Annotated in this window: 48 protein-coding genes and 1 tRNA gene (2 of these 49 running past the window's edge); 21 read left to right on the top strand and 28 right to left on the bottom strand. The window is 56.2% G+C overall.

Features of this window, described 5'->3' with window-relative positions; genetic code table 11:
- Nucleotides 1–1,021 carry the 3' portion of a rhamnosyltransferase WsaF family glycosyltransferase gene (locus AC5S26_RS17985; protein WP_494186307.1) on the top strand. It extends 281 nt beyond the left edge of the window, so the window shows 1,021 of its 1,302 coding nt (coding positions 282–1,302); the start codon falls outside the window, past its left edge; it ends in the stop codon at nucleotides 1,019–1,021.
- Here AC5S26_RS17985 and AC5S26_RS17980 read toward each other — a convergent pair.
- The 9 genes from AC5S26_RS17980 to AC5S26_RS17940 form a co-directional block, all read right to left on the bottom strand.
- Entirely contained in the window at nucleotides 1,011–2,489 is a 1,479-nt protein-coding gene (locus AC5S26_RS17980; RefSeq protein WP_494186306.1) for an O-antigen ligase family protein, read from the bottom strand. The genes AC5S26_RS17985 and AC5S26_RS17980 overlap by 11 nt on opposite strands.
- A gap of 40 nt (nucleotides 2,490–2,529) precedes the next feature.
- Nucleotides 2,530–3,486 carry a glycosyltransferase family 2 protein gene (locus AC5S26_RS17975; RefSeq protein WP_494186305.1) on the bottom strand — a complete coding sequence of 319 codons (957 nt, stop codon included), beginning with the start codon at nucleotides 3,484–3,486 and terminating at the stop codon, nucleotides 2,530–2,532.
- Nucleotides 3,487–3,547: 61 nt separating this feature from the next.
- Nucleotides 3,548–5,140 carry an O-antigen translocase gene (locus tag AC5S26_RS17970; RefSeq protein ID WP_494186304.1) on the bottom strand — a complete coding sequence of 531 codons (1,593 nt, stop codon included), beginning with the start codon at nucleotides 5,138–5,140 and terminating at the stop codon, nucleotides 3,548–3,550.
- Between the two features lie 34 nt (nucleotides 5,141–5,174).
- Nucleotides 5,175–6,323 (bottom strand): sugar transferase, encoded by a 1,149-nt coding sequence (locus tag AC5S26_RS17965; protein ID WP_494186303.1) that lies wholly within the window; start codon nucleotides 6,321–6,323, stop codon nucleotides 5,175–5,177.
- Between the two features lie 768 nt (nucleotides 6,324–7,091).
- Nucleotides 7,092–7,643 carry a tyrosine-protein kinase family protein gene (locus AC5S26_RS17960; protein ID WP_494186302.1) on the bottom strand — a complete coding sequence of 184 codons (552 nt, stop codon included), beginning with the start codon at nucleotides 7,641–7,643 and terminating at the stop codon, nucleotides 7,092–7,094.
- 209 nt (nucleotides 7,644–7,852) lie between these two features.
- Complete coding sequence (locus tag AC5S26_RS17955) at nucleotides 7,853–9,391, bottom strand: GumC family protein (protein WP_494186301.1); 1,539 nt, start codon at nucleotides 9,389–9,391, stop codon at nucleotides 7,853–7,855.
- 6 nt (nucleotides 9,392–9,397) lie between these two features.
- Nucleotides 9,398–10,747 (bottom strand): hypothetical protein, encoded by a 1,350-nt coding sequence (locus AC5S26_RS17950; RefSeq protein ID WP_494186300.1) that lies wholly within the window; start codon nucleotides 10,745–10,747, stop codon nucleotides 9,398–9,400.
- Between the two features lie 9 nt (nucleotides 10,748–10,756).
- Entirely contained in the window at nucleotides 10,757–11,404 is a 648-nt protein-coding gene (locus tag AC5S26_RS17945; protein ID WP_494186299.1) for a polysaccharide biosynthesis/export family protein, read from the bottom strand.
- A gap of 382 nt (nucleotides 11,405–11,786) precedes the next feature.
- Nucleotides 11,787–15,611 carry a beta strand repeat-containing protein gene (locus AC5S26_RS17940; RefSeq protein WP_494186298.1) on the bottom strand — a complete coding sequence of 1,275 codons (3,825 nt, stop codon included), beginning with the start codon at nucleotides 15,609–15,611 and terminating at the stop codon, nucleotides 11,787–11,789.
- A gap of 546 nt (nucleotides 15,612–16,157) precedes the next feature.
- Between AC5S26_RS17940 and AC5S26_RS17935 the strand changes: the two genes are divergently transcribed.
- Nucleotides 16,158–17,828 carry a choice-of-anchor D domain-containing protein gene (locus tag AC5S26_RS17935; protein WP_494186297.1) on the top strand — a complete coding sequence of 557 codons (1,671 nt, stop codon included), beginning with the start codon at nucleotides 16,158–16,160 and terminating at the stop codon, nucleotides 17,826–17,828.
- Between the two features lie 69 nt (nucleotides 17,829–17,897).
- On the opposite strand, the gene AC5S26_RS17930 is transcribed toward AC5S26_RS17935, so the two are convergent.
- Both AC5S26_RS17930 and AC5S26_RS17925 read right to left on the bottom strand, forming a co-directional pair.
- A complete protein-coding gene (locus tag AC5S26_RS17930; RefSeq protein WP_494186296.1) occupies nucleotides 17,898–18,977 on the bottom strand; it encodes a tyrosine-protein phosphatase in 1,080 nt (359 codons plus the stop codon).
- An 11-nt stretch (nucleotides 18,978–18,988) separates the two neighbouring features.
- Complete coding sequence (locus tag AC5S26_RS17925; RefSeq protein ID WP_494186295.1) at nucleotides 18,989–22,480, bottom strand: TonB-dependent receptor domain-containing protein; 3,492 nt, start codon at nucleotides 22,478–22,480, stop codon at nucleotides 18,989–18,991.
- Nucleotides 22,481–22,708: 228 nt separating this feature from the next.
- Between AC5S26_RS17925 and AC5S26_RS17920 the strand changes: the two genes are divergently transcribed.
- On the top strand, nucleotides 22,709–24,847 hold the full coding sequence (locus AC5S26_RS17920) for a TolB family protein (RefSeq protein WP_494186294.1): 2,139 nt from the start codon (nucleotides 22,709–22,711) through the stop codon (nucleotides 24,845–24,847).
- A 12-nt stretch (nucleotides 24,848–24,859) separates the two neighbouring features.
- On the opposite strand, the gene mak is transcribed toward AC5S26_RS17920, so the two are convergent.
- The 8 genes from mak to meaB form a co-directional block, all read right to left on the bottom strand.
- Entirely contained in the window at nucleotides 24,860–25,807 is a 948-nt protein-coding gene (gene mak / locus AC5S26_RS17915; RefSeq protein ID WP_494186293.1) for a fructokinase, read from the bottom strand.
- A 62-nt stretch (nucleotides 25,808–25,869) separates the two neighbouring features.
- Nucleotides 25,870–26,925 carry an Asd/ArgC dimerization domain-containing protein gene (locus AC5S26_RS17910; RefSeq protein ID WP_494186292.1) on the bottom strand — a complete coding sequence of 352 codons (1,056 nt, stop codon included), beginning with the start codon at nucleotides 26,923–26,925 and terminating at the stop codon, nucleotides 25,870–25,872.
- Between the two features lie 34 nt (nucleotides 26,926–26,959).
- A complete protein-coding gene (gene pssA / locus AC5S26_RS17905; protein ID WP_494186291.1) occupies nucleotides 26,960–27,820 on the bottom strand; it encodes a CDP-diacylglycerol--serine O-phosphatidyltransferase in 861 nt (286 codons plus the stop codon).
- On the bottom strand, nucleotides 27,820–28,470 hold the full coding sequence (locus AC5S26_RS17900; RefSeq protein ID WP_494186290.1) for a phosphatidylserine decarboxylase: 651 nt from the start codon (nucleotides 28,468–28,470) through the stop codon (nucleotides 27,820–27,822). The genes pssA and AC5S26_RS17900 overlap by 1 nt, the downstream gene beginning before the upstream one ends.
- A gap of 83 nt (nucleotides 28,471–28,553) precedes the next feature.
- Complete coding sequence (locus AC5S26_RS17895; RefSeq protein WP_494186289.1) at nucleotides 28,554–28,775, bottom strand: DUF465 domain-containing protein; 222 nt, start codon at nucleotides 28,773–28,775, stop codon at nucleotides 28,554–28,556.
- Nucleotides 28,776–29,036: 261 nt separating this feature from the next.
- On the bottom strand, nucleotides 29,037–29,531 hold the full coding sequence (gene rimI, locus AC5S26_RS17890; protein ID WP_494186288.1) for a ribosomal protein S18-alanine N-acetyltransferase: 495 nt from the start codon (nucleotides 29,529–29,531) through the stop codon (nucleotides 29,037–29,039).
- Nucleotides 29,528–30,199 (bottom strand): tRNA (adenosine(37)-N6)-threonylcarbamoyltransferase complex dimerization subunit type 1 TsaB, encoded by a 672-nt coding sequence (gene tsaB / locus AC5S26_RS17885; protein ID WP_494186287.1) that lies wholly within the window; start codon nucleotides 30,197–30,199, stop codon nucleotides 29,528–29,530. The genes rimI and tsaB overlap by 4 nt, the downstream gene beginning before the upstream one ends.
- On the bottom strand, nucleotides 30,196–31,443 hold the full coding sequence (gene meaB, locus AC5S26_RS17880; protein ID WP_494186286.1) for a methylmalonyl Co-A mutase-associated GTPase MeaB: 1,248 nt from the start codon (nucleotides 31,441–31,443) through the stop codon (nucleotides 30,196–30,198). Before meaB ends, tsaB begins: the two co-directional genes overlap by 4 nt.
- 79 nt (nucleotides 31,444–31,522) lie before the next feature.
- On the opposite strand from meaB, the gene AC5S26_RS17875 reads away from it, so the two are divergent.
- Nucleotides 31,523–32,965 carry an alpha-L-fucosidase gene (locus AC5S26_RS17875; RefSeq protein WP_494186285.1) on the top strand — a complete coding sequence of 481 codons (1,443 nt, stop codon included), beginning with the start codon at nucleotides 31,523–31,525 and terminating at the stop codon, nucleotides 32,963–32,965.
- A gap of 521 nt (nucleotides 32,966–33,486) precedes the next feature.
- Nucleotides 33,487–34,818: an MFS transporter gene (locus tag AC5S26_RS17870; protein ID WP_494186284.1), complete on the top strand. Its 1,332-nt coding sequence runs from the start codon at nucleotides 33,487–33,489 to the stop codon at nucleotides 34,816–34,818.
- Between the two features lie 83 nt (nucleotides 34,819–34,901).
- Here AC5S26_RS17870 and AC5S26_RS17865 read toward each other — a convergent pair whose 3' ends face one another.
- Nucleotides 34,902–35,042 carry a hypothetical protein gene (locus tag AC5S26_RS17865; RefSeq protein ID WP_494186283.1) on the bottom strand — a complete coding sequence of 47 codons (141 nt, stop codon included), beginning with the start codon at nucleotides 35,040–35,042 and terminating at the stop codon, nucleotides 34,902–34,904.
- Between the two features lie 241 nt (nucleotides 35,043–35,283).
- Between AC5S26_RS17865 and AC5S26_RS17860 the strand changes: the two genes are divergently transcribed.
- Nucleotides 35,284–36,000, top strand: coding sequence for a hypothetical protein (locus tag AC5S26_RS17860; protein ID WP_494186282.1), 717 nt, complete (start codon nucleotides 35,284–35,286; stop codon nucleotides 35,998–36,000).
- Between the two features lie 462 nt (nucleotides 36,001–36,462).
- Here AC5S26_RS17860 and AC5S26_RS17855 read toward each other — a convergent pair whose 3' ends face one another.
- Nucleotides 36,463–36,633, bottom strand: coding sequence for a hypothetical protein (locus AC5S26_RS17855; protein WP_494186281.1), 171 nt, complete (start codon nucleotides 36,631–36,633; stop codon nucleotides 36,463–36,465).
- Nucleotides 36,634–36,830: 197 nt separating this feature from the next.
- Between AC5S26_RS17855 and uvrA the strand changes: the two genes are divergently transcribed.
- The 3 genes from uvrA (at nucleotide 36,831) to AC5S26_RS17840 (ending at nucleotide 41,971) form a co-directional block, all read left to right on the top strand.
- On the top strand, nucleotides 36,831–39,971 hold the full coding sequence (uvrA, locus tag AC5S26_RS17850; protein ID WP_494186280.1) for an excinuclease ABC subunit UvrA: 3,141 nt from the start codon (nucleotides 36,831–36,833) through the stop codon (nucleotides 39,969–39,971).
- Entirely contained in the window at nucleotides 39,968–40,999 is a 1,032-nt protein-coding gene (locus AC5S26_RS17845; protein ID WP_494186279.1) for a CPBP family intramembrane glutamic endopeptidase, read from the top strand. The genes uvrA and AC5S26_RS17845 overlap by 4 nt, the downstream gene beginning before the upstream one ends.
- 309 nt (nucleotides 41,000–41,308) lie before the next feature.
- Entirely contained in the window at nucleotides 41,309–41,971 is a 663-nt protein-coding gene (locus AC5S26_RS17840; protein ID WP_494186278.1) for a hypothetical protein, read from the top strand.
- 73 nt (nucleotides 41,972–42,044) lie between these two features.
- On the opposite strand, the gene AC5S26_RS17835 is transcribed toward AC5S26_RS17840, so the two are convergent.
- The 4 genes from AC5S26_RS17835 to AC5S26_RS17820 all read right to left on the bottom strand — a co-directional run bounded on the left by AC5S26_RS17835 (nucleotide 42,045) and on the right by AC5S26_RS17820 (nucleotide 45,008).
- Nucleotides 42,045–42,608: a hypothetical protein gene (locus tag AC5S26_RS17835; RefSeq protein ID WP_494186277.1), complete on the bottom strand. Its 564-nt coding sequence runs from the start codon at nucleotides 42,606–42,608 to the stop codon at nucleotides 42,045–42,047.
- Between the two features lie 37 nt (nucleotides 42,609–42,645).
- Nucleotides 42,646–43,398: a 3-keto-disaccharide hydrolase gene (locus AC5S26_RS17830; protein WP_494186276.1), complete on the bottom strand. Its 753-nt coding sequence runs from the start codon at nucleotides 43,396–43,398 to the stop codon at nucleotides 42,646–42,648.
- Between the two features lie 210 nt (nucleotides 43,399–43,608).
- Nucleotides 43,609–44,106: a hypothetical protein gene (locus tag AC5S26_RS17825; protein WP_494186275.1), complete on the bottom strand. Its 498-nt coding sequence runs from the start codon at nucleotides 44,104–44,106 to the stop codon at nucleotides 43,609–43,611.
- A gap of 41 nt (nucleotides 44,107–44,147) precedes the next feature.
- Entirely contained in the window at nucleotides 44,148–45,008 is an 861-nt protein-coding gene (locus AC5S26_RS17820; RefSeq protein ID WP_494186274.1) for a GAF domain-containing protein, read from the bottom strand.
- 167 nt (nucleotides 45,009–45,175) lie between these two features.
- On the opposite strand from AC5S26_RS17820, the gene AC5S26_RS17815 reads away from it, so the two are divergent.
- The 7 genes from AC5S26_RS17815 (at nucleotide 45,176) to agaR (ending at nucleotide 49,513) form a co-directional block, all read left to right on the top strand.
- Nucleotides 45,176–45,628 carry a YciI family protein gene (locus tag AC5S26_RS17815; protein WP_494186273.1) on the top strand — a complete coding sequence of 151 codons (453 nt, stop codon included), beginning with the start codon at nucleotides 45,176–45,178 and terminating at the stop codon, nucleotides 45,626–45,628.
- 260 nt (nucleotides 45,629–45,888) lie between these two features.
- Complete coding sequence (locus AC5S26_RS17810) at nucleotides 45,889–46,302, top strand: VOC family protein (RefSeq protein WP_494186272.1); 414 nt, start codon at nucleotides 45,889–45,891, stop codon at nucleotides 46,300–46,302.
- Between the two features lie 30 nt (nucleotides 46,303–46,332).
- Nucleotides 46,333–46,731: a YciI family protein gene (locus AC5S26_RS17805; protein WP_494186271.1), complete on the top strand. Its 399-nt coding sequence runs from the start codon at nucleotides 46,333–46,335 to the stop codon at nucleotides 46,729–46,731.
- Between the two features lie 9 nt (nucleotides 46,732–46,740).
- A complete protein-coding gene (locus AC5S26_RS17800; protein ID WP_494186270.1) occupies nucleotides 46,741–47,163 on the top strand; it encodes a YciI family protein in 423 nt (140 codons plus the stop codon).
- Nucleotides 47,164–47,202: 39 nt separating this feature from the next.
- On the top strand, nucleotides 47,203–47,631 hold the full coding sequence (locus tag AC5S26_RS17795) for a YciI family protein (protein ID WP_494186269.1): 429 nt from the start codon (nucleotides 47,203–47,205) through the stop codon (nucleotides 47,629–47,631).
- 80 nt (nucleotides 47,632–47,711) lie between these two features.
- The gene (locus AC5S26_RS17790) at nucleotides 47,712–48,515 is read left to right on the top strand and encodes a DoxX family protein (RefSeq protein ID WP_494186268.1); all 804 of its coding nucleotides are present in this window, start codon (nucleotides 47,712–47,714) and stop codon (nucleotides 48,513–48,515) included.
- 188 nt (nucleotides 48,516–48,703) lie between these two features.
- Nucleotides 48,704–49,513 (top strand): transcriptional repressor AgaR, encoded by an 810-nt coding sequence (gene agaR, locus AC5S26_RS17785; RefSeq protein WP_494186267.1) that lies wholly within the window; start codon nucleotides 48,704–48,706, stop codon nucleotides 49,511–49,513.
- Nucleotides 49,514–49,559: 46 nt separating this feature from the next.
- On the opposite strand, the gene AC5S26_RS17780 is transcribed toward agaR, so the two are convergent.
- Nucleotides 49,560–51,020, bottom strand: coding sequence for an MBL fold metallo-hydrolase RNA specificity domain-containing protein (locus AC5S26_RS17780; protein WP_494186266.1), 1,461 nt, complete (start codon nucleotides 51,018–51,020; stop codon nucleotides 49,560–49,562).
- A 160-nt stretch (nucleotides 51,021–51,180) separates the two neighbouring features.
- Here AC5S26_RS17780 and AC5S26_RS17775 point away from each other — a divergent pair.
- Both AC5S26_RS17775 and AC5S26_RS17770 read left to right on the top strand, forming a co-directional pair.
- Nucleotides 51,181–51,257: transfer RNA gene (locus tag AC5S26_RS17775), tRNA-Val, on the top strand.
- Between the two features lie 462 nt (nucleotides 51,258–51,719).
- A complete protein-coding gene (locus AC5S26_RS17770) occupies nucleotides 51,720–52,289 on the top strand; it encodes a cupin domain-containing protein (protein WP_494186265.1) in 570 nt (189 codons plus the stop codon).
- Nucleotides 52,290–52,445: 156 nt separating this feature from the next.
- Here the strand turns inward: AC5S26_RS17770 and AC5S26_RS17765 are convergent, their stop codons facing one another.
- Nucleotides 52,446–52,838, bottom strand: coding sequence for a hypothetical protein (locus AC5S26_RS17765; protein WP_494186264.1), 393 nt, complete (start codon nucleotides 52,836–52,838; stop codon nucleotides 52,446–52,448).
- A 229-nt stretch (nucleotides 52,839–53,067) separates the two neighbouring features.
- Here AC5S26_RS17765 and AC5S26_RS17760 point away from each other — a divergent pair, with 229 nt between their 5' ends.
- Entirely contained in the window at nucleotides 53,068–54,258 is a 1,191-nt protein-coding gene (locus tag AC5S26_RS17760; protein ID WP_494186263.1) for an OpgC family protein, read from the top strand.
- Between the two features lie 16 nt (nucleotides 54,259–54,274).
- Here AC5S26_RS17760 and AC5S26_RS17755 read toward each other — a convergent pair whose 3' ends face one another.
- The gene (locus tag AC5S26_RS17755; protein WP_494186262.1) at nucleotides 54,275–55,390 is read right to left on the bottom strand and encodes an NAD(P)/FAD-dependent oxidoreductase; all 1,116 of its coding nucleotides are present in this window, start codon (nucleotides 55,388–55,390) and stop codon (nucleotides 54,275–54,277) included.
- A 162-nt stretch (nucleotides 55,391–55,552) separates the two neighbouring features.
- Here AC5S26_RS17755 and AC5S26_RS17750 point away from each other — a divergent pair, with 162 nt between their 5' ends.
- Nucleotides 55,553–56,443: a ChbG/HpnK family deacetylase gene (locus tag AC5S26_RS17750; RefSeq protein ID WP_494186261.1), complete on the top strand. Its 891-nt coding sequence runs from the start codon at nucleotides 55,553–55,555 to the stop codon at nucleotides 56,441–56,443.
- 100 nt (nucleotides 56,444–56,543) lie between these two features.
- Nucleotides 56,544–57,671, top strand: the 5' portion of a protein-coding gene (gene bshA, locus AC5S26_RS17745) for an N-acetyl-alpha-D-glucosaminyl L-malate synthase BshA (RefSeq protein ID WP_494186260.1). Its footprint extends 30 nt past the window's final position; the window shows 1,128 of its 1,158 coding nt (coding positions 1–1,128); it begins with the start codon at nucleotides 56,544–56,546; the stop codon falls past the right edge of the window.

Here is a 57,671-nt window from a genome sequence, read left to right as displayed (position 1 = left end):
GCTCAATTGGGTGATGGTTCCCCCCGGTCCAGGCTCCGGCGGACATACGACAATCTTTCGCATCATTCGCTATCTTGAGGCCCACGGGTGTCTAAATCGGGTTTATTTCTACAACATCTATGACGCGGATCATCAATACTACGAATCGATCGTCCGCGACTTCTATAATTTTCACGGATATGTAGGAAAAATGGATCGTGAGATGGAAGACGCGCATGCGGTGATCGCTACCGCATGGGCTACTGCCTATCCTGTCTTTAACTCTCGTTGCCGCGGCAAACGCTTTTATTTTGTTCAGGATTATGAGCCATATTTTCATTCCGTCGGCGCGATCAGCCTGATGGCTGAAAACACATACCGTATGGGCTTTCATGCAATTACAGCTGGAAGATGGCTGGCGCAAAAGCTGAATACTGAATTTGGCATGTCGGCCGACTCCTTCGATTTCGGTTGCGACACATCTACGTATCGCCGTTCAGAGGATTCAGTCCGCTCGGGGCTTGTATTCTACGCGCGACCGGAAGCAACGCGCCGAGGCTTCGAACTGGGCCTTATGGCGATGGAGATCTTTGCTGCTCGTCGGCCCGATATCGACCTACATTTCTATGGCGACAAAATGGGGAAGCTTCCATTCCGCTTCATCGATCACGGGCACATCTCGCCTGCCAGGCTAAACGAGATTTATAACCAGTGTTATGCCGGCTTGTCCTTGTCACTTACAAATGTGTCGCTTGTTCCACACGAGATGTTGGCAGCTGGTTGCATACCTGTCGTCAACGATGCGATCCAAAATCGAATCGTTCTCGACAATCCTTTTGTACGATATGCATCCCCTTATCCCCAGGCTCTGGCAGACGAGTTGGAGGCACTCGTCACGAATCCAGCCTTCGATTCGCTCTCTCAGTCCGCAGCTGCGAGTGTTCGTGGCACAACTTGGGATCAGGCGGGCGAAGCGGTCGATTCAATTTTTAGGCGTACACTCACTACGCCTAAATTCGCTGACACCTGTGTCAATGGCTAGTCAATGACGCAGTCTCAGTTAATGGATCGTCTGCAAGACCATCAAGACTATGCGCCGGATATAGATTGCCGTCGAGGGAATTCCCTTGCCCGCCCCCGTCCAGTTTTCTACTCTCCCTTATAGCCCTCTGCCTCTTTCGTGCAATCATAGGGAGACTTATCGACATGGAAATCAGAATCCAGTTCATGTATCCCTGCTGCCCCCAGCTGTAGGCCGCAACACTCACCATGAGAAAATAAAATCCCGCAATCGATATAAAGAGCACTCCACTAAGCGTGCTCTCTGGTTTGGGCAACTTCCAATAATTCCTGAAGGCGAGTATCAGCGGCCAGAACAATAATGCGCCAATGAGAAGGAGACCACCATAGCCAGTCTCATAGAGAAATGACGCCCAGTTGTTGTCGCAGGTATACCATCTTCTATGCTCGCCTAAGAAGTCGACCTCAAGCCCTAGCACGCGAAATGTGCCCAACCCGTATCCTAAAAGAAAGCGTCCAGGCTCTTTTTGAACCGCTTGCTCAATCGAGTCTGCCAGAGCATGACGGTAAAGATAGGATGTGCCCACCGGTTGGGTTGGGTCAGTGCTCGCCTGATATAAAGCGTCGATGGACTGCCATACCCCGGGTCGCGCAAGCAAAACTATAAGCGCCATAACGGCAGCGGTAATCAGATACTTTCTGATCTCCCGTTTAACCATCAAAAACAGAAGGAAGCAACAGACGATCGTGGCAAGCCAGGGCCCTCTGCTTTGCGTCTTGTAGATCGACCAGAACATGAGTATCAGGCTCATCCACAAAAACAATCGACGCTTACCCTTAGCCCAATACCCCAAAAGATACAGACTTAGAATGATGCTGATAGCAAGAGCATCCCCGAATAAAATAGGGTGGGGAAATGTTGATCTGACTCTCAACCCTCTGCCCAGCTCGGAATACAACGGATCTAATCCACCGTTATAGGTGATCCAATTACTGGCCGGGAATATTCTCAACACGCTCCATGAAGCATAAACTTCAAAAATTGAAAATATGCAACAAATGCCTATCGCCATCATCATCGCGTAAAGCATCTTATGAATCGTCTCTATATTGGTGATGATGTGGACGAGCAAATAGTACATCAGGTAAAACTCAATGAGTTGCGCCAGTAATTGTTTGATGCTCGTGGCAAAAGACAGAGAATACATCGTAGAACAAAGCGCCCACGCAACATGCATATACATCAAATGAATGAGAGGCAATTTCTCCCGGGAGGCCTTCTTTCTCTTGATTAAAAACAGTCCCAATAATGTGAGCAGGGACACCCTCATAATGTTGATATCAAATAGGCCTGGGATCACAAGCTTTGCTTCCAGAGGCATAAGTGTCAGGAAGAAGCAAAAAAGAGGCAGAGCGTTCTCAAGTCGGCGCCTTCCAGAGACAATTAAAGCGATCACTATTACCGATTGCATCAAAGCGATAATAAGCATTTGCTGGATTTGCCTCTCTGCTCACCAAGAGCTGATTATTCTACCGTCGACTTAAGTTGAGGGACCAGCACAAAATAGCCGACCACTTGCTGGTTCTATTCGACCAGAATCTATACCCCTTGACGCAAACCACAACAGGGAAAGACCCAAGGATCAAAGCCATCCTGCAGAGTGAGACAACGGCAGTACTTGCTCTATACATGAGGGAATAGGCGCGGCCGCGATGTAGTTCAAAGAATTTAGAGAGCGATTCGCGTTGCATCACGGAGCTGAAATTACTTTCCGAATGAGATGAACTGCTGCCTCCGCCGTGATGCACGATTACAGCTTCCGGAACGTAGTAGATCTTGGATCCTGTTTGGGTGATTTTGGCGCAGAGATCCATGTCTTCCGCGTACATAAAATAGTCAACTGTAAAACAACCAACTCGTTCCAGGAGATCTCGTTTGGCCATCATGCATGCACCCGAGACAGCCTCTACCGCAGCCACAGCTTGCTTTTTCATGTGCAGTGGGCGCATACCCCACAATTGCCAATTAGGAAAACGCTGACGTAAATAATTGGACGCGAGCGCCTGATTCAGTATCGAAGGAAGAGCGGTAATGCAGGTAGTTTGTAAGGTGCTGTCGGAGTTCAGTAATTTAGCCCCGACCATGCCTGCGTCAGGTATCGATTCGAGTGCGTCAATAAGTTTCTGAATCGCGGATCCCTGGATCTCCGTATCCGGATTGAGAAACAATACGTTTCGCCCGCGGCTCCGGCTGTAAGCAGAATTATTTGCTCGCGCGAAACCAAGGTTTTCGGCGCTTTGAACAAAGATCACATCGGGGAATTTAGTCCTGAGCATCTCCTCGCATCCATCATAGGAAGCATTATCGATCACGATAATTTCATAGTTTATTAGCTTCGCATTTGCCTGGATGCTTGTGAGGCATTGCTCCACAAACTGCTTTGAATTCCAGTTAACAATCACGATAGATAGATCAAGAGAATGCATAGCCGATTTACCTTACAGAAAAATTGAGCACGAATAAAGAGGTCGTATCTCCGGATGTTGCTTATGTTTGATCTTTTGCTTGCGGCATGACGGAACCAATAAGGCTTGTGATGCGCCGAAGAAAGGGGTGGCTCTTGTCCAGGGACACTAGCTTCATCAGTGTCCGAATCGAATGGATGCTACAAATAATGACCGCTGCAGTGCCTATGCACAAGGCCGGGATGAAAGGCAGCCAATAAAAGCAGAAGAAAACAAGTGCCATCAGCGGGAGATAGAGTAGCAAAATACGCCTGTTTTCGGAGGACCATCCAAAACCCGTGAGCCGTCGAACCACGATATACATCATGACACCGTGAAACACGTAGGATCCAAAAAATGCAATGCCTGCTCCTGTCAGGCCAAAGGTGCTCACGCACGCCCACGCAAGAATCAAACTGATTCCGGCCCAAGCCGTTTCGCACAGAAAAAATAGCTTTTGTTTAGCTTTTGCTATGACAATAAATCCAATCGGCCAGGTGATGACCTGCAGGACGGTTCCAAGGCTTAGCCAGCGAAGGATCGGGACAGCCTGGATGAACTTGGAGCTGTAAAAGATCCCAAGCACGAGCGGTGCAAACGTGAGAGTCGCCAACACTCCAGGGCCCGCCAAAAGAATGCCGATCTCAGTCTGCTCATTCACGAGCCTGTTGCACTCGTCGTTGTCGTTAGCGGCAGCGGTGAGTCGAGGATAGAAGTCCGCTCCCATCGCCTGCAGGATGAATCCCACATATAAGCCGCCAAGCGTCCAGGCCGATTGATATAAACCGGTTGCTTCAAAACCTACCTTGCGCAGAACCGTAAGGCGGACGACATAGGCGACCCCCATAGTCATCAGACCACTCGACATGAACGCAAATCCCAGCTTGAGCAAGACACTCGTCTCTCCCCACATAGCTGGAATATCTAAACTCTGAGACTTGATCTGTATCTTCCTGCTATACCACCATGACGCCAGTGACGTCATCGCCGCTACCGCAATGAGTGCGGGAACGACTCCTTTTTCACGAAATAAATAAACTAATGGAATACTGAACAAGGTGGCCGAGATCGCGCCAAACGTATTCATCCTTGCCAGGTCGGCAATCCTTCTTGTTCCCTGAATAAGGGCTCCCTGGCCGACAGAGATAAGCATCAGAAACACGGCAATAGAAAGAAGTGAGATTTCCGAAGCGTTCTGGCGACTGCCAAACGTGATCGCCGAGATCTGCCCGGAAAACACAATCAGGAAAGCGGCACCTAGGACCCCAAGAAAGACCGAGACAAGACGCAACACAACTGTCGTTCGCGCGACACGGTCCTCATCTCCCGAGCTCGCGGCATCAGCGATCTGTCGAACCCCACTGCTGCTCACCCCCATACCAGCTAGAGTCTGGGTTATGTTCGCGACTGAGTTGTAGAGACCAAACAGGCCAAATCCCGCCGGACCAAGCAGCATTGCCATGGCCTTCGTGCGAACAATTCCGATTCCGATATTCAAGAGCGAAGAACCGCCCACGAGTGCAGATGACTTTAGAATCTGTCCGTGAGTACTCTTCTTCGGCGCTGCTTGCGTAACGTCTACTGAGGCTTCCGGTTGAGTTTCATCTATCGAATTGGAGCATGGAATAGTAGCCATAAATTAAGATCCAGCCTGTTGCATGACAAATAAGTCAGCAGGCTCCACGGCCAGAAAACATCGCAGAGGGAGTTTGAAGAATAATTTTCACGTCAACCCACAGGGATCGCTCAATCGCATATCGAAGATCCATGCGGACCATCTCATCGAAAGTCGTACGAGATCTGCCTTCAACCTGCCACAGACCCGTTAATCCGGGTTTCAATTCAAGTACTCGGCGTTTGTGCCAAGTTTGATACCGTTCGAACTCATACGGTAATGGTGGCCGTGGTCCGACAAGAGACATGTCGTTCTTCAATATGTTGAAGAACTGTGGAAGCTCATCAAGGCTGCTCTTTCGGAGAAACCGACCTACAGGCGTAATCCTGGGATCATTGACGATCTTGTAGACCCCACTTGATTCATTCAGGTCTCCCGCTATGAGCTTCGTAACATACTCTTGATGAATCCGCGGATCGTTACCTGTGTACATCGTTCGGAACTTATAAAAATTGAATTCCTTGCCGTAACGACCGACTCTCTTCTGGCAGAACAGTATAGGTCCGCGGGACGTCAACTTCACCAGTATGGCAAGAACCAAAAACAGAGGCATGAACAAGGTGAGCGCGAAGAGACTTCCCGCGATGTCAAGACCTCTCTTGAGAATGTGACCGGAGGAATGTTTCGATCGGTGCCGGCGTGAGAGGTCAGGGTAATGGATATGGTTGTCGTCGCCGTTAGAAGATTTGTCTATCTCTTGCGGAAAGAGACGAAACTGAAATGACAGCTCACGAAATCGTTCCGGTGAGACGACCTGTTGAACTGCCATCGAAATCTTTTTGGAGATCGTGTCGACCGTCATTGCATTGGTTTGACCAAGCTCCGTCATCAAGATGCCCAGTGTCGCTCCGTTCTGATACCAGCCGAGGATATCGGTTTCGCGTGTCACTCTCGACACCGCGGTGACAACATGGTCAAGCAAGGTGCACCCTACATTGGTCTGAAAATCCTCATAACTTATGAGAACGAGCATGAACTGCCTGCCTGAACGTTCTGTCCTGCGCCGCTCAAGCCGAAGCATACGTATGAACGACGCTTCTGGTATGACGGCAACATCCAGTAGCGAATCGAGGGCGCTGTCGGGAGTTTTTTCATAGGACGAATCGCTTTCCCATGTGAGAAGAGCCGATTTATGAATAGCCATCTAAAATTCCTTGAAATGCGAAACTGACTGAAGCACTCTTTTTTGGTAAACAGTGGTAGTACTTTGCACCTGTATCTCGACTACGTTGGAGGAAAGACATACCTCAATAAATTTGGCTTGAAATTTTCTGCTACGGTCTTTTCATGACACAGACTGAAATGCATTTCTCCTAACCAGAATCAATGGAACTCGTCCGTGACGGATTCCTAAAACTTTCAGCTGAAACCACCAATCGGTCTACTTGCTCGGAGACATCGCATAGACCCTAAAGTCAAAGATAGATAGGCAAAACGAGTTTTCAATGCAGACTACTCATGGATTAAGCAATTGAAATGCCAGCTGCCCTTTAAAGGTTTTCCTACTTCACAATGACACTCATGTGCATTTTATTGCGAACAAAATGCCGTGTTATGCCCCAGGTGCTATTTTCCTGAGGCCATATTGCCTTCACCCGATGCAACCAGTGCAAAATCGGAGGAGAATTTCGAGCTTTTAGTCGGCGATCAAATGGCATTACTTCACCCAATGAATCATGTGCCTGGGACTGGTTCCGTATAGCGAACGAAAGAATGGTAATTCAGGTGGAAAACTAACAAATGTTTGCAAACAATATGCACAAGCTCACAATGCACAAGCTCACAGCGCCGCCTTACGAGCAAAGTCTTGCAAGGATCGTTCTTTATAGAATTTGAAATGAGAGGCTTCGGCTTCTCTTTAGAAATCAACCAACGTCGTAGGTTCCTAAGGCAATAAATCACATGCTGAGGCTTAATCCCTGCGGTTTCCGTAGTTTCCGTAGTAGGCACTTCCATTGATCGGGCAATCATTTGCAACCACGCCCCAAAGCTTGGGACCTATTGCTTCAAGGGCAGGTGCAAGCATATCCTTCTCGGTTTTTCCGTTTCGAATAACCAGAATGGCGCCGTTTACGTGAGGAATCACCTCGGAGACGTCCGCCATGGGGATCACCGGCGCAAAATCCAGTACAACCCACTGAAATCTGGCGCGAAGATCAGCTATCATGGAGACCAATGCCTGAGAATAAAGAAGATGTCCGGGCGAAGTCATGCGTTCTTTGATTCCCAAGACATGCAAGGGACACTCGCCAAGCCGGCGGACCAACTCATGAACTTCACCCTTCCCCTCGAGCACCTCCTTCACCCCTCCATCTTCGAACTTGCAATTCAATGCTCGCGTGACACCGGGTGCTCTGAAGTCCAGATCGACAAGGCACGCAGCCTGACCCGCTTCCGCGAGAGCCCAGGAGAGATTGACTGAAGTTAGCGTCTTCCCTTCTCCGGGGTTCGGACTTGTGATCAATACAACGCCGCCCTGAGGATAAAGTGTGCATAAGCGACGTCGAAGCAGCCTGTATCGCTCAACAGCTAGCCCTGCTGGCTCTGTTAGGAATACGAGGCGTGAATTGCGGGTGGGCTGTATTGTTATCCGTTTCTCGGAAGAAGGAAATTGCCGGGCAATAGTCGCAACAGGACGCGCGGCACCTGCGGTGTTTAATCCAAGAATGGCACTCATAAGATTGGCCTAACCTTGAAAAGAAAAATTGCGAGCGCAGTAAACGTAATCACAAGCAAAAGACACGTCTGAACTGCCATCAGCCTCGCCCGGCGAAGGTCTATCTGATTCGCGATAGGAGGAATCGTTCCGAGCACAAAAACTTTAGGTGGCAGCATCTCTTTTAGTTGAGCTTCACTCTTGATCGCGCCACTAAGGGCTTCCATTGCGATCGTAATTCCTATAGGAAGTAGAAGCGATGCAAGAATCGTGCCCACGAAAAATGGGATCCTCTTCGGCTTGATCGGCTTTTCCGGAGTTTTAGCCGGATCGAGAATCGTGAACCGTTCTGCCTGCTGTTTCCGTTCCAACTCTTCCGACATCCCTGCGGAAAGTGTTTTGTCGAGGAGCGATTGATAGTTCTGTCGCGAGACCTCATAATTGCGCGACAGCTCCGCGAGACGCGTTTCAAGAACAGGTACCGAGTCAACCTTTCCCTGGAACGACTGTATCTGTTGCTGTAGCTTGGCCTGCGACTCGCGATGACGTTGCAGGTCTTTCTCAATTAATCCAAGACGCACCTTTGTATTGGAATCAACTTGCTCCACGGGATTCGCCGAAGACTCAGGCATCGTGGCAAGACGAGCGTTGACAGTCTTCAGCTGTTCCGTAACCGAAATCACGTCTGGATAGGTGTCGGTAAACTGTCGCTTTAAATTCCATAGCTCCGTATCTAATCGCCGCTTCTCCTGTAGAAGTCGATCGCGATCGGTCAGAGGAGCTTCACGGGGATCCGTGGACCTGACCTGGCTCAGCAGAATTCGTTCTTGATCGAGTCTGCTGATCGCATCTGCATTCGATTCGATCTCGCCCTGCAGACGCGAAAGTGCCTGCAGATTCCCTGTCAGAGCATCGGGTGTCGCACCGGCGTGCTGCATTCGGTAAGCCTGAAGCGCGCTTTCCTGTTCTTCGAGGCTTTTCTTGGCTCCTTCCAGTTCACTTGAGAGAAATTGTGTAGTCCCTAGCGCCTGTTGCTGGCGGGCCTTCAGGTTCCACGCGATAAAGCTCGATGCCAGCTGATTCGTTATCGAAGCCACCTGGTCTCGGTCCGTGCTGTCATAAGTAATAGTGAAACTGCTCAATCCCTGCTCGGGCTCTGGACTTGGCTTGATATCGACTTTTGTCTTCGAGCGCATATAGTCAAGAACTTCTTCTCTTGAAGCTTTCTTTCGCATCCCCGGATAGAGATCATTTTTCTCAATGATCTCTTGTAGGCGGCTCGCACTCAGGACTTGTTGCGCAAGAGTATTCATCCGCGCATTGGGGTCGCTCGTAATTGTCGATGCAACATACTTTTCCGGAATCTTCTGTGGATCGACGAGGATCGTCGTCGTAGCGCGGTATACATTGGGCGACAGAGACGTCCCTACGACTCCCACCGTCAGGATGGCGAGACCGGATGCAACCACCAGGTGAATATGCCGCCACAACGCAGCAATGCATTGCTTGACGGTGAACGATGATCGGGGTGAATCCGCTTCCTCTTCTGAGATCATGACTCCTCAATAACTTGACTGCTGAAATATCTGGCCCGCATTGTGCGTCCAGGTGATCGAAAATTGTGCGAGGTTCCGTTTATAGTTGGTTTCCCCGCTATCGGTTATATATCCCCGATAGCTGTAGGACACCGCGATTCCATGGCGAAGTCGAAAGCCATAATTCGCTCCCCAGAATGTCCCTTGATAAGAGCTCACGGCAGTAAGGGTATCGCTGCTGACATGTCCTGCATCCGCTCCCAGCACTCCGATACGGGTCACCTGATACTGATACCCTCCGGAAACACTACGCTGCCATAGACCGGGCCCAAGATAAGACACCGTCGGGAGATAATCCGACAAAAGATAGAATTGCGACTTTCTCGATACTCTAGAGCTGAAAGCGGCGCTATAGGTGAATCCCAGTTTCTGGCTGCTACAGGTATTTGTGCTGATCTGTGGACCCGCACTTACTGAAAGGAAGGTCCTTTCTTGTGGCTGCCACCTCATCCCGGCACCCACCCCGGAACTTTCGCAATTTAAATCCCCATAGAAATGGGAATCCTGAACATAACTGGTGAAGCTCAACGACGGCGAAAGGTCCCGGATATAACTGAGTTTCACCCCAGCCACACTTCCCTGCTGGTTATAGCCGCTGATGCTGCTGAAAGAGTTCGACCCGCTCAAAACAAGGGTGTCTTTCGCCGACTTTCTATAACTCAGGTCAATAGACCCAACGATGTAAGTGATATTTCCTGCATTCGACAGATAAGATGCGGAACCCGATCCTGTACCTGGAACCTCGCCTACCACCACCGTCTGCTGCGACGTAAGGAGTCGTGTCCCATTTGGCCCATAACTGCCCGATACATTCACGCCCCACTTCCATCGTTCGCTCGGATTGCCAATGAACGACGCCGATGTGCGATGCAGGGTTTGTCTGGAGTAGAGACTGGACATATAGCCCAGCATGGTCGGCTGATACTGCACGATGTATTGCGTCTTCGGGGAGGCGCCTCGAAATCCGATATACGGACTCACGCTGTACAAGCCGGAAGAGCCGCCCTCCGTCGCATTGCTGGGATTGCTGTCCCATCCTCCGCCAACTGTCGTAGAAAGCAGCACGCGCTTGCTCGCATCATCCAGCGAGATCAAACCAGTTCCGTTCAGGGCAGCCGCATACTGTGGCTCCTGCGAATTCTGTGTCTCCTGCGAATTCACTGCGGGCGCCGTAGTCGCCGTATCGTCAACGTTCGAGACCGTGGACTGAGGCGTATCCGCACTGCTGCTTTCGCTCGAACTCTGGGCTAACAAAGCTCCAGAACACAGCCCTGCAAATAAGGCAGCTGCACAACGAAGATGGCCTGATTTCATCATGTTATTTCCCTAGGGAACAATGACCGTGTCGCCCGGCTGAAGACTGATATTTTGCTTCGGGTCGCCGTGCACTGCGTTGTTGTAATTGAATTTCAACCGCTGAACATTGCCGCCAACATTACGAAGGATCACGATGTCCTTGCGATTGGCAAAGGTATTGAGCCCGCCTGCCTGAGCGATCAACTGCAACACAGTAATCGGTGCAATCAGGGGATATCCTCCGGGCTTCCCAACCTGGCCTGTCATGTACACCTGCCTGCTGCGAATATCCACGACGCTAACCGTAACCTGCGCATTCACCACATAGCTCGTCAGCTTTGACTTGAGTTCCTGAGCCAGCTGGTTCGAAGTCATTCCAGCGACGTGGACGTCCCCCAGAAGCGGAAGAGAGATAAACCCATCCGGCCCGACGGTGACGGTCTGCGACAGGTCCAAGTTCTTCCAGACATTGATGTGAATGATGTCCGCGGGCCCAAGGATCAGCTGCGATGTCGCGGCTAAGGCGCTGGGAATGGTGTCCGCAGATGCTGGGACATTCGCCGGAACATGCGCCGGGTTTGGCTTCGCGGCAGCAATATTCTGCCCGTAACTGCTGGTTGAACTGGCAATGAGTAGGACCGAAATGCCAAGCCGTAAAGTGGATGTAAGTGTTCGCATCGTAGCTCCGCCTAGATCCAGTGCAAATAAATGGCCAAAGCCAGCCGCTATCTGGAGAGTGTCTTTTTTGCACACTTACGCAGCACGTTGCTCAAAAATGTCTAGATAGACTGCAGACAGTTCGCAAAAAAGTGCGCACTTTTGCAAGAGGCCAACACAGGTATCGAACCCGCGAAAGGAGAAATGCATACCATCGCAGGCCGAATCCTGGGCACGAAAGTTCCGTTCACCCCTCGTCTAGAGCCTCTCCTGAAACGGAGGCCATGATCGAAGCATCTCTCCACGGAGATAATCTGGGTGGTAAACCATTTGTTTAGTGACGTTTAGAAAATAGAACCCTTCGATCCGGCGACATAGTCCCTTTTCATGACGCTCCTAAGAGTTAGGGAACCGTGATCGTCGTCTGATTGGACGGACCGCTCTCCTTACCACTGGCATCAAGGGATTTGACCACGTAGACGTATGTGTTTCCACTGACAACCGCATTATCTGTATAGACTGCAGCTGTGAGCGGGGATGAGTTGATCAATTGAAGCGCCCCACTACTCCCGACCGCCCGATACACGTTGTATCCCACCACCGGAACCGGCGAGTTGGTGGGCGCGCTCCAGCTTAGGTGGACCTCTTGAACCCCTCCTGTACCGGTACCGCCTAAAGCGACGATTGACGTACCACCGCTGGTTGAGTTGCTGCTGATCGTGATCTGGCCCGACTGGGCTCCCGCGGTCGTTGGCAGAAACTGTAGCTGCAGCGTCATCGACTGCGTCGGATTCAGCGTTACCGGAAAGCTTCCTCCAAGCAATGCGAATCCAGTCCCCGAGACCATGGCTGAATTCACCGTCAACGGCGAAGTTCCGGTTGACGTCAGCGTGAGAGTCTTTGTTGTCGATGTATCGATTGCAATACTGCCGAAGTCCAGACTTGCCGGACTGATCGTCAATTGAGGGCTTGCCGCAGTACCCGTGCCCCTTAGAGTGATCACAGCGGTACTACCGCTTGTCGAATTGCTGTTGATTGTTACCTGTCCGCTAGCCGAACCCGTCGACGCAGGACTGAACTCGATCTGTAACGTCACCGACTGCGTAGGATTCAGCGTCATCGGAAAACTCAGCCCGGGAATAGTGAATCCGGTCCCACTAATCGCTACCGAGTTCACCGTCACCGGTGAGGTTCCAGCCGATGTCAGAGTCAGAGCCTGCGTCGCCGCGGTGTTCACCATCACGCTGCCGAAGTTCAGTCTTACAGAGCTCACTGCCAGCAGCGGACTCGGGGCTGCAGTGCTGGTACCACTCAGGGAAATGAAAGTCGTGCCTCCGACCAACGAGTTGCTGCTGATCGTCAGTTGTCCGTTCGCTGACCCTGTCGATGCAGGGTCGAACTGCACCTGTAGCGTCATCGACTGCGTCGGGCTCAACGTCGCCGGAAGACTTCCGCCAACAAGAGTGAAGCCAGCCCCCGTTACACTAGCGGAATCCACCGTCACTGGCGCCGTTCCTGTTGAGATCAGAGTGACAGATCGGACAGTCGATGTGTTCACCGTCACGCTGCCAAAATTCAGCCTTCCTGCACTCACTGTCAGTTGTGGGCTCGGCGCTGCAGTGCTGGTCCCACTCAGGGAAACAATGCTAGTGCTTCCCGTCGACGAGTTGCTGCGGATCGTCAGTTGTCCGTTAGCTGATCCCGCCGCTAAAGGATTAAATTCCACCTGCAGTGTCACGGATTGTGTTGGATTCAACGTTGTCGGAAGACTGGCGCCAACAAGACTGAAACCAGCCCCCGTGACTGTGCCTGAATCCACCGTCACGGGTGCAGTTCCTGTTGAAGTCAGAGTCAGCGACTGCGTAATCGACGTATTGGTGATCACGCTGCCGAAGCTCAGGCTTCCGGCGCTTACCGTCAATTGAGGACTTGGGGCAGCGATACTCGTACCACTCAACGCTACCGTTGCGACGCTTCCTGTCGATGAATCGCTGTCGATAATCAACTGTCCATTTGCTGAGCCCGTGGTGCTTGGGCTGAACTGTATCTGCAGGGTCGTCGACTGAGCTGGATTCAGAGTGATCGGCAGACCGCCTCCGACAAGCGTGAATCCTGCACCGGTTATCTCCGCTGAGTTCACGGTCACGGGTGCTGTTCCCGTTGAAGTCAGCGTCAGTGACTGTGTCGTCGAAGTGTCCACCGTTACGTTGCCGAAGCTCAGGCTTCCAGCACTTGCTGTCAACTGCGGACTCGGTGCCGGAACACTCGTTCCGCTCAGCGCTACTGTCGCGTCGCTTCCTGTCGACGAATCGCTGCGGATAAGTATCTGTCCATTTGCTGAACCTGTGGTTGCGGGACTGAATCGAACCGGCAGAGTGATCGATTGATCTGGATCCAGTGTGATTGGGTAACTCTGAGCACCGAGAGAGAAACCGGCTCCCGAAACTGTCGCTGCGTTTATCGTCACCGGAGCAGTTCCCGTCGAAGACAGAGTGAGAGACTGTGCCGTCGTCGTGTTCACCGTTACTCTGCCGAAGCTCAGGCTTCCAGCACTTACTGTCAACTGCGGACTAGGCGCAGCGATACTGGTCCCGCTCAACGCAATTTCTGTGTCACTTCCCGTCGATGAGTTACTGCTGATCGTCAACCGCCCGCTTGCTGCACCGGTCGCCTTAGGGTTGAATCGCACCTGAAGCGTCAACGATTGCGTTGGATTCAGCGTCGCTGGCAGGTGGCCACCAGCGAGAGTGAAACCGGCTCCCGTAATCTCTGTGGAATTCACTGTCACCGGCGCTGTGCCCGTTGATGTCAGCGTCAGCGTCTGCGCCGTTACGGTGTTCACAGTCACCCTGCCAAAGCTCAGGTTTCCGGCACTCACCGTCAGCTGGGGACTCGGCGCCGCTGTGCTCGTCCCGCTGAGCATCACCGCCATCGTGCCGTCAGGCGAAGCGTTGCTGCTGATCGTCAACTGCCCGCTTGCCGAACCCGTGGCCGTAGGATGGAACTGCACCCGTAGAGTCAGCGACTGCGTGGGGTTCAACGTTGCTGGAAGAATCCCTCCCACGAGGGTAAAACCTGCTCCGGCAATTGCAGCGGAGTTGACCGTCACCGGAGTAGTCCCAGTCGAAGTCAAGGTGAGAGACTGTGCCGTCGTCGTATCTACAGTTACCTTGCCAAAGCTCAGGCTTGCCGCACTCACCGCCAATTGAGGACTCGCTGCCGCGGTTCCCGTCCCGCTCAACGCAACGACAGTAGCGCTCCCCGCGGAGGAGTCACTGCTGATGGCGAGTTGACCGCTCGTTGATCCGATCGTTGTGGGGTGGAACCGCACCAGCAGTGTCAAGGATTGCGAAGGGTTTAAAGTTGCCGGCAACGAGCCACCGGCAAGAGTAAAGCCGGCCCCGGCGATTGTGGCTGAGCTTACCTTCACCGGCTCTGTTCCTGTTGAGCTCAGCGTCAGTGCCTGCGTCGCCTCGGTGTTCACCGTCACTCCGCCAAAGCTAAGGCTTCCAGCACTTACAGTCAGCTGAGGACTAGACGCTACCGTGCTCATCCCGTTGAGCATGACCACCATCGTGCTTCCAGTCGAAGCATTGCTGGTGATTGTGAGTTGACCGCTGGCTGGTCCGATACTGGTTGGGCCGAATAAAACCGGCACCGCGGCCGACTGACCTGGACTGAGTGTCATCGGCAGATTGCTTCCTGCAATCGCAAAGCTCGCCCCGGTAACTTGGGCGGGATTCACTGTTACCGGCGACGTTCCCGTAGAGGTCAGTGTTACTGTCTGCATCCTCGAACTAAGGTTTGTAACATTGCCGAAGTTCAACTGGTTGGCGCTTTGCGACAACTGCGCAGTCAATTGCACATTGTTATGGGCTCGTCCGCGTGTCGATAACTGTGCGATCGGCCTCGAAGCCGCATCCGCAAAAGTAATCTCTCCTGAATAGTCGGATACAGCGGTGGGCACAAAGCTGACTGAGAACGTATGACTGCCGCCGGGAGGAATACTGAGCGGAAATTTTTCGGAACTATCGACGGAAAATACCGGCGAAGAAAGACTAAGTTTGGATATGTCAACAGTTATCGAGCTCTTATTCGAAACCGTAACATTGGTATGGGTCGCTTGCCCGACAATCACATCACCGAAGTCGAGTGTGCTGGGTGAAACTAGAACGGAGCCGGTCGGAGACCAAACGACACCCGATCCACAACCAGCTATCACGATCATCAGACAAACGATCGAGAGAGAGAAAAAGGCAACAGGGCCAATGCGAAGGCCCTTTATCTCTGGCGCTGGAAAACGAGCAGAACTAACTAGACGACGGGGGGAGGGACCGTACGTACTCATCTTAAATGTTTACCTCTTCAGACTTAGAAGCGTGCGTAAAGCAGAGAGGGTATTACCATACTGAATAGTCTTTTTAACTTATTTAAGCAGTTTACATAATCACATAAATTGGCTAGTTGGTAGCCACAATTAATCATCCTTTGTAAAATTCATTTGTAAGTTCACGTTCAATTATTGAATGGGAACTCCATAGATCCAGGCTCAACAGGGTACAATCATATTCGTAGTAAGCCTGATTACCAGGCTCTGTTTTGACAAATTTTACAGATCAAACACTCAAACCCATTCGCTAGTAGTGTGGGTAATCTACTTATCCGCGTAAGACGGACAATGAATTGATCTCTCGCCCGTAACATTTTTTTTGGGCTGGGCTGCCGATGTGTAGGGCCTTTCTGGTTACTAGAGATTTTCAGAAAGGCAGGCACCATGCGTAAACTTTCGACGCTTGTTTTCGTCGCGCTTTCTCTCATCCTTCCGGCACTGAGCTTCGCCCAATCATCCTCCCCAGTCTGGTTTACCCTCAACGCCCCTGAGGGATCCGTCATTACAGCTTCAAGCTCTATAACTCTCCGCTTCGGCCAGGTGGCTTCTACCTGTGCCGCAATAATGAGTAGCGGCCCCTGCAGTGGAGTAAGTGTCGGGGCACCTAGCCCTGCAGCATGGACAAGTCCCAAAACCTTCACACCGGCGTCTGGCTCAGCCAGCGTAAGTGTCGTCGTGAACGCCGCCACGTTCGGCGGTGTCGATCCCCTTCCTGGCGTATACAAGACCGTAAGTATCCAGGAAAAGACCACCGCACAAACCATCATCGCTAACGGTCAATCGGTCACCGTACCCGGGACTTCAACTCCATCGTCGTCTCAGGTATGGTTCACACTCTCTGCTCCCGAAGGAGCCGGCATAACCGCACCCGCGGCGATAACTCTTCGCTACGGTCAGTTAGCTTCCACCTGCTCCGTTGTCTCGGTAAGCAGCGGCCCTTGTCAGGGAGCGAGTGTAGGAAAACCTACCCCCGAGACATGGACCTCTCCCCAAACATTCAATCCTGCCGGTGGCGCCTCCAGTGTGAAGGTCACCGTGTCCACAGCCACATTCAATAATGTGGACCCGCTTCCCGGCGTGTACAAAACTGTGCAGATCCTGGAAAAGACCACCACTCAACCCATCACCGTCAATGGCCAGTCGATTACAGTCCCTGGAACCTCATCGCCAGCCACTTGCCAGCTGGTCGCGACTCCAGCCGCTATTACCTTCCAGAACACCACCGTCGGCTACACACTCTCCTCTACGGGCAGCATTACAAGCAACTGTCCTACAACTGTCACAGTAAGTTCCGTCCGACTCTCCGGGCCATACACCATATCCGGATTTCAAACTCCATTTTCGTTGGCTTCCGGCCAAAAACAGAACTACACCGCTGTCTTTGCGCCAACCGCCACCGGAACTGCAAACGGAAACATCACCTTCACCAGCAACGCATCCACAACTCCCAACTTGTCTGTGTCTCTTACTGGAACAGGTGTCGGCTCAACCCAGGTGGCGACACTCACAACCAGCGCAACCTCGCTCGCCTTCGGCAATGTCGCTGTCAACATTGCTCAGTCAAAGACGGTGACGATTACAAATTCAGGATCCTCATCCATCGCCGTCTCGGCCGTAAGAGTGGCGGGAACCGGATTCTCCATCAGTTCTGTCACCACTCCCTTTACTCTTACAGCCAACCAGACTCGACAAATCACCGTTATCCTTACTCCCACGACGAGCGGTTCGGCCTCGGGAGCCTTGACCATCACCAGCAACGCATCCAACCCTACCCTGACAATCCCTCTCAGCGGTACAGGTGTCTCATCCACAAAGAGCGCCGTTACGTTGTCGTGGAACCCAAGTTCTTCCCCGGTTTCCGGCTATAACATCTATCGCTCCACCGTCTCCGGTGGACCCTATTCAAAGATCAACAGTTCGACCATAACGACCGCCAGCTATACCGATCAAACTGTAGTTGGAGGATCAACCTACTACTACACAGTAACGGCGGTTAGCGCAAACATGCAGAGTGGATATTCCAACGAAGTAAAAGTCGTTGTTCCAACTCCATAAACCTTGTCCGTTTCAATGCATGAGAAGAGGCCTCGCTTCACCAGAGAGCCTCTTCTCATGCATATCTTTTTAATAAAGCAGTTTCGATTTCAGGATATCGACGTCGTTGTCCGAGAGATGGAGCGCGTCTCTTCGGAACTTATCGAATGATCCATAGTGTTGGTCGATCATGACAAAGGCGCTTCGAATATACGCCGGATCCGCAGCCATCAGAACCTTCTGCTGTTCGGGAGAGAGTCTGGCAAGAAAGGAATTAGTCTTCGCCATCGCTTTTTGGCTTTGTAAAGGTTGAGTGGTCCCCGAGCGGAAGTATTGGTTCGTGAGGGCATAGTCTGCGACGATTGTGTCCATGGGTACACCAAGGACGCGCAGCAGAATTGCGCTGAAAACTCCTGTACGATCCTTCCCTGCTGTGCAGTGATAGAGCATCGGTAGATGATCGTTTTCCAGTTGAGTGAAGATGCTTGCAAACTTGGGAGCCGCATCAACCACAAACTTGCCATAAATCTGTTCGAGATGTTCGCGGAGTTGAGCCGGGCTTGGATTGCCGGCTAGCAGCTGTTCGAGGTCTTGATTCACATTGTTGTTGGAGTTGGTTCCAATGGGTAAGGAGACTAGATCCACCGAGGGATCATCGACCCAGCGTTCCGGAGACTCCTTATTTTCTTGTTGTGTGCGAAAGTCGCAGACGACACGAATGCCAAGATGACTAAGATAGGTAAGATCGGCGGGAGTCAGATAGGTAAGTACTCCGGACCTGTACAGAAGACCCCAACGCGTGTAACGACCATCGGTAGTACGATACCCGCCGAGATCACGGAAGTTGGGTGTACCGGTAAGAGGCAGGCGGCGCAGAGAGACTTCGCGCTGCTCACCGTTATCGGGATGCAGAAAGAAATACATACGTTCTCCAGGAAGACCGGCTGAGACCGTGATGGTTTTCTCGCGGGTACTTCCGACTGACTGCATTCCGGATTTTCCGGTGGGATCGGATGAAGCAAAGATTTGAACCGAACGAGTGTCGCCGGTGAAGTCATAGCTCAGGGTGTAATGGCCGGGTGAGTCTTCAACACAGTTAAGGTTTGCAACCTCGGCAGAAACGGCTAGAGTTGAAGCAAAAAGGGCGACTGCAGTTAAAACGGATCTCATGGATTCCTCTACTAGAAGTTGAGTCGCAGACTCATCTGAATCTGGCGAGGTGTGTTGTACTGCTGCAGGAAAATCTGGCCGAAGCTGGACGACGAGATGTTTACATTCGGGCCGGCGAACTGCACGCGGTTGAAGGTGTTGAAGAATTCGGTCTTGAAATCGAGCCCCAGGCCCTCACGCAACTGGGTATGCTTAGCGACCAGCATGTCGAAGTTGAGTGTGCCAGGGCTGCGGATGGAATCGATATAACGCGGAGCATTTCCGAAGGCGAAGGCGGGCGTCTGGGCGAAGGCGGCGGGGTTGAAATAGAGACCGCCGTTCTTCATCTGGCGGCCACCGGCAACGTCTGTTGAAACTCCTGTAACCATGGGCCGCTCCGTGCCGCTGCCACCTCCGAAGGAGTTGGAGTTATTGGGCGAACTCAGAGTATTGGGCAGGCCATCGTCATAAGTGAAGAAGGTTCCGACAGAGAAGCCGCCAAGGGCATATGCGGCGACGCCACGATTGAGAAACGGCTTATTTTTGCCAACAGGCAGCTCGTACCGACCGCTAAGTCGGATGACGTTTGGCAGATCCTGTGAAGAGATCGAGCGATCGCATTCGTGACAGTAGTTGTCCTGAAATCCCTGCTGGGCGCCGACCCAGGCGCCGATATCGCCTACGTTGTCGATCATCTTGCTATGGGTGTAGGCGAAGAGCAAGGAGAGCCCATCGGAAAAGCGCCTCTCAAGACTGATCTGTAGCGCATGGTAGGTGGAATTGCCGACACCTGCCTGCAGAGCAGTTACGTTCTGAAACTGTGGAAAGGGACGAAGGAGCTGTCCGCGTTGGACAGTGGCGCGACTAAGAACAGAGGTGGGGTCTGTGATGATGCCGTAAAAGGGATTGGGGACAGTGGCGAGCAACGCACTGCCCATGCCGAGGTAAGAACTGGGAAGTTGATTGTAGTTCTGAGGAGCCATCAGGTGAACGCCGTTGTGACCGACGTAGCCAGCTGTGAGCACGAGCTGAAAAGGAAGTTGACGCTGAACGTCGAGTGAGAACTGCTCGTCGTAGCTGACAGCCTGTTTCCGCAGTGGACCGGAGATATTGAGTCCGATGTTCTGAAGCAGGCCAAGTGAGTTCCCTGTGGGCTGAGTAAGGCCACTGGGAAAAGGGCTGGAAAGATTGAACTGAGGCGTGAAGCCGTCAGCAAGCGCAGGGTTGGAGGTGGTAACGGCCGAATAACCGAGAGAGTTGTCGATAAAAGTGGGGGCCGGTTCAAAGAAGATACCGAAACCACCTCGAATGACGGTGCGATCGTCGATCTGGTAAGCGACACCAAAGCGGGGATGGAAGTGTGCATATTGTGCTTGCTGGACACGAGGCCCGACGCCATTTGTGTTGACGAAGCCAACGCCGCCCTTCAAGCCGGTAAGGCCCGGGACGCTAAGCGGTGAGGGCGTGTCGAGATCGAGATAGATGTAGCGATTGTGGATCTCGACATCAGGGGTTTCGAAGCTGTAACGCAGACCAGCGGTCACTGTGAGCTTCGGAGTAAGCCGGTACTCATCCTTGAAGAAGGTGGCGAGATAGTGATGATGATAGTCGTAGCGAGGCGTGATGCCGCTGGTAACGGTAGCTGCGCCGAGGAGTAGATCGGCGATACCGCGTCCAGACTGCGCACTGGCTGCCGCCGGATTAGGACCGCCGGTGAAGTTACTATTGGCGGAGACATTGACCTGCTGGATGGTGTTGAGCGTGACAGCGAAATAGCGGTAGTCCGCTCCCACAGTTATGGTGTGATGCCCCTTCAACCAGGAGAGGTCTCCGGCATACTGCCACACAGTGGATCGGTTTCGCTCGAAAGCACCTGCCGTCGTACCGATGGCACTTGCGCCGGCGAGAGTCGTGTAAGGGAAACTTTGAGAGGTAAGCCCAGCCGTGATGTTCTGGTTGAAACCTAAGCTGGTGACGTCGTAGCCGAGGGTAGGTGAGCTGCGGTTCGATTCGCTGTGACCGTAGGATAGATGGTGATCGAGGATGAGCGAGTTGGAAAGTACCCACGTGTGCGAGACCATCCAGCTGACACCGGGAATGCGGTTATTACCCGGTTGTGGCGAGAGATGATTGCCGTAGGGGTCGGGGTTGTTGATGTGATTGGTGAACCAGTCATAGCGGCCAAAGAAGGAATGCTTATCCGAAAACCGGTGATCGATGCGCAGGTCCCAGCGGTTATTGTTGTTGATCGAGGCCACCGAGGAGAAAAAGTTGTTCGTTGTGCTCGCACCCTGACCCGCGCGGTTGGGCAGGGGGTAATTTTTTAGAATGTTTAAACCAGCAGCGTTGATGTCGCTCGACGGAATGATATCGCCGGAGTACGGCGACCGGATGTATCGAGTGGTTCCGGTAGGGGCAGTGGGATCAAGCCTCGTAGTGTGAGGGTCGTAGATGACGATGACGTTGCCGTTCGTGTCGAAGGTCTGAGAAAAATTGCCCTGCCGTTCCAGCGCTGTGGGAACAGTTGCGAAAAAGGAACCGGCTGCCGACTGGCGAAGACCTTCATAGTCAGTGAAGAAGAAGGTGCGATTCCGGCCTTCATAGAGCTTGGGAAGCCATACTGGACCGCCGACAGCGTAGCCGAACTGATTGCGCTCGAAGTGCTGTTTCTTCTGTCCGGCATTATTGGCGTTGTAACCATTCGCATCGAAAATGCTATTTCGTAGATAGTCGTATACCGTACCGTGAAGCGCATTCGTTCCGTGCTGAGTGGCAAACGTAACGACTCCACCGCTCGTGCGTCCCCACTCCGCACCATATGCGGTGGTCAGAACCTTGAATTCACGGACGAACTCTACCGACGGAACCGCAGCGGCCTGGTTGGCATAAGCGACAGCATTGGCGGCGCCATCCAGTAGATTCTCGGTCGTTGCGCCCTTGCCGCCGTTGATGCGGAACGAATTGGTATAACTCTGACTAAGATCGTTCGTGCCGGAAGCGTTGGTCGCCGCCTGGGTGACCCCCTGAGCGAAGTTAATCGCTTGAAGAGGATTGCGGATATTCAACGGAATATTACGGACAAACTCGCTTTCCAGAACATTGCCACGATCTGGACGATCGACGATAAGTTCAGGCTCGCCTGCAGTCACAATAACGCTCTGAGAGATGGCTTCAGGTTTGAGTGTCAGGTCAAAGTCTCGGGAACCCCCTACTTCGATACGAATATTTTTAACGGTAGTGGCGGCGAAAGTAGGAGCAGTAGCCTGAAGCTCATAGATGCCAGTTGCCAGAGGCGGAAAGAGGAAGTATCCCGAGCTATTGGTTTTTGCAACCGTGACCTGGTTGGTAGAGAGCAATCTGATTTCAGCGGTCGCGTCCGTGATCGGACTGCCTCCACTATCGTTGACATGACCGCTTACCGATCCGTTCTGAGCGAAAACATGCGGAGCGGAAAAGAACACTGTCGCGATTGACAGAAGGAGCTTGCAGAGGTGCCCCTGGAGATAAGGTTTTGATTTCGCCATGAATGCAAACTTGCCACTAAGATGACCGAAGATTCGCCGTAAAGGGAGTTACAAAGGGTTTCGTAGGGTAACAAGCTGTTCAAGGCCCATTAATACAAGCTCGATAAAGTGGCGAATATGCTGCAGGAACGCCAAATAAGTGCGCAGTTGCAGCGAATCCTGCAGTCACCAGCTTTCCGAAACTCCGCCAGATCGTCACAGTTTCTGCGCTTCTGCGTGGAAAGAACGTTGACGGGGCGTGCGGGGGAGCTTAAGGAAACCACGATTGCAGTCGCATTGTTTCAGCGGGCGACCGATTACGATCCCAAGCGTGATCCCATCGTGCGTGTGCACGCGATGCGTGTGCGCGAGAAACTCTCGAACTATTACGGTTCCGATGGAAGTTCCGACAAGATTCGCATCGAGTTACCCAAAGGCGGATATGTTCCGCAAATTTCAGATGCCTCACAAATCTCTTCCGTAGGACTCGCCGTCCCGGAGATCGTAGAAAAAGCAGACGTCTCTGCGACTCTGATAAAAGGTCACCAAGCCGAGCCAGAGAACAAAACGGACTTATCTTCGTCTCCCGTATCGACAGCGGAAACAAGAGTCCATGGAACGAACCGATTTCTATGGCTCACTCTGTCAGCCATACTTTTGTGCGTTGCGTTGACGTATCCCTTGTGGAGGCGGTCGAGCGCGGCGACACCTTCGGGAGAGATGGTTCCGATCGATGGGGCGCCGGTAGTAGTGCGGGAACCTGCCTGGTCGCCCGATGGAAACTTTTTAGCCTATGCGGCACAGGAGATGCCGGATGAGCCGATGCACATCTATATCCAGGATGTGCGACACGGTGGAGCGGCCCATCGGTTGACTGCGGAGAACTCAGAGGAAAGTCGGCCAGTCTGGTCGCCGAATGGCCGGGAAGTTGCATTTGCACGAATCGTTGGTCTGTCGCGGTTCGACATTATGCGCACCACCATGGGGCAGCAGGATCTGCACACCGTAACGCAGGTACGCCTCTTCGGGCACATCATCGATCTTCATCCCGCATTGGACTGGTCGCCGGACGGAAAATTCTTACTGACCTGCGAACAGTCGTCACCACTCACTCCGGTGCGACTCGTCGTGATCTCTTTGGCGACAGGAGACAAACGGCTGTTGACATCGCCCCCCTCTCTATCCTCCGGAGATCTGGATGCGAAATTTTCGCCCGATGGCAAAACGATTGCCTTTCAACGGGGAGGCCTTGGCGACCTGTACACGGTTTCGCTGGAGGGTGAAGGTGCTGTGCCAGTGAAGCAATTGACCTCCGACAATCCCGGGGTACGTGGAATCGCCTGGACCGATGGAGGGCGCTCGATCCCTTTTGGAAGTCAACCGGATCTCTCACCCGCATATCGCATCTGGAAGATCGCTGCGGAAGGAGGGCACCCGCAACCGGTAACTCCCCAGGGATTTGATGCAAGTATGCCCTCGTTTTCCACTCGACAGGGATTGGCACTCTTGCATGGGCAGAGTGCACCACAGATGGTAGAGCAACGTCTCACAAACGCATCTCCATCACGCACTCTCCTGTCTTCCGAAGCCGGCGCCGAATGGCCGCGATACTCTCCCGACGGCAACTCGATTGCGTTTGTTAGTTCACGATCGGGCACACAGGAACTATGGCTGGTCCGCACTGAGAATGCCGAACCGCAGCAATTGACACACTTCAACGGCACCGGGAGAGTTTTATGGGCGTCATGGTCACCGGACGGCCAATCCATCGTCTTTCCGTTTCGACGAGATGGCGCGACAGTACTCTACACATACAGCTTGCAGACTGGTACCTTGCGACAGCTTACGCATACGGTTCACCGTCACTTCAGTCCCGTCTACAGCGGCGACGGACAGTATATCTACTACTCGTCGAACGACGACGGCACACCGCGCATCTGGCGAATACGCGCTGACGGATCGGCGGGAGCGGAGGCACTGTTTTGGGACGGACTGATGCAGTTCACCGTGTCGCCTGACGACAAGTGGTTCTACTCCGTGATGGAGCAGCCCGGAAATATCGAAATTGCTCGCCGCAACATAAAGACAGGGGAGAGCGAAGCCTTCGTGACACTGCCTGGTCAGTTGGCATCGCTCAACGATCTAACGATCGATGGGAATACGCTCTTCCTTGCGACGCGCGAAAGGGCTGGTACGAAGGCGAATCTCGAGCTCGTCGATCTGAAAACACGGAGAATTACAAAGGGAGCGGAGATAGAGCTGTCTATGTGGCCCGAGCCGACCACTTTCTCGATCTCGCCAAGACGGCAACTACTCATTGTGGCGCACCCCCAGATGAGTAAGACACTCTTGTACCAGTGGCTCGAACGATCCGGATCGGTTAAATAGACGGTATCTCTGTCACCGCAAAATTGGCCACAACCACGCCGCCCCTCGGACACCGCTTGAATCTCCAAACCTCGCCTGCAGAATTGGCGTATCCGCCTCTCCCCCGAATACGTATGTGGAAAGACGCTTCGGCAAGCTTGTATAAAGATGCTGCGCTAACGAGAGTCCTCCGCCCAGAACAAAAGCATCAGGGTCAAGAATATTGATTATGGTCGCCAGCCCACGCGCCAGGCGATCTTCAAGACGATCGACAACCTCGACCGCGTCTCTCTCTCCCGCCTCGAACGCTGCGATAATCTCTCTGGCCGTTCGCTGTTTTCCTGTCGTCTGTTGATAGTCCCGTGCCAGGCCCGTTCCAGAAACCCACATCTCCATACAACCCAGCTTGCCGCAGTAGCAAAGCGGCCCGGGATTCTCCTCCGGCTTCGGCCAGGGTAGAGGATTATGTCCCCACTCTCCCCCCGTGCCATTCGGTCCGGCATGCACACGTCCATCGATGGCGACTCCTCCTCCGGCACCTGTACCGAGAATTACGCCAAAGACCACATGCTTTCCTGCAGCTGCACCATCGGTCGCCTCCGACACCGCCAGGCAATTTGCATCGTTTGCAATCCTCACCACTCTCCCAAGTGCAGCAGAAAGATCCTTGTCCAGCGGACGTCCGTTCAACCAGGTCGAGTTCGCGTTCTTCACTAGCCCGGTCTTTTCCGAAATGCTCCCAGGAATCCCAGCCCCCACACTACCCGTCTGCCCTGTCTTCGATTCCAACAGCCTGACGAGTCCGACCATGGCCGCAATCGTGCCGTCGTAATCGTCTCGCGGCGTATCCACCCGATGACGAGCCAGTTCCTCTCCGCGCGAATCGATCGCCAGCCCCTCGATCTTCGTTCCCCCCAGATCGATCCCAATGCGCATCCCACTATCGCTCGACGGACGCAGTTCTCTTTCAGTTCGCAGCACGTTCTCCCCTTCCTCTTCGATCCCGCGACAGACCACCCCGTCGCTCTCTATCCCGTCCACTCTTATTGCACTTTTCCAGAAGGTCGCAACCGGCGCAATTCACCCGCGCACGCAATCGCATGCAGAGCCATGAGCTTAAGATTATCTGCAGCCAGCCACAACCAGAACCCGGTGCCGCCCTCAGTCTCTTCAGAGGCGCTCTTCACCTGGATCATGATCTCTTCCTGCCCTGCCGCGCTCAGATTGCTCGGCGGCTCCGATCCATCTGTGACGATATCAATATGATCTCCCGCTAAAGCTCGTTCCACTTCGCTTGCAGTCGTCGGCTTTTCTGTCTCCAGAAACACGGAGACAACATAGCCATGAAACACAGGAGCCTGCACCATCTGAATTGCAAGCGCAGGCAGCGTCCCATTCGACAAAGCCCCATACTGCTTTCGAATGCGTTGCTCGGTGGCTCCAAACTTCACCTTCGCCGCAGCTCCAAGAGATGGCAGCAGATTGAACGAAATCTGCGCATCGTACTGATCTCGCGGCAGCTCCTGAAACGACAACAGGCTCACCGTCTGTTGATGCATCTCGTCCATTGCGGCACGGCCATGCTCTGACGCGGGTTCCATCACCGTTGCCGCTAAAGTCTTTAATGGCAGCCGGGCCTGCATCCTTGCAGCCACCATTCCCAGCATCAAGGCCACAGGGTGTGCTGGAATCACGGCCTGTGTCCCCAGGTGCAGCTCGACACCGATAGGCGCCTGCTTGCCCAGAGCCTCCGTAATCCACGGCGACATCACCAGCACGTCCTTCTCGTCTTCAAGCGTATAGGTAAGGTCGACAATGCTCGCACCCGCTCTCCGGGCCTCATGCCAGTGCCTTGTTGTGCTGTCGTGATCTCCCGTAAAAAACACGAAATCCATATGCTCAAACGAAGCTTCCTCGATCTTCTGAATGAAAGCGGCTTCATCTCCGGTAGCGGTCAATTGCCCCGCGGTCTCGTCCTCATCTTCCAAGAGCACGACGCTCGAGGCCGCCAGCAGAGACTCCCCAAGCTCGTCGCTCAGCTCTTTACCCAGCAGCGACGAAGCTCCTACCACACCAATTCGATAGACCTTGCTTGTCATCTCCACCTGCATTCCATAGATTCGTTCGCCTGGGTCAGCGAGGCACGCCAGCCTTTCGCCTCTTCTGTCCCCACGAATACGCCAGCCGCGCCAGAACTCCCGAAACCAGGTATCCCAACGCAATAATGATCAGCACGTGCTCCGAATAAAGCGCGACCAATGCCCCTATGGCGACAATCACCGCAACCAGCTGAAAGGGATGCCGCTGACCAAGGCTAATCTCTTTTCCACTCCAGAACCGCCATGTGCTCACCATTAAAAACCCGGTGAACAGAATCAGGCCGAGCCACACAATCGACCATCGTGGATCGGCGATGGGAGCTCCACTCTCAAAGTGCACGACCGAGGCAATCACCCCAGCACCCGCCGGAATCGGCATTCCCACAAAATACTTCTTTCCCGGCCTGCCTGGATTTCTCGGCTGCGGATTGACGCTGATGTTGAACCTCGCCAACCGGCTTGCCCCGCAAATCAGAAAAAGAAAGCAGACAAAGATTCCCAGGTGCGTAATGCGATCCCGCAGATGCGGATACTCCGTCATCGGAAGCATCCGAAAGCCCCATAGAAAAGCCAGCAGGCTCGGAGCCACGCCGAAAGTAATCACATCCGCCAGTGAATCCAGTTCACGGCCAAAGTCGCTGGCCGTATTCGTAAGCCGCGCAATCATTCCATCCACGCCGTCAAACAACACGGCAAAGCCGATGGCCAGAGCGGCTCGATCGAAAAACGCCGGCTCCGCAGATGACCCCTGAATGCTCTGTGTGATCGCATAATAGCCCGCAGCGATATTGCCTGCAGTAAACAGCGATGGCAAAACATACATGCCCCGGCTCGGCCGGCGTCTCTCTCCGCGTCCTGTTCCGCCCTGCATCAGATCAGAAGATGCCGTCCCCATTAAGCCACCACAGCCGTGGCAGAGCGGTCGCCAGGCTGCCCTATCTCTGCCAGCACGGTGGAGCCTCCCCGGACGCGCGATCCCCTCTTCACTTTAAGGTTTGATTCTGCTGGCAACAATACATCCACGCGAGATCCAAACTTGATCAGGCCCACCCGCTGTCCCCGTTCCACTCTGTCTCCTGCCTTCACATTGCATACAATGCGGCGCGCCAGCAGGCCGGCAATCTGCTTGAAACTCACCTCGTAATCTCCCGCGTCGATCACGATCAGCGTCTGCTCATTGTTCAGCACCGACTCGGCCTTCATCGCATTCAAAAACGCGCCTTTGCGAAACTCGACCAGCTTTACCGTGCCGGCTACAGGAGAGCGATTCACATGCACATCGAAGACGTTAAGAAAGATGCTCAGCCTCAGCCGGCTTCCGGCAGTCGTCTCGAGCCATTCCGTATCGGTTACCAGTCCGTCCGCGGGCGACACAATCTGTCCCGCGCCAGCAGGAATCGGCCGCTGAGGATCGCGGAAAAACCATAGAAAAAAAGCCGCAAGAAGTACCGGGAGCGCTAGTAAAAGATAGGAGTGCGTCAGCAGCCAGACCATCACTGCCACGACTCCTAAACCAAGCGCGTACAAATATCCATCTCGAACCATAAGTGACTCGATTATACGGCCCATGCGCACACACTACCCCTGGCGCATGCGCCTGAGTCCTGCAGGCCGGATCACCTTCTAAATTAGAGTTGCGATTCCATGCGCCGAAGCCTCTCCATCTCATCTTTCAGGCTAAGCTTCAGCTTCTTCAAACGTACTTCTTCCAGTTTCTCCGGTTCCGTGAGAAATAGTTTCGAGCGCAACGTGTCCAGCCTGCGATCGTACAGGCTGTGCTCCTGCGCAAGCTGCTGAATGGATGGATGCGGGGCGGAATTCGGGAGCTCCGTATATTTAGCAGTCTGCATCAGACAGATACCTCCAGCTGAATCGACATCCCAACGCTGGCTCAACAAGCTACCACAGCCCCACAAAGTGAGGCAAAGCCATTTCGCCACACCGTTCAATCGAAAAGCCCAGCCTTCGATGAACAAAGCCCCAACCCCACCAACCCTCATTCCGAGCGAAGCCGAGGAATCCCTGTATTTCTTTTCAGGATTTCTCCCCAACCCAAAACTCTTCTCCCGAAGCACCGAGTGCCCACATCTGTCTCTAAGACACGGGAACGTTCAACCAGGATCGGCTGTCCGGATCTCAATCCTCATTAACACGGCGTCGTCTTCCGGAGCCTGATAATAGCGCCTTCTAAGACCCACCTCGACAAACGCCATCCTGCGATAAAGTGCAATCGCAGCGGAATTTTCCGACCGAACCTCCAGCTCCACCTCTGCAGCTTCCATCTCCCTGCACCAGGCAAGCACCCCTTCTAAAAGCGCTCTGCCAATCCCCGCACGGCGAGCCTCCTCAGCCACAACCACGCTCTCCAGCTCCGCCATGGTATCGGGGCCGCTCCCGATAACCTTGCCAACCGCAAATCCCACGAGTTGCTCTGCGCGCGCCGCTACAAGCAGGCATCGTCGTACCGACGCACCCGCATCCGCTCCTAAAATCCCCGTATACTCCGCCTCGGCCCAGTGCGGAGCCTCCGCAATGCTTCGCTCCAGCGCAACTACCGCAGGCAGATCGTTCGGTCGCGCCGACCTGACCTGAAATTTAAGGCTCACCCAACCGATCCCTTCGCCGCCTTCGCAGAGATCTCCAGGTCCGTTCGTCTGAGGTAGTTCGCATCGATCGTGGCCGCGTCGTCGAAGTTCCCCTGGGCGACCCTCTCCCTTACGAACGGCAACGCATCCGCTGCCTTGGGCTCACCTACTAGGCGCACCCCAAGAATCCCCAATGCCTCCGCCACCCGCTCCTCGCAGGCAATCAACGCTCGGACGTTCTCTGCGGTCCTGGCAATCTCCTCGGAATTCAAGAGTGTCTCGACAATTCTTTGCCTGCCCGCATAAACCCCGCAGTAAAACTCTCCGCGGCCTGCGTCGAGCACCGCGCATACATCGCCTTCAGCTTCCCTTGCACAGCCAGCCAGAACCGCCAGCCGTGAGATCGCAACCAGCGGAACCCCTCCAGCCTCGCTCAACCCTTTGGCGGCGCTCAATCCCACCCGCACCCCTGTAAACGACCCCGGCCCATGCACCACCCCGATCGCCGTAACCTCGCGCAGCTTCCATCCTTCAATCTCCATCATCTGGCGAATCACCGGCACCAGCTTCTCCGAAGCGCTTCGCCCCGGAAGCACCTCCGATACGACAATCCTCGGCTCAGCCTCACCCTCCGCCAGCGCAACGCTGCCTTCGGCCCCGCATGTGTCAATCAAGAGCAGTCGCATCATCCTTCACCTACAATCTCCACCAGCACGCCGCCTGTGCTCGCTGGATGCACAAAAAAATACCGGTGCCCTCCCGCCCCGATTCGAACCTGATCGCTCGCCAGCCTCACTCCGCTCTCCTTCAACCTCAGAAACATCGCATCCACATCCGCTACCTTCATCGCGATATGGTGCAGACCCTCCCCACGCTTCTCCAGAAACCGCCCAATCACGGAGTCTTCTGCCGTAGGCTCCAGCAGCTCCAAACGGCTCTCTCCCATCGGCAGCATCGCCACCCTCACCTGCTCGTGATCCACCGTCTCCTCATGCGCAACCGTCATTCCCAGCATCTCGTAAAACCCGCGTGCTCCGGCAACGCTCTTCACCGCCACTCCCAGATGATCGAGACGCAACCCACTCATCCACCCTCGATCCGCCTCCGAGCCGGTCCTCCCGCGCTTCGCCTCTCCGCATCGCGCAATTGCCCCCATCAGCTCCGCGATCCCCTCGCCTGCCGTCGCCACCGTCTTCACCACCGGCGGAATCCATCCAGCCGCCCCGCTCGACAGCCCCTGCATCGCGAGAATCTCCCCCACCACCTGATCCGCACCTGCGCAGTCGCTCTTGTTCACCACGAACACATCCGCGATCTCCATCACGCCCGCCTTCAGGCTCTGTACGTCGTCGCCCATGCCCGGCACCAGCACCAGCACCGTCACATCCGCCAGTCGCGCGACCTCCACCTCGTCCTGCCCCACTCCTACCGTCTCGACCAGAATCTTTATTCTTCCGGAAGCCGCGATCACATCGCACACATCGCGAACCGCTCGCGCCACGCCCCCCACCGCGCCCCGCGAAGCCATACTCCGCACATAGATTCCCGCGTCGCCCACCCTCTCCTGCATCCGGATCCGGTCCCCCAGCAGGGCTCCGCCTGTATAAGGACTCGAAGGATCGACCGCCACCACCCCCACCGTCTCCCCATTTTCCCGAAGCCACCGCGCCATCTGATCCACCAGCGTGCTCTTCCCCGCCCCCGGCGGCCCGGTTATCCCGATCCTCAAAGCCTCCCCTGCATGCCTCCTGCACTCTGCCAGCAGCTCTTCCGATCCGGCAACACCGTCCTCCACCATCGAGATCGCCCTGGCCAAGGCGCGCACGTCGCCACCCCGCAGACGCTCCAGCATCCCCTGCGCTCCTGCCGTCTTCGTCTCTCCTCCGCTCACCAGTGCGATAATAACCCCGCCTTGAAAAACCTCCCGAATCAAGCCACAAATACATTTGCACCCATGAACAAATACTTTCACCTATAATTCCCGTGCCGTAAATTAACCCAAAGGAACGCCCGTGAATCTTCTGCACCGAAGCATCGCAACCGGACTCCTGCTCGCATCCGCATCGCTCGGCTACGCCCAGCTTGAGGGCAGCAAGCCGGACGCCACTCCCACCAACCATCCGGTCCCCTCCATCCAGGACAAGGAGACGCCCGCTCAACGCGACGCCCGCATGGCCTGGTGGCGTGACGCCCGCTTCGGCATGTTCATTCACTGGGGCCTCTACTCCATCCCCGCCGGCGAGTGGCACGGCAAGCGCACCGACCACATCGGCGAATGGATCATGAATGACCTCTCCATCCCCGTCGCCGACTACAAGGCCTTCGCCACGCAGTTCAACCCCACCGGCTTCAACGCACATGACATCGTTGCCCTCGCCAAGAACGCCGGCATGAAGTACATCGTCATTACCGCGAAACATCACGACGGCTTCGCCATGTTCAACTCCAAGGTCGACCCCTTCAACATCGTCGCTGCCACCCCCTTTAAACGCGATCCCCTCAAAGAGCTCGCCGAAGAGTGCCGCAAGCAGGGCGTGAAGCTTGGCTTCTACTACTCCCAGTCGCAGGACTGGACCGCACCCGGCGGTGGCGCTGCCGTCCGCGGCGACCACAACAAGGAGACCGGCCACTGGGACAAGGCCCAGGACGGCTCCTTCGACGACTATCTCCACAAGAAGTCGATCCCCCAGATCAAGGAGCTGCTCGAGAACTACAAGGGCTACCCCGTAGTCGTCTGGTTCGATACTCCCGGCAAGGCCATGACCCCCGAGCGCTCCGCCGAGGTCGTCAAGCTGCTCAACAAGTACCCCAACCTCATCTGGAACAACCGTCTCGGCGGAACCTATAAGGGCGACACCGAAACCCCCGAGCAGTACATTCCACCGCAGGGCTTCCCCGGCGAAGACTGGGAGTCCTGCATGACCATCAACGACACCTGGGGCTACAAATCCTTCGACACCAACTTCAAATCCGAAGAGACCCTGCTCCGTAATCTCATCGATATCGCCAGCAAGGGCGGCAACTACCTGCTCAACATCGGCCCCGACTCCCATGGCATCGTTCCCCAGCCTGAGGTCGAGCGCCTCCAGGCCATGGGCAAGTGGATGAAGGTGAACGGCGAGGCAATCTACGGCACCTCGGCAACCATCTTCGACGTACCCACCGGAACCTTCAGCAACACGGAAAAAGACAAGCGTGGAAAGGCGAAGTTCACTCCCAACTGGAACTGGCGCTCCACCACCAAGGGCAACAAGGTGTACGTCGAAATCTTCGACTGGAAGGGCAGCTTCCACGTCGACAAGATGCCGCGCAAGGTCACGGGAGCCTATCTGCTTGCCGACTCTGCGCACAAGCCGCTCAAGTTCACCCAGAACGGCACCGCGCTCGACGTCCAGCTCCCCGCAAAGGCGCTCGACCCCATCGCCACCGTACTGGTCCTCAACACCACCAAATAACCAGCAAGACAAGAACCGACAGGACGCCGGAGTGCAGACAACTCTCCACCCGGCGTCCGTCTCGCCTCTGAATCACCTTGTCACCTCTACCGTCATTCCGAGCAAAACCGAGAGCCTGCCCTGATCGAAGTCGAATGGGCATCCCTGTATTTCTTCGCAGGACGCCCACGCCATACCCTCACCCATACGTCCTTCCGAGCGAAGCCGAGGAATCCCTGTATTTTTTGCAGGACCTCTCCCCCATAAACCAAAGCCGGGTATGGCCATCTTCGGCGCGAAACCGGGTCTTCACCAGACAATCCGTATCCTCTCCCGACCTCAAAGAATCCAAGCTCACCATCACCCACATCGGCAATAATTGGATGGACCACTCTTCTCGCCACCTTTTCGTTTGGTCCTTGACATACCTGACCGTTCAGAAGCTATCCTCATGCAGAAACTAATCTCATTGACATCCAACGGCCTTCGCGGCCCTTTTCCAGCAATGGTCCGACCAGCATTGCCGCCGGAGCTTTAGATTCATGTCGACGAATCCTGCCATCCGCCCGTCCGATTCGGGCTTCACCATCGCCGCTCCAGAGAAGTCCAACGTTCGCTGGTTCGTCTGCTTCCTTCTCTTCCTCGCGACGACCATCAACTATATGGACCGCTCGGTCTTCTCCCTCATCGAGCCGCTCCTGCACCTCAGCTTCATGGGCTGGATCCCCGGCGTTGACGCTGCTCACCAGACCGCCTACAACATCAACTTCGGTCGCGTCCTCATCTACTTCCAGATCGCCTATGGCATCGGCTTCCTCTTCGCCGGACGCATCATTGACAAGCTCGGAACCAAGACCGGATACGCCATCGCCATCCTCGTCTGGGGATGCGCCTCCATCAGCCACTCTCTCGTCGGCAGCGTCGCCGGCTTCTGCATCGCCCGTGTCTTCCTCGGTCTCGGCGAATCTGGAAACTTCCCCGCCGCCATTAAAGCCACCAGCGAGTGGTTTCCGTCCGAAGAGCGCGCCCTCGCCACCGGTCTCTTCAACTCCGGCTCCAACGCCTCCGCCTTCATCGCTCCCATCCTCATCGCTGCCGTCACCATGCGCTGGGGATGGCACGCGGCCTTCATCACCACCGGCTCCATGGGCCTCGTCTGGTGCGTCATCTGGCTGCTCTTCCCCTACAACAAACTCCGCCGCGGACTCACCCAGACCCAGGCCGATCTCGCCCCCGTAACCCAGGGCAAGCCCATCTACTCCGTCCTCCTCCGCCACCGGGGCTTCTGGGCCTTCTTCCTGGGTAAAGGGCTAACCGATCCGATCTGGTGGTTTTATCTCTTCTATCTTCCCAAGTTCCTCAACGACAACTACGGCCTCGATCTCAATCACGTCAAATATCCGCTCATCGTCATCTACACCATGGCCAGTGTCGGCTCCATCGCAGGCGGCTGGCTCTCCGGCTTCCTCATGAAACACGGTCGCAGCGTCAACTCAGGCCGCAAGACGGCAATGCTCATCTGCGCCATCTGCGTTCTGCCCATCATGCTCGTGCCTCACATGCACACTCTCTTCCCCACCAATGCCTGGCCCGCCATCGCTCTCTTCTGCCTGGCCACTGCAGCCCATCAGGGCTGGTCCGCCAATCTCTTCTCCACCCCGCCCGACATGTTCCCCTCCACCAGCATCAGCACAGTCGTAGGCATTGGAGGAGCTGCTGGAGCTGCCGGAGGAGCCATCTTCACCTGGATCGTCTCCCACTACTTCTCCCTTCATCCGTTACCCATCTTCGCCCTCGCAGGCTTTGCCTACGTCACGGCGCTCCTCATCTTCCAACTGCTCGTCCCGCGTCTGGGAGCAACACGAACCGCCTGATTTCCGAACCAGCCAAACAGGTTCACTTCAGAGACACGCAAAACTGCACACCCCAGGTCCCGCTCCTCAGACCTGGGGTGTTTTCACATTCCGAGCGAAGCCGAGAGCTGCCCCGAGCGAAGCCGAACGGGACCTGCGGCTCCATCGCCAAAGCAATCCAACCAAACCCGCGCCATATCCCCCTTCACGCCAACATTTGGAGCGAAGCCGGGTGCCCCATTCATGCAGCTCCATCGCATGAGTGGGCTATTTGAGCGAAGCTCAAACCGTCTCGTTAAGGGCACGGCTTCAGCCTTGCCAAGAAAAACCACCCCGGAAAAGCGGCTTCAGCCGCTGAGGTACCCGGCGCCCCCTTCATCACCGCTAAATCGCCCAATCGCACAAACGCGGCCCAGCTTTCCACCACTCCGAAGTACCCCCGATGACCTTCCAGAACCCGAAGCGTCGTACCATAGAACCCAGAGCATGCGCACCCTCACCCCATCACGACTGTCCATGCTGATCTGCCTTGCTACGGCCCCCCTCTGCGCACAAGCGCCGCCGCCGGTCTCCCCTCCGCAACAGGCTCCCGCTCAGGCAACGCTCCCCGCAACCACACCCACCACGGCAGAACAGCCATCGCCACTCCCCCCCGTTCAGGCTCCCGCCAATCGCGCGAAGATTACCTATCTCGATCACCAGCTCACGGTCGTTGCACAGAACTCCAGCCTCAACCAGATCCTCCGCGAGATCTCCCAGATCACCGGAATCACCATCACCGGCGGTGTTGCCGAGGAACGTGTCTTCGGAAGCTATGGTCCCGACATCCCTTCGCAGGTGCTTGGTCAACTCCTCGACGGTACAGGCAGCAATGTGCTCTTCGTCTCGAGCATCGAAAACAAACCGGCGGAACTCATCCTGACTCCGCGTGGCGGTGGCCCCACACCTCCGAACCCCAACGCCATGCGTGCGAATGACAATGCCGACTCAGATGACACTCCGGTTGATCCTTCCAACAATCCGTCAGAGTCAGTGCCCGCCGGTCAGGCACCTGCTGCAGCAGGGGCTCCTGGCGCCATGCCCGGAGCCCCTGCACCTGCCACCGATCCCGACCAGCCGCCCAACGGAACGAGAACGCCACAGCAGATCTACGATCAGCTCATGAAGCTCCGTCAGCAACAACAGCAGCAGCAGCCTCACTAAGCCTAGGTCCATCTGCCCTCGCTGCCTAGGTCCATCTGCCCTCGCTCAAAATACGTCATTCCGAGCGAAGCCGAGGAATCCCTGTATTTCTTTGCAGGATGCATCCCCACCGACAGAACCCAGGCCAGCCTCATCAGCACTGTCAAGTCCCAAAATCGCATAAACTACACAAATCAAAACACATCCACACTGCCGAAGAGTTCCACGCAAATCGATATACTAAAAGCAGCCGCAGAAAAGCCCCGAAACCCTTCGGGGCTTTTCCATGCCAACTTCTCCCATCGACGCGCCACCAACGTCATTCTGAGCAACCCGAGCAAGCGAAGCGCTTCGAGGGAGCCGAAGGCCTGCCCCGTGCGGAAGTTGAATGCAGGATGTCCCAAGGAGCCCGACACAGAGGTCCGGACCTAAGTTCTATCAATTGAAGACTTTGACACAAAAGTAGGGGGAGGGGGTCACCCCTCAAACCGTGCTTGGCCCTGACACAACCGCACGCGACTGCTTCTCCGCCGCGACCTGCCGGGCATGGATCCGGAAGAGGCGAAACATGGTCATGCAGATTCCATAGGCTGTCAGCACCCCGGTTGCTAACGACGCCAGAACTGCTGAGATAAGAACGATCGACGAATTCACTGCTGCTCCTGGATCACTTCCGTCCATTTATTTTTACAGACTGCAGGCCGATTACAATCCCCTGTGCGCTTTTCGATATTGTGTTTTCGGGTACATTCGCCCAATTCGGAACTACCGCGGGCACTTCGGGGCTACACACGCCAGACGTTCAAATGCCGTATCCTAGAACCTTGGCCATAAAGCCTCACTCACTGTCTATGGGCACGACACAAACAACTCCACGAAGGTCTCAGGGCATTACGCACATCACCGTGCGCGGAGCGCGGCAGCACAACCTGCGCAACGTCTCGGTCTCCATCCCACGCAACACCTTGACCGTGGTCACAGGACTCTCCGGCTCCGGAAAATCCTCGCTCGCCTTCGACACCATCTACGCCGAAGGCCAGCGCCGTTACGTCGAAACCCTCTCCGCCTATGCGAGACAGTTCCTCGACCAGATGGAGCGCCCCGACGTCGACTCCATCGACGGCCTCTCGCCCGCCATCTCCATCGAGCAGAAGACCACCTCGCGCTCCCCGCGCTCCACCGTCGGAACCATCACCGAGATCTACGACTACCTCCGCCTGCTCTACGCCTCCGTCGGCCAGCCTCACTGCCCCAGCTGCGGACGCACCATCTCGCGCCAGTCCGCCGACCAGATCGTCGAGCGCATCGTCTCTCTCGCCCCCGGCGAGCGCATCACTGTCTTCGCCCCCATCGCGCGCGGCCGCAAAGGCGAATTCCGCGAAGAGCTCGAGGCCATCGACAAGCAGGGCTTCCGCGTCCGCATCGACGGAGAGATGGCCGAGATCACCGAAGGCATGCGTCTCGAGAAGCGCAAGAACCACACCATCGAGGCCATCGTCGACCGCATCATCCTCAAAGCTCTCCCGCCGGAAGACACCACAGCCGCGCTCGCCGACGCCGCTCCACGCTACGACACCCGCCGCCTAGAGGCCGCCGTCGCGAAAGCCCTCCAGATGGCCAACGGCCTCGTCCTCATCGGCATCCAGGACCCCGTCACTCGCAAGCAGGAAGAGACGCTCTACTCCTCCTCGATGGCATGCCCCGACTGCGGCATCAACGTTCCCAAGCTCGAGCCGCGCAGCTTCTCCTTCAACTCCGCCTACGGAGCCTGCCCCGAGTGCCACGGACTCGGCAGCATCTACGACTTCGACCCCGCCAAGACCATCACCGACTGGTCCAAACCACTGCTCGATGGAGCCATGGGTCCGGGCTCGGCTTCGCAATATCTCCTGCGCCTTATCAAGCTCGCCGCCGAGAAGTACAAGATCGACATCCGCAAGCCCTTCGAGCAACTCACGCCGGAGCAACAGAACCTCTTCCTCTACGGTCCTCCGAAAGGCGAGGCCGGCCGAACCGGCTTCCACGGCATCTTCGCCTATCTTCGCGCCAATCTCGAGGACACCAAGTCCGAAGGCTATCGCGAGTACATGATGCAGTACATGTCCGCGACCACCTGCCCGCGCTGCCACGGCAAGCGTCTGCGTCCAGAGTCGCTCGCTGTCACCGTCAACAACGAGAGCATCGCCGACTTCACGGGGCTTTCTCTCGAGCGCGCTCTCATCAGCGCTCGCGGGATGAACTTCACCGGACGCGAGCGGATCATCGCCGACCGTCTCCAGCGCGAGGTCATCGAACGACTCGAATTCCTCAACGCCGTCGGTCTCGGCTATCTCTCGCTCGATCGCTCCGCCGCCACGCTCTCCGGCGGCGAAGGCCAGCGGATCCGGCTCGCTACGCAGATCGGCTCGCGCCTTCGCGGCGTCTTGTACGTCCTCGATGAGCCCTCCATCGGCCTGCACCAGCGCGATAACCAGCGCCTCATCCAGGCACTCGAAAACCTGCGCGACCTTGGCAACACCGTCCTCGTCGTCGAGCACGACGAAGACACCATCCGCAAAGCCGACTACGTTCTCGACCTCGGCCCCGGAGCAGGCAAGAACGGCGGCCACCTGATCGCCGACGGCACCCCGCAGCAGATCATGGACAACGATGCCTCGATCACCGGCAAGTACCTCGCTGGAAAGATCGATATCGTCACGCGTCCCACGCCCGATCAGGCTCCGCGCCCACTCACCGGCAACTGGATCACCGTCGAGAACGCCCACGCCCACAACCTGCAAAACGTTACCGCGCACTTCCCTCTCGGCGTGATGACCGTCATCACCGGCGTCAGCGGCAGCGGCAAATCGACTCTAGTCAACGACATTCTCTACCGCGCGCTCGCCAAGGAGCTCTACGGCTCGCGCGAAGAGCCCGGCCAGCACGGCAAGGTGCGCGGAATCGCGCAGCTCGACAAAGTCATTCAGATCGACCAGTCGCCCATCGGCCGCACACCGCGCTCGAATCCCGCGACCTACACCGGAGTCTTCTCCGCCATCCGCGACATCTTCGCCATGCTGCCCGAGTCGCGCGAGCGCGGCTATAAGCCCGGCCGCTTCAGCTTCAACGTGCAGGGCGGACGCTGCGAGGCCTGCCAGGGCGAAGGCCAGCGCCGCATCGAGATGAACTTCCTGCCCGACGTCTACGTTCTGTGCGAGGTCTGCAACGGCCGCCGCTACAACCAGGAGACGCTCGCCGTAAAGTTCAATGGCTACTCCATCGCCGACCTGCTCGATCTCGCCATCGAAGACGCCCTGCCCATTCTCAAGGACATCCCCACCGTCAACGCCAAGCTGCAGACGCTCGTCGACGTCGGCCTCGGCTACATTCACCTCGGCCAGTCCGCCACCACACTTTCCGGCGGAGAAGCCCAGCGCATGAAGCTCGCCCGCGAGCTCTCCAAGCGTCAGACCGGCCGCACTCTCTACCTGCTCGACGAACCCACCACCGGCCTCCACTTCGACGACGTTCGCAAGCTGCTCGAGGTGCTGCACCGGCTCACCGACCTCGGCAACACCGTCATGATCATCGAGCACAACCTCGACATCATCCGCAACGCCGACTACATCCTCGACCTCGGCCCCGAGGGCGGCGAAGGTGGTGGACGCATCATCGCCCACGGAACCCCGGAGCAGGTCGCTACCGTCGCCGGCTCCTACACCGCCGAGTTTCTCGCCCGCCACTACACTCCTGCACAGCTCGCCGGTACCCGGAACGGGACCAGTCACGCCGGACCGCAGCCCTCCAGCATCCGCGCCGCCGCCGACCCCGAAAAGATGGTCCGCGGCAAGTTCGCCCCTCCCGAGAAGAAAACCGGCGTTCCCACCCCTCGGGCATCTAAACTGGCCGAGACGGAAAGATCCGCAAAGCCGAAGAAAGCGACCTCCGCAGCAAAGAAGGCCACGAAGACCGAAGTAAAGAAGACCGCTGCCAAAGCAAAGAAGAAGGCATGAGCGACCCCCTCACACCTCCGCTTCACCCCGCCACCGAGCCAGGTACCCCCGGTACGCCAGATGCTCTTTCTCTGTCCAAGGCTTTAGCCGGAAGCCAGCCTGACCGTCGCATCCCGGTAGCTGCAGCCACCGAACCGACTCCAGGCATGACCCTCCCGCCCAACGGCGAGGCCATTATTATTGAGGCTCCGCCGCCGTCTGATGCTCCCGGCCCCGGCGTCCCGGCTCGCGTCCCCAACATCGGCCACGCCATCCTCTTCCTCTCCTTCACCTTCCTGCTTCTGCTCTTCGCGCAGGTCTCGCTGCTCGGCCTAGCCCACCCGGTCGCCGACCCGCACAAGACCGCCACCGGCGTCATGCATCCCAAGCTCATCGTCGGAGCCGAGGCGGTCACCTACGTCGTCTCGCTCGCCGTCGCCTTCTTCTTCTTTCCTTTTTTATGGCAGCGAAGCTTTGCCAACGGCATCCAGTGGGACTTCGCCACCGCCCGCCGTAACGCCTACAAGCTCATCCCCATCGGCCTGATTACGGGCTTCGGGGTTCAGGCGGTCTCGTCTCTAATCCCCGTTCCCAAGTCCATTCCCATGGACAACTTCTTCCGCACCCCCTCCGACGTCTGGCTGATCACCGCCTTCGGCACCCTGCTCGCGCCGATGTTCGAGGAGATCGCCTTCCGCGGCTTCCTCTTCCCAGCCTTCGCCATCGCCTACGACTGGCTCTCGTTACCCAAAACCCCCGCCGCCCGCGAGCGCTGGCACAACACCACCGGCTTAACCCTCGCCGCGGTCATCTTCTCGGCGATCCTTTCAAGCATCCTCTTCGCACTGCTGCACGCCGAACAACTGGCCCACGCCTGGGTCGCGCTCTTCGTACTCTTCTGTGTCTCGCTGGTGTTGACGATAGTTCGCATCAGGACGCGCTCTGTGGCCAGCTCCACCCTCGTCCACGCCTGTTACAACCTGTCAGTTTTCCTGACGATGTTCATCGCCACCGGCGGCTTCCGGCATCTAGAGCGGCTGACGCGGTAAATCCGGCCGTTCATTCCGAACGATGGAAAGTTAGCGGTACTACTGAGTTTGCATAGAACGAGAAAGACTCTTCGGTGCCTCTTGCGGAGTGGCTTCAGCAGCCCTACTATCTAAGCCGCAGCAAAGTAACCTCGCCACCCAATGAAACTACAAGTGCTTAGTTGCCCCTCGATCGGCAGAGCGCCTCTCATGGCCGCCGTTCTTTCTCTTTTACTTCTTCATCAAGGCTTTCAAAGTCGGGCATGGTCCCAAAATTACAGGGTGGGTTATCCTTCTGGCCCACTGCCTATTCCCACGTCTGCAGACGAGTTGAGGGGTGAGTTCCAATTAGGCGAACCGGAGCAACGCGAAGACCTGCTCAAGCGTCTTGGTGTGAACTCCGATATTGCACACGGTGCATCCGTCGCGACCGTCGAGACGGCGATCAAGGTTGATAGCCTTGGTGGTTCGGAGATGAGTGTTCTGTTCTTGCCCTGCATAGGCCCTGGAGTTCCGATAGCTCATCTGTTTCTTCTCCAGCCAAATGCGAAGCAAGGCTGGCGCGTTGCTGACGACGTTCCACTCGATTGCTGGTACGGAGACGCAACTTATGAATTGATTTCAATTCCCGGACACGTCCAGCGAGCGGTGTTGGCCCATCAGGTCAACTATGGCCACGGCTCCGGATATGTACAGAACGATATGTTGCTGCTACTCGGCATGGACATCGGACACCTGTCCACAGTTCTCAGGACCGCTGAGTACAAGCGAGCACAAATCGCCGGAACCGACGAGACTGTCGAACAGCAAAGCACGCTTCAATCATTCCCGGATGGCAGCTTAGAGGAGACCCGCGCGACAACTTTGCAAACTTTGCAGGATGAGGGGAAAGAAGTGAAGAAGACTCTGACCCGCATCGAACGCCGCCGTTGGAGATGGGACAAAACATCTCTAAGCTTCGTTGCAGGGGAGTTCACATTTGTGACAGATTAAACGGCACTGGTGTTTGCATACTCGTAGATCTAGATCCCAGCCGACGCCACATAGAACACTCAAGACCGCTCGTTCAATCGGCTCTCTTATACGACAAGCTATAAACAACCGGATTCGAAAGCCGCGAACTCATGACCGTCACCTTGAGCGTCAAGACCTGCCCATCCTTCGACAGCGTGAACACGTTCTCGCGCTTCCCATCGTCCGACACAAAAACCTGCGTGAGCCGATCGCCCGCTAGCGCCTGCGTCAACGTACTCTTCTTCCCTTTATAGACATAATCCGCAGGCTCTCCCTTATCGCCCGAGATCATCTCAGGCCGCGCCTCGGGCAAAATTTTGATCTTCCCTGGATCGAAAGCGAACGTATAAAAGCTGGGAATCTGCGTCGTCGCCATTATTCGGTTCCGGGCAATCGATCGAGTGAAGGAAGACATGCTCTCCACCGCATGATCGATTGCCGCCTTCCTTGCCTCGTCCTCCTGCGCACCACCTGCATACCGATATGTCCCGGTAAATCGCTGTCGCTGATCGGCCGAAGCCGCAGGAGCATTCACCGCTGTCTGCGCTCTTCCCGCAACGGCAAACATCACACAAAAAGACAATGCGACGATCGAAGATCTTCGCCAGAATCGCATGCCGTATCTCCCGAGGCTTACAAAGGGTTTGTAAAGTTCACTTCAGCGGATACAGCGTCATATCCCGAAAATAAACCTCTGCTCCTTCGGACTGAAACAGGATCTTCCCGCTCGTGGGTGAAGGATCGGTCCCCTCATTCACCAGCTTCCCATTCACATATTGCTTCACATTGTTTCCCTGGGTCACTAACTCCAGAACGTTCCATTCACCATGCGGCTTCTCCACCTCACCCGTCGCGGAACGAAACCCAACACCGTTATCACCCTCCACTGGCCCACTGCCGAAGCGGCCAATCCTTAACGCCTTGCCGGGAGGCCCCGTTACTCGCTTGCCGTCCTTGCCGGTAATTGCTGCTCCATCGGTTAGCCAAAAGTCGCCTGTGCCGCCCTCCTTGATCTGAAACTCGACCGAACGCGGCCAGACCTTCTGCTCACCCTGCACATCGTAGAGGATGCCGCTGTCCCGAGCCTTTCCTTCGCGGCTCCCATAGGTTCCTTCTCCCCACTTGAACTCCGCACGCAGATAAAAATCCTTGTACTCGTCTTTGGTAATGATGTAGCCCATGTCTTTGCCGGAGACGTGAATCACGCCCTTCTCCACCTGAAAGACATGGTCCGGATCGGAGTTCAGTCCTTTGCTCTTCAAAAACACATCGAAGTTTTTCAGATCTTTTCCATCGAACAGCACAATCGCAGACTTGTGTGGAGGGATCTTCTGCGCGGACATTCCAATCGGACCTGCTGTGCAAACCGTTAAGAGAGCGATACCCTGCAGCCATACTCTACCCATAGGAACTCCTAAAAACCGGCCTTAGATGAACGAACTCCATCATAGCCTTCGATTCGTGACGAACGGTCTGCCCAGGACCTCCATTTCGCAGATCGTCGTTATGCGCTACACAGATCAGCCTGAAGAGTGTCGATGCGATTCATGACCATCCGCAAAAAAGAGAGCAAGGATCATCCAATCTCGCCAGCCTCGCATGATCCTCTCAGTCTTCTATTGAGCTACGGCATCTACAAGTCGAAGTTTGCTCGGAACTGCCCGGCATTGTCCCGCAGAAGACGCATGCCACGAGGAACCATCGGCATACTTTAGCTCCGTCACTTCAGCCCAGCTGACGTGCGAAAGTTCTGTCACCCAGACGCTGGTATCCGTCAGCCCTGTCGCTCCACCTAAATCGAAGGTCTGCGTCCCGTTCTCGCCCGAACGTTCCGTTACCGGAAGGTAGCGGCTCGAAGAGACCAGACCGTGAACTTTAAGAACAGCACCCATAATCTTCGCCGTACCGTGACGCTCGAAGGTCAATTCGAGTAAGGGACTATTGCTATTTTTTCCCAAGTCCTCAGCCCGGTGCTCTACAGCGCGAGCATTGACCTGCGCTCCAAATCCAATGGGACATCCTTCGGTTCGCAAGGCGTTGTTTGACGAGATCTGCTGTGCCGGCATTGAGATGCCTGCCGACAACACCATTAGAAGAAGAAAGCAATTTCGCATGGAGAACCTCAGCAATCCCAAACCCAAATATGGGATAAAGGCTACGCCTGGACTGTATCCATTTCAACATCCACCGCTTGTTGTGCGTCTGGCGATTTGCTCTCCGTCGGCTCGAAGGGAAGAGCTAACAGCTCCTTCACAAGCCCCGACAACCTTCCCAGATCGTTGTCCAGATCCATAGCGAGCGCCTTCACCTCGGGTGTGGCACAGTTCTGCGTCGCGAGATAGACGACGTTCGTAATGCTCTGCAGCGGGTTGTTGATCTTGTGGGCAAGGTCGTTTGCCATCGATGCCGCTGCCGACGCGCGTTCCTGATCGATGAGCAGCTTCTGCTGGTGAAGCTGCCTGAATCCCATCGCCGCAAAATCCGCCAGCATCTGCATCACTTTCACGTCTTCGCTGTCGAACGCCTCATCCCGTCCATGGGCCATCACGAAGATCGTTCCTCTGGTCCCATTTACCTGCCACGGCAGCAGGATGCCATCGGTCACCAAAGGAGCCTCAACGCCCAGGATCTCGAAGAACCGTTTCGCGACCCGGAACAGCTGCGGCCGGCCGCGCTCCAGGCACACCCCGCACGCGCTCGGATAGCGCGGAAGAATCGCGTTCAGAAAGCCTGAATAATCTCCCGCGGTCGCCACCCAATGGTAGAAGTCCGCGTCGCCGCGACCCTCTCTTTCGATACTGATGCCTGAGCTGTCTGCGCCGCACAGGTCCACCGCCGCATTCACCAGCTCCTGGAGAATCGTCTCAGGCTGCTCAACAAATGCGTGCCCCAGACGCTGCAGTCCAGCCAGTTGTACCGATGTATCGCGGATATGGATCTTCCGCCTCCGGAACTCCGGATCGCTGAATATATCGATAACTTCGAGGCCGGTACCTTCCAGGTTTGGCGCGATCATAATTGGACAACCTTGGGTACAGATTCAGGGAGAATTTCTAGAGTAAACCTAACCGCGGCTTTCGGCGCAGAATTATCGCCTCCGGCAATCCCCTTCCCAAATGCGCTTTCCCTCTCCACGCGATAAACTGGCGTGGGCTCAAATCTGGGCAGAACAGGCGACTTCCGATGCGATTTATGATCCTCCGCAAAGCCGACAAGACCATGGAACAGGGCGGCGGCCTTCCCGACAGATCCCTCCTCGGCGCCGTAGGCCGCTACTACCAGGAGATGCGCGATGCCGGCATCCTTTGCGCCGGGGAATGGCTTCAGCCCAGCGCCCGCTCCTCCCGCATTCTCGTCGAAAAAGGTAAGCAGACTGTCGTGGACGGCCCCTTCACCGAGCTCAAGGAGCTGATCGCAGGCTTCATTGTCATCGACGTCCCCACAAGGGCAGACGCCATCGCATGGGCGCGCCGATGCCCCACCCTCACCGGCGACTGCGATGTCCAGGTCGAAGTCCGACAGCTTATCGAGGCCTCGGATTTTCCTGCTGATTATGCGAAAGAACTGACGATGCATGCCTCTAAGACCATGGCCGCCGATGCAGAAAAGATCCTGCAAACGACTACTGTCGCCTAACAATCAGGCTTGAGTCTTAAATCCCTACGTTGCGCCATTTGGACAATTGAATAACGTCCAAGCCGTCCCAATTCGCAAAGGGTCTTTCGACTTTGCTTGCTCGGGATGTCGCTTCAATGCGTGAATTTCAGTTCACCGCAGTTAGCATTCGAAAAAAAAATTTAATTTCTTTCAGAGACGTGTCGATTTCCGTCACCTCCATCCGACGTATAGGTAGAGCGGCAAGAAAAACGCCGTTATATGACGCGAAGGAGATCACCATGCAAATCCAACCCTATCTCCTCTTCAAAGGCGACTGCGAAGAGGCCTTCAAGTTCTATGAGCGTGTCCTGAAGGGGAAGATTGAGGCTATGCTTCCCCACGCCGGAACCCCAGCCGAGCAACACACCGCTCCTGAGTGGCGCGACAAGATAATGCATGCTCGCCTTACCGTAGGCGACGCTGTTCTGATGGCCTCGGATGCTCCGCCACAGCATTACAGTAAGCCAGCAGGGTTCTCAGTCAATCTCCAGATCGACGATGTCGCAGAGGCCGAGCGCGTCTTCAAGGAGCTCTCTGCAGATGGCAAGATCACCATGCCGATTCAACCGACCTTCTGGGCCACGCGCTTCGGAATGTTCACCGACCGCTTCGACATTCCCTGGATGGTCAACTGCAACCAACCCAACGCTTGATCCCAACAAATCACTATAGGAGTTTTTCTGATGCGATTTCTCATGCTTTTTCGTCCCGCCGACATCGCCAGCGTAGAGGCCGGCGTTCCACCCACACCCGAGATGATGGCCCGTATGGGTGACCTCATCCAAAGGAAGATCCACGAAGGAAAACTGCTCTCCACCGAGGGCTGCGGCGCTACCCGCCAGGGAGCGAAGGTCCGGCTCTCCAATGGAAAGCTCAGCGTGACGGACGGACCGTTCTCTGAGGCAAAGGAGCTGATCGCCGGGTTTGCGATGTTTCGCGTGAACTCCAAGCAGGAAGCCATCGCCGAAGCGCGCGAGTTTCTCGACATCGCCGGAGACGGAGAAGTCGAAATCCGCCTCATCCAGGATGGCGACAACTGCATCGAGTCCATCCAACTTAGCCACCAGGCACAACCCGTTTAGGAGAAACTCATGCGATTCATGATGCTGATGATCCCCAAAGGCTACGAAAGCGCCGCGCCGGACACCATGCCCAGCGCCGAGGCCGTATCCGCCATGATGAAGTACAACGAGTCCCTCAAAAAAGCAGGCATTCTTCTTGCGCTTGACGGCCTTCATCCTCCCTCGACAGGAGCGCGTGTAACCTTCCCCGACGGTAAGCCCCATGTCACCGACGGCCCCTTCGCTGAGGTGAAAGAGGTCCTTGGCGGCTACTGGATGATCCAGGTCCGCTCCCGCGAAGAGGCTATTGAATGGGCGAAGCGCTGCCCCGCCTCTCCCAACGAAACCATCGAGATTCGCCAGGTACAGGAACTCGCCGATTTCCCACCCGATGTTCAGAAAGCCGCCGCCGGATATGCCGAGATGCAACCCCACGCCAGAAAAGCATCCTGACCCTATAAACTTCTATTCCCAGAAAAGGACCTCATTCAAATGCGATTCATGATCATCATCAAAGCCACTCCCGACTCCGAGAAGGGAATATTTCCCGACGAAAAGCTCCTCACGGAGATGGGCAAGTTCAATGAAGAGCTGGTCGCCGCTGGCATCATGCTTGCCGGCGAGGGACTTCAAGCCAGCTCAAAGGGAGCGCGTGTTCACTTCAGTGGCAACAAACGCACTGTCACCGATGGGCCCTTCGCGGAGACCAAGGAGCTCGTCGCCGGCTTCTGGATCTGGCAGTGCAAATCAATAGAAGAGGCCATCGAGTGGGTCAAGCGCTGCCCCAACCCCTTCAATGAGGAGAGTGAGATCGAGATCCGCCAGGTCTTCGAGCTCGAAGACTTCGGTTCTGAACTCCCCGCCGAGGTCCGAGAGAGCGAAGAGCGTCTTCGCGCCGAGCTCATCTCGCGCCAGAAGTAATCACCCCCTGAAGCCAACTGCCGCGGCGCACCGAAACGCCGCGGCCTGTTTCCCAATTTCCTATCGAGAGAAGATCGCACATGACAGTCGACATCCAAACCGCCCCATCGAAGGCCCGGCTCTATACCGGCTATACCCTTACCGCGCTCGCCATCCTCTTTCTGCTGATGGATGCGGGCATGAAGTTCACGACCAGCCCGCAGGTCGTTGAGACGCAGAGACAGCTCGGCTTCCCCATGCATCTCACGCCGGGCATCGGCGTCGTCGCGCTGGTCTGCCTCGCCGTGTACGCGATTCCCGCCACATCGGTGCTTGGCGCGTTGCTGTTCACCGGCTATCTCGGCGGAGCCATCGCGCTGCACCTTCGCGTCGATAACCCACTCTTCTCCCACATCCTCTTCCCCATCTACATCGCGCTCTTTATCTGGGGAGGCATCTGGCTGCGTGACAGCAGCCTCCGTGAGCTCTTCCCTGTGACCAACCGCCCAGCCGCATCGACCCAATCGAAGAAACTCCTCTGGACCGGCTATGTCTGCACTGGCCTCTCCGCGCTTCTCATTCTCTTCACCGCCGTGATAAAGCTCACCTACACCCCTCAGGCCGGATCGCCGCCGCCACTCTTCCCTCTACACCACATTCATCATCTCGCCTTCATCGAGATAATCTGCATCGCGCTCTATCTGATCCCGGGAACATCGTTCTCTGGCGCCGTCCTGATGACCGCCTATCTCGGCGGGGCCACCGCCATCAATCTCCGCAGTGGCGAGTCGATCGCCGGCAGCCTGGTCCCAGTCCTTATTGGCGTCATCCTCTGGGCCGGCCTCTGGCTCCGCGACGAGCGACTCCGCCGGCTTTTCCCGATTCGCTCTGCTTCGTCTCGCTAACGCAGACGAGGCCTCCAATGAGAGCATCCTGACAGTTGACCTTGCGATCCTGCCACGATTCGCAAGGTCAAGGTCACGGTGTGCCTCGGGCCAAAAGCCCCTCCTTCATGCTCCTCGCGCCATAAAAGTGCCGTCCTGATCGGGACAATTTCCTACACGAGAAGAATGTAGGATGGATTGCACCCAGAATGGCTATGAAAAAGAAATCGGCGCAAATTAAACAAAAAGGCAATCCAATGCTGATTGAGGAACGGCGTCAGCACGTGCTCGCCCAGATCCAGAAAGACGGCAGGGTCCTGGTCGCCGAGCTCTCGGATGCACTCGGAATCTCACGCATCACCATCCGCAAAGACCTCGATAATCTTGAGGGCAGGGGGTTAGTCCAGCGCACCCATGGCGGAGCGCTCGCTCCCCAGGTCACCACCCTGATGGACCTGACCCTGAAGGAGAAGCAGCTTCGGCGGCTCAAGGAAAAGCAGCGCATCGCTGAAGCCGCCGCCAAGCTGGTGCACGACGGCCAATGCATCCTGCTCGACTCCGGCACCACCACCACGGCCGTCGCACAATCCCTGCGCCGCTTTAATCGGCTGACGATCATCACCAATGCGGTCAACATTGCCTCCGAGCTCGCCAGCACCGAATTCGAGGTCATCCTCATCGGCGGCGCCCTGCGGAAGAACTCCTTCTCGCTCGTCGGTCCGCTGGCGGAAGAGATGCTGAGCGAGATTCACGCCGATATCCTGTTTCTCGGCGTGGATGGATTCGATTCGACCGTCGGCTTAACCACGCCGAACGTTCTCGAATCGCGCGTAAACCGCGCCATGGTTAAAGCTTCCAGACGGGTCGTCGCAGTGTGCGATTCCACGAAGTTCAACCGCAGAAGCCTGGCGCTGATCGTTCCTCCCTCAGCCATCCACACGGTCATCACGGACAATCAGATCTCGGAGCAGGATGTAGAGACGCTTCACAGCTCCGGCATCGAGGTGATTCGCGTTTGAAAAACGGAGCAACGTCTGGCGCAGGATCCGCCATCCTCGAAATCGTTTAGCCTACCTCGAACCGGTCGCCTCGTCCCGGACAAACCACCTCCAGCCCATAACGCCGCTGGATCTCTTCCTGCAGAGCCTGTTGCGCCAGAGGCTCCCCATGCACCAGGAAGACCTTCTTCAGGCTCTTCACCGCAGGCTCCATCCATGACAGCAGCTCGTGCTGGTCGGCATGTCCGCTCAACTCGCCGATGGAGTCGACCTCCGCGCGAAGCCGCATAGGCTCACCAAAGATATTCACCTCCGCAAGCCTGTCCACCAGCTTGCGGCCCAGCGTATTTGCAGCCTGGTAGCCGGTAATCAGGATCAGGTTGCGGGGATCTTCAATCCCGTTCTTCAGGTGATGCAGAATCCTTCCCGCCTCGCACATTCCCGAAGCCGACATCACGATGAACGGGACATGCAGGTCATTCAGCGCCTTGCTTTCCTGCACCGTCTGCGTATACCGCAGCCGCTCCCAACCGAAGGGATCGATTCCCTTCTGAAAATGTTCGCTGATCTCCTGGTCCCAGTCTTCCGTATGGTTGCGAAACACCTCCGTAACCTTGCTTGCCAAAGGACTGTCCACAAACATGGGAAGCTCGGGAATCTGCTTCTCTTCCGTGAGCTCGTGCAGCAGCATCACCAGCTGCTGCGTCCTTTCCACGGCAAACGCCGGAACGATGATGCGCCCTCCACGAGCCGCAACACGGTTCACCAACCTGGCCAGCTTCTGCTTCACCGGCCCGGGCGGCTGGTGCAGACGATTTCCATAGGTGCTCTCCATGATCAGGTAATCGGCCGCAGGAGCCTCATCCGGATCCTGGATAATCGGGAGGTTCTTTCTTCCCACATCCCCCGAGAACAGCAGGCGCGTCTTCTGTCCTCGTTCCGCAGCCTCCACCAGCACGCACGTCGAACCCAGCATGTGCCCCGCGTTCGTCAGCGAAACGCTGAACCCTTCCTCTTTGGTCGAACCTGTTAGTACAGTCGGCTCGTGCAGCTTTACCGGACGCATCTGGCGCAAAACCTGTTCGGCATCCTCCTGGGTATAGAGGGGCTCGACGGGCTCCGCTCCCGGAGGAACCCCAACCATCTTGCGGCGCGATCTTCTCCGATTCATAAAGTCAGCGTCGCCTTCCTGAATATGCGCACTGTCCTTCAACATCGGGTCGCAGAGATCGATCGTCGTCTGCGTGGTATAAATCGGGCCGCGATATCCCTGGTTCACCAGCCCTGGAAGATTTCCGCTGTGATCGATATGCGCATGGGAGAGCACGACCGCGCTCAGCGCGTTTCCGTTCTGGGCCGCCAGCTCCTCCGGCTTCAACGCCAGGTGCTTGTTGATCGCCTGGGCTTCCTGCCGTTTGCCCTGAAACAGGCCGCAGTCCAGAAGAATCTGACGTCCCGCACACTCCAGATGATGCGACGATCCTGTAACCGTCCGCGCTGCGCCCCAGAAATGCAAACGAATCCCCATGCTGTCTCATCTTCCTTCCGGTCAGATACCTTCAAACGCATACAAGCAATGAAGATAGACGGAACTCCCTCTCCTGACAAATTGCTCATCCCACACAGACAGACCAATTGCATCTCCCACGCCTGTCCCATACACTGGTGATGTCACACTTCATCGAAGTGGGCGGATAGCTCAGTTGGTTAGAGCGCCTGCCTTACAAGCAGGATGTCGGGGGTTCGAGTCCCTCTCTGCCCACCACTCATCAATACCGTAACGTGAATGAGTTACAAGTTTTTTTGGTTCCAGCACAAGGACTGAAAAAACCATTGGGTAGTGATTCTGGTAGTGACCGGGAAATTTACTCACTTGACCACCTCGGTGGCCATCTGCCCAACTGTTGAGCAAACCAGACCATCATCTTCGACCGGAAAGTTCTCAGGGGTCGTGCTCATTTGTCCGATTGTGTGCCCGATTCGATGAGGGTCATAACGGCTGTCACTCGTTAGTCACTCTGTGTTGAGACGGCTAAAACGTCACCGCACACGCAGCGATTCGCATTTTTACCAAGGCGAGATCTTTCGTTTAGGCCGATATTTGACGTGGTAACCGGACTGAGGCTGACCATTTCAGCCAAAGCAAGTCTCATCGATTCGTCGTAGACTGATTGGCAAAGGGTTCGGGCCAGAATGAATTTCAGACCACTTCTTGAGAGGTGTCTAAATGCCGATTCTGAGTCGCCGTACTGCGTTCCAGGCCTTTGGTATCGCTTCGATCACGTCGTTGTTGCCTGCACAGGCGCCGGGATCCCGCAAAGTCGTTGTCACAAAGCCTGGCGAGAACCGCTTCGCCTATACCGTTCCCGAATTGCGAACGGGGGCGGCGTGCAAGCTTACCAGCGAGGACAGCCTCGGTGTGTGTTCATTGTTTGAGTTGAGTGCACCCCCTCGAGGCGGACCCCCGAGACATATCCACCATCGTGAGGACGAGTGGTACTACGTTCTGGCCGGTGAATATTTGTTCGAAGTGGGCGATGTGAAATATACATTGCCTGTTGGCGGAGGTATCTGGGCACCACGGGATATTCCGCACGTCTGGGCCAACACAAGTACAACCGAGGGCAGGATGATTCTTATGTGTCAGCCCGGTGGCTTTGAAAACTTCTTCGACGCATTTGTTAAGGGGATGATGGACAAGGTAAGCCCTGCACAGATGGAACAAATCATGAACAGATACGGGATGGAGATGTTGGGGCCGCCTATCTTTCCTCCAACCACTGCCGTTCAACACTAATGTCACGCCGAGAGCTCATAGCCTCAATCGCGAGATCAGGTCTGTGTGTCTTGATTGCTCTGCTGTCGGCCCCGCTGTCGCTGGCCTCCTAAGACCGCCCCCCCAGTCACGCCAAGTTGCCCCGTGTGCGGCCGGAGGCGAATGTCAGAGAAGCGGTCACCGTTTCTTCCTGCCTTTTTTCTTCACCTCTTTCGTCTCTGCTCGCCGCTTCTTGTCCTTTGGCTTCTTTTTCTTTTCCTTTTGGGTAGCGCGTTTCGGTTCCGCCAGGATCTCCGCGTGATAGGTAATTTCGCTCTCAAACCAGCACAGCATCTCCACCCCGCAGGAGCATAGCTCCCGGTGCGGCATGCTCTTCACCCAATCGCCGCATTCCCCGTGCTTTTCTCCACAGGCAGGACAGACCACCCAGTTCCTGCTCACCGTCCTCAAAACCATGCTTACGTCTCCCCCTGCCTTAGGATGCATGAATCGTGTCTTAGATACTGCATCTGAGATCCGGTCCAATAACTCAAAAAACTCGTCATCTCGACCGGAGCCGCGTAGCTTCATCGCGCGGCGAAGTGGAGAGATCCCTGTATTTGGCCTTTGCTCTTGCTGTTGCCTGTTTCTCTCATTCCGAATCGATGGGCCAGAGGTTTTTGGGCAGGTTTCAGCTTCGCAGCAAGCGAACCTTCCTCGGCCATCACGGCAACCGAATCCCCTCCAGCTCATCAAATCAGAAACGCAGGGAACGCAACATCGGTCTCCTGAGCGCGTCTTATAGACAGGAGCAACGGCGGTGGCAATTGAATTAGAGCAAACGTCGACGTCCGTTTCTCATTTGGCGCCATCGAAGCGCCGGCCCGAGCTGGATGCGCTGCGCGGGTTCTTCCTGGTCTGGATGACCCTCAACCACCTTCCCACACACCTGAGCGACTATTTCAATCAGCCCATCGGCTTCGTCTCCTCTGCCGAGGGATTCGTCTTTCTCTCCGGACTTCTGCTCGCGATGCTTTCCATTCGCCGTGCGGCAGACGACCCGCAGCAGATGCGCGACAAGATCTGGAAGCGCAGCCTTCGCATCTACGGCTATCACCTCTTTATGTTGCTGTTTGCCTTCACCATCGCGGCGTCAGTGGCCTCTCACGCCCATCGTGCCGCACTTGTCAATCTGCTGAACTATTACCTCGCGCATCCGTTCTCGGCGATTGTCTCTTCTCTGCTGCTGATCTACTGCCCGCCGCTGCTCGACATCCTGCCGATCTACATCGTCTTCATGGTCGCCACGCCACCGCTGCTTATCTTCGCGGCTCGCAGAGGATGGGGCTGGATTCTCATGGCAAGCGGCAGTATCTGGCTGCTGGCCCAGTTTGGCCTAAGAACCTGGGTCCACGATCTCGTTGTACGAACCACCCATCTTCATATTCCCCTGCAGGAGACCGGCGCATTCAATCTCTTCGCCTGGCAGCTTGTCTGGGTTCTCGGCCTCTGGATCGGCGCCTCCATCGCCGACCGCGACCGGCCCTTCAACCGGCTTCCTCGCGCAATCTACTTCGTCAGCGCAGCGGTCTGCCTCTTCTTCATGGGCGTACGACACTCCTGGTTCGGGCCGCATCTCTCCCCGCAGTTCTTCGGCCTCCAGCTCGATAAATGGCAGATCGGTCCCCTTCGCCTGCTCAACCTGGTGGCCTTCGCTATCTTCCTTTATGGATCGCGCAGCGTCGTCAAGCGTCTCGTCACCGTCGAGCCGTTCCTTACCCTGGGAAAGGCCTCGCTTGAGGTCTTCTGCGCGCATCTCTTCTTCGTCTTCGTCGGGCTTGCCTTGCTAGCGGGAGATGCCGGACACCTTCACGGCGTGCAAGCCGCGCTCCTCATCCTCCTCACCTTCTCGGGAATGTTTCTCGTGGCCGTTCGCGAGAACAACCGTCAGCAGCAAAATGGCACTCCCAGGGTCGATCCCTACCCCAGCGACGCACCCACTCCGGGCTAGCCAACCCTGGCAAGCATTATGTGCGCTGCTGCATCAACATCTGGACTCCCAGGCGAAGAGCCCCACGCTCCCCCCAGAACGCCAGAGGAGATTCCCCCACATGTACCGACAGCATCCGCTCGAAGAGCTCAGGATTGCTCTGGAAGGTTGCCTGCGTCCAGCGGCGGATTGGCCCAAAGCGATCCAGCAGAAGCATCGTCTGGGACATGAAGACCGGCACCTTTCGAATCCGCCGATGAGCCTCCTCGTAAGACCTCAAATTGCCGTTCTTTAAAGCAGCTCCAAGTGCTGTCGCCTGAAAAAACGAAAGCGCCAGGCCCTGCCCTGCAATTGCATCCACGGAGCCCGAAGCATCGCCGATCAGTGCGGTACATCCTTGTGTAACCCGATCGTAGCGATGCCCCTCCGTCAAGGCTCCGCGCTCCCCACTCACGGGCTCCCCACCCGCGAGTCGCGACGCCAGCTCGGGGAAGTACGACAACGCCGCGCGAACCGATCCAAATCGTTTACGACCCACCACCACCACGCAGATCTCCTCTGCGCTGACAGGCGTCACATAGGCCTGTCCCAGATCGCACCAATGAACCTCCATGAACTCACTCCACGGTCGCACTTTGAAGTGTTGCCTCAAACCAATGCGCCGGCTCAGACGTTTGCCCCATCCAAGCCCGGACCATTTGCGAATGCGGGACTGCAGCCCATCCGCGCCTACAATCCAGTCCGTCCGAATCTCCTCTTCCCCGGTCCGAACTACATTCTTCCGCACTCCCAGGACCTGCGTGGACCATAGAAACTTCACCCCCAAAGCAAGCGCTCTCTGGCGTAGCAGCTCATGAAGAACAATCCGGCGAATTCCCCTCCCCGGCCCTCGAGGAAAACGTGCTTCCATGGATCGGCCGCCTTCCACAAATCGAATCCCCTGAAAGACACCGGTCTCATCCACAGGCAGTGTCACACCCAAAGCTGCGAGAGCGGCCAGACCATCCGGCATCAATCCTTCCCCGCATGCCTTATCGATGGGTGGCTTGAAGCAATCCGCGACCACAACATCGAATCCCTGGCTTCGCGATGCAATCGCGGCAGCTAAACCTGCTGGCCCTCCCCCACAGACAAACACCTCGGTCTTACGCATGTAGATTCGACTACACGGCCATTTAGAGCGATAGGCCTCAAATGTAACTTTGCTGTCGAGAGATTGTGAAGTTGTTGCATCTCCCGTCTCTCACTCCATTTCTTCCCCTGCTAAAGTAGTGCAAGCGGCACAACAACGGTTGCGCCTGCCGTCTCGCTTTCCATGCCTTCCCGCCTCATCATCAACGCAGACGACTTCGGCCTGACCTCAGGCATCAATCGCTCCATCGCCGAGCTCCATCGCGCCGGCGTTCTCACCTCCGCAACCCTCATGGCCACCGGCCCCGCCTTCAAGGACGCCATCGCCATCGCCCGCAGCCTCCCGTCCCTCGGCATCGGCTGCCACATCGTCCTCACCGACGGCGTCCCCGCCTCCCCTCCCGAGACCATTCCCTCCCTGCTCGGTCCCGATGGAAAAACCTTCCGCGCATCCCTGATGAACTTTGTCCAGGCTCTGCTTCGCGGCCACGTCCGTGAGGCCGACATCGAGCGAGAGGCTGAGGCCCAGATCGACAGACTCCGACAGGCCAACGTCGCCATCACTCACGTCGACACCCACAAGCACACGCATCTCTTTCCCGCTGTTACCCGCCCACTCCTTCGTGTGCTCGAACGCGCGAAGATCATGGCCATCCGCGATCCCTTTGAACCGGCGTTCACGCAGCGGCTCGCACACGCTGATCTCAAGCGGCGCTTACAGATCCATCTCCTCAATCGCCTTCGCCCTACCTTCGAGCGCCACCCGCAGCTTCAAAACAGCCGTGTCCTCACGACTGACGGAACCCTCGGAGTCTCCGCAACCGGCAATCTCAACACTTCTACCCTTGACGAGATCCTGAAGGCGATGCCCGCAACCGGAACCTTCGAGCTGGTCTGTCATCCCGGCTACAACGACCGCGATCTCGACCGCGTCACCACGCGCCTCCGCTCCCATCGAGAGATCGAGATGCAGGCTCTCCTGAGCGCCATCCCCGCAAGACTCTCGCAACCAAACGCTCCCACGCTCATCCACTACGGTAGCCTCAACGCAGCTAAGCTGAACGTGGCATCCTGAGCGAAGCCTATGGCGTCTTTATGCCATAGGCAGAGTCGAAGGATCTGCGGTTCTCCGCCACTGCCCACCCGCCATTCCGGCGCAACGTTCTGGAGCCACGATGAAGATCGGCATCACCTGCTATCCCACCTACGGCGGCTCCGGAGTCGTCGCCACCGAACTCGGCATCGAACTCGCCGCACGCGGCCACCAGGTCCACTTCATCACCTCGTCGCAGCCCTTCCGCCTCACCGGGCGCGAGGCCAACATCCACTTCCACGAAGTCTCCGTCGCGACCTATCCCCTCTTCGAGTACCCTCCCTACGATCTCGCCCTCGCAACCCGCATGGCCGAGGTCGCCGACTTCTACTCGCTCGATCTCCTCCACGTCCACTACGCCATTCCCCACTCCGTCAGCGCCCTGCTCGCCAGCCAGATGATCGCCTCGCACTCCCTCCCGGAGCGCCGCCGTAATCTTCCTTTCATCACCACGCTCCACGGAACCGACATCACCCTCATCGGGCTCGATCCCTCCTACCTTCCCATCACCCGCTTCGCCATCGAGCGCTCCCACGGCGTCACCGCCATCTCCGCGCACCTCGCCGACCGCACCCACGAAGCCTTCGGCATCACCTCCGAGATCGAGGTCATCCGCAACTTCGTCAACTGCGACCTCTACACCCGCAAGCCCGACCTCGTCGCCGAGATGCGCCCCCGCTTCGCCTCCCCCGACGAAAAGCTCTTCGTCCACCTCTCCAACTTCCGCCCCGTCAAGCGCGTCCTCGACGTCGTCGAAGTCTTCGCCCGCGTCGCCAGCACTCTTCCCGCGCGCCTCATGCTCATCGGCGACGGTCCCGACCGTAGCGCAGCCGAACACCTCGCGCTCCGTCACGGCGTCCAGGACCGCATCCACTTCCTCGGCAAACAAGACAACGTCCACGAGCTGCTCCCTCTCGCCGACCTCATGATCATGCCCAGCCAGATGGAGTCCTTCGGCCTCGCTGCCCTCGAAGCCATGGCCTGCGGCGTCCCCGCCATCGCCACCCGCGTCGGTGGAGTCCCCGAACTTATTGACGACAACGTCAACGGACTTCTCTTTCCCATCGGAGACGTAGACAGCATGGCCCAGGCCGCCATCGCCTTACTCAACGACACCGCTCGCCTCGAAGCCATGGCCCAGGCCGCCCGCCGCACCGCCCAGGATCGCTTCTGCACCACCCGCATCATCCCGCTCTACGAGCAGTACTAC

Source organism: Edaphobacter sp. FHG110511_03 (assembly GCF_059115365.1).
Note: the sequence above shows the minus strand (reverse complement) of the source record. Positions and strands in the feature narration are given on the sequence as shown.

Coding starts and splice junctions, on each gene's coding strand:
- agaR (WP_494186267.1), top strand. CDS start 48,704: ATGGCTATGAAAAAGAAATCGGCGCAAATTAAACAAAAAGGCAATCCA.
- AC5S26_RS17845 (WP_494186279.1), top strand. CDS start 39,968: ATGAGCGACCCCCTCACACCTCCGCTTCACCCCGCCACCGAGCCAGGT.
- AC5S26_RS17970 (WP_494186304.1), bottom strand. CDS start 5,140: ATGGCTACTATTCCATGCTCCAATTCGATAGATGAAACTCAACCGGAA.
- AC5S26_RS17975 (WP_494186305.1), bottom strand. CDS start 3,486: ATGCATTCTCTTGATCTATCTATCGTGATTGTTAACTGGAATTCAAAG.
- AC5S26_RS17950 (WP_494186300.1), bottom strand. CDS start 10,747: ATGATGAAATCAGGCCATCTTCGTTGTGCAGCTGCCTTATTTGCAGGG.
- AC5S26_RS17755 (WP_494186262.1), bottom strand. CDS start 55,390: ATGCGTAAGACCGAGGTGTTTGTCTGTGGGGGAGGGCCAGCAGGTTTA.
- AC5S26_RS17925 (WP_494186295.1), bottom strand. CDS start 22,480: ATGGCGAAATCAAAACCTTATCTCCAGGGGCACCTCTGCAAGCTCCTT.
- AC5S26_RS17830 (WP_494186276.1), bottom strand. CDS start 43,398: ATGGGTAGAGTATGGCTGCAGGGTATCGCTCTCTTAACGGTTTGCACA.
- AC5S26_RS17820 (WP_494186274.1), bottom strand. CDS start 45,008: ATGATCGCGCCAAACCTGGAAGGTACCGGCCTCGAAGTTATCGATATA.
- AC5S26_RS17965 (WP_494186303.1), bottom strand. CDS start 6,323: ATGGCTATTCATAAATCGGCTCTTCTCACATGGGAAAGCGATTCGTCC.
- AC5S26_RS17940 (WP_494186298.1), bottom strand. CDS start 15,611: ATGATCGTGATAGCTGGTTGTGGATCGGGTGTCGTTTGGTCTCCGACC.
- AC5S26_RS17825 (WP_494186275.1), bottom strand. CDS start 44,106: ATGCGAAATTGCTTTCTTCTTCTAATGGTGTTGTCGGCAGGCATCTCA.
- AC5S26_RS17805 (WP_494186271.1), top strand. CDS start 46,333: ATGCGATTTCTCATGCTTTTTCGTCCCGCCGACATCGCCAGCGTAGAG.
- AC5S26_RS17765 (WP_494186264.1), bottom strand. CDS start 52,838: ATGAAGCTACGCGGCTCCGGTCGAGATGACGAGTTTTTTGAGTTATTG.
- AC5S26_RS17790 (WP_494186268.1), top strand. CDS start 47,712: ATGACAGTCGACATCCAAACCGCCCCATCGAAGGCCCGGCTCTATACC.
- AC5S26_RS17865 (WP_494186283.1), bottom strand. CDS start 35,042: ATGAATGGGGCACCCGGCTTCGCTCCAAATGTTGGCGTGAAGGGGGAT.
- AC5S26_RS17910 (WP_494186292.1), bottom strand. CDS start 26,925: ATGACAAGCAAGGTCTATCGAATTGGTGTGGTAGGAGCTTCGTCGCTG.
- AC5S26_RS17815 (WP_494186273.1), top strand. CDS start 45,176: ATGCGATTTATGATCCTCCGCAAAGCCGACAAGACCATGGAACAGGGC.
- AC5S26_RS17835 (WP_494186277.1), bottom strand. CDS start 42,608: ATGCGATTCTGGCGAAGATCTTCGATCGTCGCATTGTCTTTTTGTGTG.
- AC5S26_RS17945 (WP_494186299.1), bottom strand. CDS start 11,404: ATGCGAACACTTACATCCACTTTACGGCTTGGCATTTCGGTCCTACTC.
- AC5S26_RS17930 (WP_494186296.1), bottom strand. CDS start 18,977: ATGAGATCCGTTTTAACTGCAGTCGCCCTTTTTGCTTCAACTCTAGCC.
- AC5S26_RS17870 (WP_494186284.1), top strand. CDS start 33,487: ATGTCGACGAATCCTGCCATCCGCCCGTCCGATTCGGGCTTCACCATC.
- AC5S26_RS17795 (WP_494186269.1), top strand. CDS start 47,203: ATGCGATTCATGATCATCATCAAAGCCACTCCCGACTCCGAGAAGGGA.
- AC5S26_RS17955 (WP_494186301.1), bottom strand. CDS start 9,391: ATGATCTCAGAAGAGGAAGCGGATTCACCCCGATCATCGTTCACCGTC.
- AC5S26_RS17860 (WP_494186282.1), top strand. CDS start 35,284: ATGCGCACCCTCACCCCATCACGACTGTCCATGCTGATCTGCCTTGCT.
- AC5S26_RS17810 (WP_494186272.1), top strand. CDS start 45,889: ATGCAAATCCAACCCTATCTCCTCTTCAAAGGCGACTGCGAAGAGGCC.
- pssA (WP_494186291.1), bottom strand. CDS start 27,820: ATGGGGACGGCATCTTCTGATCTGATGCAGGGCGGAACAGGACGCGGA.
- AC5S26_RS17980 (WP_494186306.1), bottom strand. CDS start 2,489: ATGCTTATTATCGCTTTGATGCAATCGGTAATAGTGATCGCTTTAATT.
- AC5S26_RS17935 (WP_494186297.1), top strand. CDS start 16,158: ATGCGTAAACTTTCGACGCTTGTTTTCGTCGCGCTTTCTCTCATCCTT.
- AC5S26_RS17900 (WP_494186290.1), bottom strand. CDS start 28,470: ATGGTTCGAGATGGATATTTGTACGCGCTTGGTTTAGGAGTCGTGGCA.
- AC5S26_RS17750 (WP_494186261.1), top strand. CDS start 55,553: ATGCCTTCCCGCCTCATCATCAACGCAGACGACTTCGGCCTGACCTCA.
- AC5S26_RS17780 (WP_494186266.1), bottom strand. CDS start 51,020: ATGGGGATTCGTTTGCATTTCTGGGGCGCAGCGCGGACGGTTACAGGA.
- AC5S26_RS17800 (WP_494186270.1), top strand. CDS start 46,741: ATGCGATTCATGATGCTGATGATCCCCAAAGGCTACGAAAGCGCCGCG.
- AC5S26_RS17770 (WP_494186265.1), top strand. CDS start 51,720: ATGCCGATTCTGAGTCGCCGTACTGCGTTCCAGGCCTTTGGTATCGCT.
- tsaB (WP_494186287.1), bottom strand. CDS start 30,199: ATGATGCGACTGCTCTTGATTGACACATGCGGGGCCGAAGGCAGCGTT.
- AC5S26_RS17895 (WP_494186289.1), bottom strand. CDS start 28,775: ATGCAGACTGCTAAATATACGGAGCTCCCGAATTCCGCCCCGCATCCA.
- uvrA (WP_494186280.1), top strand. CDS start 36,831: ATGGGCACGACACAAACAACTCCACGAAGGTCTCAGGGCATTACGCAC.